General features: G+C 62.3%; 40 protein-coding genes (1 of these 40 running past the window's edge). 21 read left to right on the forward strand and 19 right to left on the reverse strand.

Annotated elements, in window-relative coordinates; all coding sequences use genetic code 11:
* Positions 1 to 161: 161 nt before the first annotated feature.
* From VGM51_01225 to VGM51_01240, 4 genes are all read right to left on the reverse strand, one after another.
* Positions 162 to 2,183, reverse strand: a complete 2,022-nt coding sequence (locus tag VGM51_01225; GenBank protein HEY3411657.1) for a CoB--CoM heterodisulfide reductase iron-sulfur subunit A family protein — start codon at positions 2,181 to 2,183, stop codon at positions 162 to 164.
* Entirely contained in the window at positions 2,183 to 3,061 is an 879-nt protein-coding gene (locus tag VGM51_01230; protein ID HEY3411658.1) for a CoB--CoM heterodisulfide reductase iron-sulfur subunit B family protein, read from the reverse strand. The genes VGM51_01225 and VGM51_01230 overlap by 1 nt, the downstream gene beginning before the upstream one ends.
* Positions 3,058 to 3,639, reverse strand: a complete 582-nt coding sequence (locus VGM51_01235; GenBank protein HEY3411659.1) for a 4Fe-4S dicluster domain-containing protein — start codon at positions 3,637 to 3,639, stop codon at positions 3,058 to 3,060. Before VGM51_01235 ends, VGM51_01230 begins: the two co-directional genes overlap by 4 nt.
* 182 nt (positions 3,640 to 3,821) lie before the next feature.
* Positions 3,822 to 4,703, reverse strand: a complete 882-nt coding sequence (locus VGM51_01240; GenBank protein ID HEY3411660.1) for a LysR substrate-binding domain-containing protein — start codon at positions 4,701 to 4,703, stop codon at positions 3,822 to 3,824.
* A 129-nt stretch (positions 4,704 to 4,832) separates the two neighbouring features.
* On the opposite strand from VGM51_01240, the gene VGM51_01245 reads away from it, so the two are divergent.
* Positions 4,833 to 6,077, forward strand: coding sequence for an MFS transporter (locus VGM51_01245; GenBank protein HEY3411661.1), 1,245 nt, complete (start codon positions 4,833 to 4,835; stop codon positions 6,075 to 6,077).
* Between the two features lie 30 nt (positions 6,078 to 6,107).
* On the opposite strand, the gene VGM51_01250 is transcribed toward VGM51_01245, so the two are convergent.
* Both VGM51_01250 and VGM51_01255 read right to left on the reverse strand, forming a co-directional pair.
* Positions 6,108 to 6,965 (reverse strand): hypothetical protein, encoded by an 858-nt coding sequence (locus VGM51_01250; GenBank protein HEY3411662.1) that lies wholly within the window; start codon positions 6,963 to 6,965, stop codon positions 6,108 to 6,110.
* A gap of 201 nt (positions 6,966 to 7,166) precedes the next feature.
* A complete protein-coding gene (locus VGM51_01255; protein HEY3411663.1) occupies positions 7,167 to 8,762 on the reverse strand; it encodes an RICIN domain-containing protein in 1,596 nt (531 codons plus the stop codon).
* Between the two features lie 144 nt (positions 8,763 to 8,906).
* On the opposite strand from VGM51_01255, the gene VGM51_01260 reads away from it, so the two are divergent.
* The 3 genes from VGM51_01260 (at position 8,907) to VGM51_01270 (ending at position 16,145) form a co-directional block, all read left to right on the forward strand.
* On the forward strand, positions 8,907 to 9,908 hold the full coding sequence (locus tag VGM51_01260; GenBank protein ID HEY3411664.1) for a glycosyl hydrolase family 32: 1,002 nt from the start codon (positions 8,907 to 8,909) through the stop codon (positions 9,906 to 9,908).
* Between the two features lie 415 nt (positions 9,909 to 10,323).
* Positions 10,324 to 11,169 carry a prepilin-type N-terminal cleavage/methylation domain-containing protein gene (locus VGM51_01265; protein ID HEY3411665.1) on the forward strand — a complete coding sequence of 282 codons (846 nt, stop codon included), beginning with the start codon at positions 10,324 to 10,326 and terminating at the stop codon, positions 11,167 to 11,169.
* A gap of 557 nt (positions 11,170 to 11,726) precedes the next feature.
* Complete coding sequence (locus VGM51_01270; GenBank protein HEY3411666.1) at positions 11,727 to 16,145, forward strand: carboxypeptidase regulatory-like domain-containing protein; 4,419 nt, start codon at positions 11,727 to 11,729, stop codon at positions 16,143 to 16,145.
* A gap of 69 nt (positions 16,146 to 16,214) precedes the next feature.
* Here the strand turns inward: VGM51_01270 and VGM51_01275 are convergent, their stop codons facing one another.
* On the reverse strand, positions 16,215 to 16,679 hold the full coding sequence (locus VGM51_01275; GenBank protein HEY3411667.1) for a VOC family protein: 465 nt from the start codon (positions 16,677 to 16,679) through the stop codon (positions 16,215 to 16,217).
* 196 nt (positions 16,680 to 16,875) lie between these two features.
* On the opposite strand from VGM51_01275, the gene VGM51_01280 reads away from it, so the two are divergent.
* Positions 16,876 to 19,440, forward strand: coding sequence for an SMP-30/gluconolactonase/LRE family protein (locus VGM51_01280; GenBank protein HEY3411668.1), 2,565 nt, complete (start codon positions 16,876 to 16,878; stop codon positions 19,438 to 19,440).
* Between the two features lie 158 nt (positions 19,441 to 19,598).
* Here VGM51_01280 and VGM51_01285 read toward each other — a convergent pair whose 3' ends face one another.
* Complete coding sequence (locus tag VGM51_01285) at positions 19,599 to 21,020, reverse strand: plastocyanin/azurin family copper-binding protein (GenBank protein ID HEY3411669.1); 1,422 nt, start codon at positions 21,018 to 21,020, stop codon at positions 19,599 to 19,601.
* A gap of 163 nt (positions 21,021 to 21,183) precedes the next feature.
* Here VGM51_01285 and VGM51_01290 point away from each other — a divergent pair, with 163 nt between their 5' ends.
* The 4 genes from VGM51_01290 (at position 21,184) to VGM51_01305 (ending at position 26,521) form a co-directional block, all read left to right on the forward strand.
* Positions 21,184 to 22,953 carry an ATP-binding protein gene (locus tag VGM51_01290; protein ID HEY3411670.1) on the forward strand — a complete coding sequence of 590 codons (1,770 nt, stop codon included), beginning with the start codon at positions 21,184 to 21,186 and terminating at the stop codon, positions 22,951 to 22,953.
* Positions 22,954 to 23,175: 222 nt separating this feature from the next.
* Complete coding sequence (locus VGM51_01295) at positions 23,176 to 23,757, forward strand: DNA starvation/stationary phase protection protein (GenBank protein ID HEY3411671.1); 582 nt, start codon at positions 23,176 to 23,178, stop codon at positions 23,755 to 23,757.
* Between the two features lie 16 nt (positions 23,758 to 23,773).
* Positions 23,774 to 24,067, forward strand: coding sequence for a plasmid stabilization protein (locus VGM51_01300; protein HEY3411672.1), 294 nt, complete (start codon positions 23,774 to 23,776; stop codon positions 24,065 to 24,067).
* 390 nt (positions 24,068 to 24,457) lie between these two features.
* On the forward strand, positions 24,458 to 26,521 hold the full coding sequence (locus VGM51_01305; GenBank protein ID HEY3411673.1) for a kelch repeat-containing protein: 2,064 nt from the start codon (positions 24,458 to 24,460) through the stop codon (positions 26,519 to 26,521).
* A gap of 194 nt (positions 26,522 to 26,715) precedes the next feature.
* On the opposite strand, the gene VGM51_01310 is transcribed toward VGM51_01305, so the two are convergent.
* The 7 genes from VGM51_01310 to VGM51_01340 all read right to left on the reverse strand — a co-directional run bounded on the left by VGM51_01310 (position 26,716) and on the right by VGM51_01340 (position 34,322).
* Positions 26,716 to 27,240: a sigma-70 family RNA polymerase sigma factor gene (locus VGM51_01310; protein HEY3411674.1), complete on the reverse strand. Its 525-nt coding sequence runs from the start codon at positions 27,238 to 27,240 to the stop codon at positions 26,716 to 26,718.
* Between the two features lie 336 nt (positions 27,241 to 27,576).
* Positions 27,577 to 28,194 carry a response regulator gene (locus tag VGM51_01315; GenBank protein ID HEY3411675.1) on the reverse strand — a complete coding sequence of 206 codons (618 nt, stop codon included), beginning with the start codon at positions 28,192 to 28,194 and terminating at the stop codon, positions 27,577 to 27,579.
* Positions 28,191 to 29,936, reverse strand: a complete 1,746-nt coding sequence (locus VGM51_01320) for a GAF domain-containing protein (GenBank protein HEY3411676.1) — start codon at positions 29,934 to 29,936, stop codon at positions 28,191 to 28,193. The genes VGM51_01315 and VGM51_01320 overlap by 4 nt, the downstream gene beginning before the upstream one ends.
* Positions 29,937 to 30,089: 153 nt before the next feature.
* Positions 30,090 to 30,986, reverse strand: a complete 897-nt coding sequence (locus VGM51_01325; protein HEY3411677.1) for a hypothetical protein — start codon at positions 30,984 to 30,986, stop codon at positions 30,090 to 30,092.
* Between the two features lie 107 nt (positions 30,987 to 31,093).
* Positions 31,094 to 32,557, reverse strand: coding sequence for a hypothetical protein (locus VGM51_01330; GenBank protein HEY3411678.1), 1,464 nt, complete (start codon positions 32,555 to 32,557; stop codon positions 31,094 to 31,096).
* Positions 32,545 to 33,783, reverse strand: coding sequence for a tetratricopeptide repeat protein (locus VGM51_01335; GenBank protein ID HEY3411679.1), 1,239 nt, complete (start codon positions 33,781 to 33,783; stop codon positions 32,545 to 32,547). The genes VGM51_01330 and VGM51_01335 overlap by 13 nt, the downstream gene beginning before the upstream one ends.
* A 212-nt stretch (positions 33,784 to 33,995) precedes the next feature.
* Positions 33,996 to 34,322, reverse strand: coding sequence for a thioredoxin family protein (locus tag VGM51_01340; protein HEY3411680.1), 327 nt, complete (start codon positions 34,320 to 34,322; stop codon positions 33,996 to 33,998).
* A gap of 234 nt (positions 34,323 to 34,556) precedes the next feature.
* Between VGM51_01340 and VGM51_01345 the strand changes: the two genes are divergently transcribed.
* From VGM51_01345 to VGM51_01355, 3 genes are all read left to right on the forward strand, one after another.
* Entirely contained in the window at positions 34,557 to 34,796 is a 240-nt protein-coding gene (locus VGM51_01345; protein HEY3411681.1) for a hypothetical protein, read from the forward strand.
* 6 nt (positions 34,797 to 34,802) lie between these two features.
* Positions 34,803 to 36,305, forward strand: a complete 1,503-nt coding sequence (locus tag VGM51_01350; protein ID HEY3411682.1) for a sugar ABC transporter ATP-binding protein — start codon at positions 34,803 to 34,805, stop codon at positions 36,303 to 36,305.
* A gap of 90 nt (positions 36,306 to 36,395) precedes the next feature.
* Entirely contained in the window at positions 36,396 to 37,451 is a 1,056-nt protein-coding gene (locus VGM51_01355; protein HEY3411683.1) for a uroporphyrinogen decarboxylase family protein, read from the forward strand.
* A gap of 136 nt (positions 37,452 to 37,587) precedes the next feature.
* Here VGM51_01355 and VGM51_01360 read toward each other — a convergent pair whose 3' ends face one another.
* Positions 37,588 to 40,557 carry a right-handed parallel beta-helix repeat-containing protein gene (locus VGM51_01360; GenBank protein HEY3411684.1) on the reverse strand — a complete coding sequence of 990 codons (2,970 nt, stop codon included), beginning with the start codon at positions 40,555 to 40,557 and terminating at the stop codon, positions 37,588 to 37,590.
* 229 nt (positions 40,558 to 40,786) lie between these two features.
* Here VGM51_01360 and VGM51_01365 point away from each other — a divergent pair, with 229 nt between their 5' ends.
* The 4 genes from VGM51_01365 (at position 40,787) to VGM51_01380 (ending at position 48,737) form a co-directional block, all read left to right on the forward strand.
* Positions 40,787 to 42,526 carry a hypothetical protein gene (locus tag VGM51_01365; GenBank protein HEY3411685.1) on the forward strand — a complete coding sequence of 580 codons (1,740 nt, stop codon included), beginning with the start codon at positions 40,787 to 40,789 and terminating at the stop codon, positions 42,524 to 42,526.
* Between the two features lie 105 nt (positions 42,527 to 42,631).
* Positions 42,632 to 43,633 (forward strand): restriction endonuclease, encoded by a 1,002-nt coding sequence (locus VGM51_01370; GenBank protein ID HEY3411686.1) that lies wholly within the window; start codon positions 42,632 to 42,634, stop codon positions 43,631 to 43,633.
* A gap of 108 nt (positions 43,634 to 43,741) precedes the next feature.
* Entirely contained in the window at positions 43,742 to 44,749 is a 1,008-nt protein-coding gene (locus tag VGM51_01375) for a Gfo/Idh/MocA family oxidoreductase (GenBank protein ID HEY3411687.1), read from the forward strand.
* A 379-nt stretch (positions 44,750 to 45,128) separates the two neighbouring features.
* Complete coding sequence (locus tag VGM51_01380) at positions 45,129 to 48,737, forward strand: RHS repeat-associated core domain-containing protein (protein HEY3411688.1); 3,609 nt, start codon at positions 45,129 to 45,131, stop codon at positions 48,735 to 48,737.
* 148 nt (positions 48,738 to 48,885) lie between these two features.
* Here VGM51_01380 and VGM51_01385 read toward each other — a convergent pair whose 3' ends face one another.
* Positions 48,886 to 49,209: a hypothetical protein gene (locus tag VGM51_01385; GenBank protein ID HEY3411689.1), complete on the reverse strand. Its 324-nt coding sequence runs from the start codon at positions 49,207 to 49,209 to the stop codon at positions 48,886 to 48,888.
* Positions 49,210 to 49,273: 64 nt separating this feature from the next.
* Here VGM51_01385 and VGM51_01390 point away from each other — a divergent pair, with 64 nt between their 5' ends.
* Positions 49,274 to 50,083 (forward strand): MBL fold metallo-hydrolase, encoded by an 810-nt coding sequence (locus VGM51_01390; protein ID HEY3411690.1) that lies wholly within the window; start codon positions 49,274 to 49,276, stop codon positions 50,081 to 50,083.
* Positions 50,084 to 50,148: 65 nt separating this feature from the next.
* Entirely contained in the window at positions 50,149 to 50,652 is a 504-nt protein-coding gene (locus VGM51_01395; GenBank protein HEY3411691.1) for a zinc ribbon domain-containing protein, read from the forward strand.
* Between the two features lie 37 nt (positions 50,653 to 50,689).
* Here VGM51_01395 and VGM51_01400 read toward each other — a convergent pair whose 3' ends face one another.
* Together VGM51_01400 and VGM51_01405 are read right to left on the reverse strand one after the other, a co-directional pair.
* Positions 50,690 to 51,685, reverse strand: coding sequence for a BMP family protein (locus tag VGM51_01400; protein ID HEY3411692.1), 996 nt, complete (start codon positions 51,683 to 51,685; stop codon positions 50,690 to 50,692).
* A gap of 7 nt (positions 51,686 to 51,692) precedes the next feature.
* On the reverse strand, positions 51,693 to 52,700 hold the full coding sequence (locus VGM51_01405; GenBank protein ID HEY3411693.1) for an NAD(P)/FAD-dependent oxidoreductase: 1,008 nt from the start codon (positions 52,698 to 52,700) through the stop codon (positions 51,693 to 51,695).
* Positions 52,701 to 52,911: 211 nt separating this feature from the next.
* Here VGM51_01405 and VGM51_01410 point away from each other — a divergent pair, with 211 nt between their 5' ends.
* From VGM51_01410 to VGM51_01420, 3 genes are all read left to right on the forward strand, one after another.
* Positions 52,912 to 53,538, forward strand: a complete 627-nt coding sequence (locus tag VGM51_01410) for a ThuA domain-containing protein (protein HEY3411694.1) — start codon at positions 52,912 to 52,914, stop codon at positions 53,536 to 53,538.
* A gap of 68 nt (positions 53,539 to 53,606) precedes the next feature.
* A complete protein-coding gene (locus VGM51_01415) occupies positions 53,607 to 55,739 on the forward strand; it encodes a prolyl oligopeptidase family serine peptidase (GenBank protein ID HEY3411695.1) in 2,133 nt (710 codons plus the stop codon).
* A gap of 133 nt (positions 55,740 to 55,872) precedes the next feature.
* On the forward strand, positions 55,873 to 57,671 hold the 5' portion of the coding sequence (locus VGM51_01420; protein ID HEY3411696.1) for a choice-of-anchor Q domain-containing protein. It continues 1,018 nt past the right edge of the window; only the first 1,799 of its 2,817 coding nucleotides appear in the window; its start codon is at positions 55,873 to 55,875; its stop codon lies beyond the right edge, outside the window.

Below are 57,671 nucleotides of genomic sequence, written 5' to 3' on the forward strand. Positions count from 1 at the left end.
TGCCACCCTCCAGCACCAGGCTCGCCAATCGTTTCCGTGACTGCATAAGCGATTGCTCCTGAAATGGCATCCCACACCTCCCGAGCGAAGTGTAAAGGATGTCTTGTCAGAAACTGTCCACCATCTATTGTCATCAGACAGAATTGGGGGTTAGGGGGCCCTTAGGCCAGTATCGCGTTCACCTCCGCCCATACCTGCTCGTCCGTGAAGCCCATCAGTTCCACGCTCTTGCTCGGGCACGTCGCCTGGCACGTTCCGCAGCCCTGGCAGACGCCGGGGTTCACGTCCGCGACCACCTTCACCAGGTTGCCCTTGCGGTCTCGAATCTCCATGCGCGTGATGGCGCCGTACGGGCAGACGCGCTCGCACGTGAAGCATCCGGCGCAGACGTTGGTGTTCACGCGCGCCACGGTCGGCTCGCGCTCCAGGCTCTCGTTGCTGAACAGTCCCAGCACCTTCGATGCCGCCGAACTGGCGGTCGCGACCGTGTCCGGGATGTCGCGCGGCGCCTGGCACGCGCCGGCCAGGAAAATGCCCGCGGTGTTGGTCTCCACCGGCCGCAATTTCGGGTGCGCCTCGTTCAGGAAGCCGTGCTTGTCGTACGAGATGCTCAGCTTCTGCGCGAGGTCCTTGATGCCGGGCTGCGGGCGCATGGCTGTCGCCAGGACGACCATATCGGCGTCCAGCGTGACAGGTTCACCGCCCAGGGTGTCGAAGCCGACGACCTTGATCACGTCGCCATCGCGATACATCCGCGAGACGCGGCCGCGCATGTACACCGCTCCGTCTTCCTCGATGGCGCGGCGCGTGAACTCCTCGTAGCCCTTGCCGGCGGCGCGGATGTCCATGTAAAAGACCGTCGCCTTGCCGCCGTGCACCTTGTGTTTGTACAGCATCGTGTGCTTGGCGACATACATGCAGCAGATCTTGGAGCAGTACTCGATGCCCTTCGCGCGGTCGCGGCTTCCGACGCATTGAAGGAATACGATGCGCTTCGGCTCCTTGCCGTCGGACGGCCGCTGGATCTTGCCGCCGGTCGGCCCCGAGGCTGACGCGAGGCGCTCGAACTGGAGGCCGTCGATCACATCCGGAATCTCGCCGTAGCCGTATTCGCCGTATCCGCTGATGTCCGGGGAGTCCTGCTGCTTGCCGACCGAGTATAGCGAGTAGCCGGTGGCTACCACGATGGCGCCGACCTTCTCCTCGATCAACTCGTCCTTCTGATCGAAATCGATGGCGCCGATGGCGCAGGCATCAACGCACTTCCCGCACGCGTTCGCCTTCCCCTTGGCCAGCGACATGAAGCCGGCGCACCGCTTGCGGTCGATCACCGGGATGTTCGGGACGGCCTGGGGGAACGGCGTGTAGATGGCGGTCCGTTTGGACAGGCCGGCGTCGAACTCGTTGGCCACTCTCTTCTGCGGACAGACGGTCTGGCAAGCGCCGCAACCGGTGCAGAGGTCCGCGTTCACGGAACGCGCCTTCTGGCGGATCGTGACCGTGAAGTTGCCGATGTAGCCGCCCACCGATTCGACCTCGCTGTACGTCATCAGCTTTATGCGCGGGTGCTGGGCGACCTCCACCATGCGCGGCGTAAGGATGCATTGCGAGCAGTCCAGGGTGGGGAACGTTTCGGACAACTGGCTCATGTGCCCACCGATCGATGGGTCCTTCTCGACCAGGATCACGTCACGCCCGCCGTCCGCGATGTCCAGCGCCGCCTGGATGCCGGCGATGCCGCCGCCGATCACCAGCGCGCGGCGCTCAACCGGGATGGAAATCGATTGCAGGGGAGCGTTGCGCTTTACCTTCTCGACCATCAGCCGCACCAGGTCGATAGCCTTGGCCGTCGCCGCGCCGCGGTCCTCGTGGATCCACGAGCAGTGTTCGCGGATGTTGGCGATCTCGCAGAGGAACGGGTTGAGACCGGCGGTGGCGCAGACCTTGCGGAACGTGCGCTCGTGCATATGCGGTGAGCACGAGGCTACGACCACGCCGGTCAGCATGTGCTCGACAATTGCCTGGCGGATCATCGCCTGGCCAGGTTCGGAGCAGGTGTACTTGTTGTCCGAGGCGAACGCCACGCCCGGGTGGTTCCGGGCGGCCTCGGCGACGGCAGCGCAGTCCACGGTGCGCCCGATGTTCTCGCCGCAATGGCAGACGAAGACTCCGATACGCGCCATCACGCCACCTCCTTCGCCGCCGCGGCGGGACGATTATCCAGCAGGCTCCGCACGCTCACGAAATGCCGGTCAAGCCCCAATTCCTTCGCCGGCAGGCCCAGAGCCAACCCGACCAGTTGCGAGATGTAGAAAACCGGCATCGGGGCTTCGCCGCGGTTCGCCATCGCGCTCTGGCGGAAGTCCAGGTTGGAGTGGCACATCGGGCATGCGACCACGAGCGCTTCCGCGCCGGCCGCGCGGGCATCGGCCAGGATGGCGCGCCCCAGACGGACGACTGAGCCCGTCCTCGGCACCGACATCGAGCCGCCGCAGCACTCCAGTCGCAGGTTCCACGATACGGGCTGCGCTCCCGCGGCCTTCGCCACGTCTTCCATACACGTGGGGTTCTCCGGATCGTCGCTTCCGCTGACCTCCGGCGGGCGCATGAGGAGGCAGCCGTAATAACAGGCGACCTTCATACCGTCCAGCGGCTTGGTGGCCTTCGCCTTGATGCTTGGGATCGCCTCGCGAAGGACGTCCACCACGGTCCGGACCTTTACCGAGTTTGCGAAGGGCCGGCCGATGATCTTGGGCATCTTTGCCGCCAGTTCAGAATCGGTAGCGACCTCGTGACTGGCGCGCGCCAGGCGGTTGTAGCACGCAGCGCATGGCGCCAACACGGCATCGTGTCCTGCGGACTCGGCCAGCGCCAGATTGCGGGCGGGCAGGGCCAGCGAGAGGAGGTGGTTCACGGAGTGTGCCGAGGTTGCGCCGCAGCACGACCAGTCGTCCACTTCCTTCAACTCGATGTCCAGCGCGCCGGCGGTCAGGCGGACGCTCTCGTCGTACTCGCGCGCCGTGCCCTCCAGCGAGCAGCCGGGATAGTATCCGATTGTCATTGCCCATCCTCCTCGCACGCCTTGAAGATCGCGCGGACCTCGTCCACTCCCTCGATTTTCGGCGGCTTCAGGTGGAGCTTGCCACGTTGGAACATGCCCGGACCGGAGGTGGCGTCCGCGAACAGCGCCCCGCTGCGCAACTTGTAGCTGACCATCATGCCGAGTTCGGAGATGCGGCCGTGCGCTTTGATCTGGTCCAGGAACGCGTGGTGGAACGCCGAGAACGGTTTGGGCAGGGCATCGGGCAGTTGCTCGACCGCCATCGCCTTCAGAGCGTCGATGACGCTGGCCGGATCGCAGTCGTTGGGGCAGCGCGCGGTGCAGGTCTCGCAGCCCAGGCAGAGCCAGAGCGATTCCGAGGCCAGCAGTTGCTCGCGGCGGTCCAGGCCGGCCAGGCGGAGGACATCGTGCGGCCGGTGGTCGGTCTCCGCGGCCATCGGGCAGCCGGCGGAGCATTTTCCGCACTGGTAGCATTTGGCGGGGTTGCGGCCGGTTCGCCGCAGCAACTCGTCCGCGAGGGTTGGCAGGTGTGCTGTCGCGTTCTCGCTTTGAACGGTTTGGGCTTCCGTGGACATCATACGGGGCTCCTCGTTGTCAGAACCCGGATGGCGGGCACCCGGGCACAACTAATCCTGCCATATTATGTATCCGAGCAAGTTCATAACGTCCAGAATCACATCATTCCGCCGCGTCGCCGGCAGGCGGATCTCGGTTTTGAACGCCCCAAAGAGGGTGATTTCCTGCCGTGGCAGGCAGCACGTCACCCCACGATCTCCCGCACGATCCGCAGGAAACGCGGGAGTACGGGCGAAGTTTCGTCCGCGCGGTAGGTGACGCTGAGATCGACCGTCGGGACGGGCGGCGCGAGCGGGCGGTATACCACACCCTCGCGGTGGAGGTTCCGGGCCGCCGCGGGCACAAGGGCGATCCCGATGCCGGCCGCAACGAGGCTGACGGCTGTCTGGAGTTCCCCCGTCTCCTGCACTACGCGTGGCGGGACGCCGGACTGCGTGCAGAGTTCCAGAATGAACTCGGCATAGCGGGAGTCGCGCCGGTGCGGGAACAGGATGATCGGTTGCGATGCGATCTCCGCCAGCGAGACGGAATCCTGGCGGGCAAGGGGATGCAGCGAGGGAAGCGCGCCCATCAACGGCTCGTTCATCACGCTCTCCAGCACGATCCCACCCTCCGCCACCCCCAGGCGGGAGAAGCCGACGTGAATTCGCCGCTCGCGCAGGGCCTGGTTCTGGTCGCGGCCCAGAATTTCCATCAATTCCAGCTCCACGTCCGGGTACCGCTCCCGGAACTCGCGCAGGATCTCCGGCAGGTGGCTGTAGATCGCCGATGACACAAACCCGATGCCCAGCCAGCCGGCTTCACCACGCCCCACGCGTCGCGCCCGCTCGCCGGCCCGGTCTACACGATCGAGGATGTCCTGCGTATCGGTCAGGAATGCCTTGCCCGCGTCCGTGAGCTGAACGCGGCGGCTGGTCCGCGCGAACAGCGGCGTTCCAATTTCGCTCTCCAGTTGGCGGATCTGCTGGCTCAACGGTGGCTGCGCCATGAACAGGCGCTTCGCCGCGCGACCGAAGTGCAACTCCTCCGCCACGGCCAGGAAATAGCGCAAGTGCCTCAGCTCCATGGGATAAAGACCTCCTGAGTCTCAATATAGCCTGAAACAGATATTGGACGTATCAGTGAGCGCGACGGATCATGAGTATAGGCATGCGCGGGTTTCGATACGCCGCGCCGGACGGAACGGAGTCACAGATTGAGAGAAGAAGCAGGCGTTGCCGTGCTCTCGCGCCCCGCGGCGCGGAGCGCGAGGATCGAAACAAGAGAGGCGGTGGAACGGGATCGGCTCACGACCCCGCTGCTCGTCACGATGGCTGCGGCGTGCGCGCTTGGCATCGCCAACCTCAATTACAGCCAGCCTCTGCTCGGTCAGATGCAGCGCAGTCTGCACACGTCCATCCGGGCCGTCGGCTCGCTTCCGATGCTGACGCAAGTGGGATTCGCGGTCGGCGTTCTCTTCCTGGCGCCCCTGGGCGATATCCTCGAACGCCGCCGGCTCATCCTTGCGATGCTGGCCCTCGTGACGATCTCACTGGCGGCCGCCGCCCTGGCACCAAGCCTGCCGTTTCTCTGCGGAGCCAGCCTCGCCATCGGCGTCACCAGCGTCATCTCGACGCTCGTCCTGCCTTTCGCCGTTTACCTGTCGCAACCGGATCAGCGCGGGCGGACGGTGGGAACCATCGCGGCTTCCATGCTCATCGGCCTCCTGTTGTCCCGCACTATCAGCGGGATAGTCGGGCAGGCGTTCGGCTGGCGTGTGATGTACGGCGTGGCCGCGGGCACGATGATCGTGCTCGCTCTTGTGTTGAAGGCGCTGCTGCCACGGAGCCGGCCCGCCTCGGCGATGTCCTACGGCTCGCTCATCCGGTCAACGCTTGGGCATATCCGCACGGAACCCGTCTTGCGCGCGGCGACCCTCAACGGGATGCTCCTCTACGCTGCGTTATGTGCGTTCTGGGCAACGCTGGTCTTCCTGGTCGAAAGCCCTTCGTACCGCATGGGATCGGCTCAGGCCGGGTTGTTCGGTCTGCTGGGCGCCATCAGCGCGCTGGCGGCTCCGTTTGTCGGCCGCCTGGCCGACCGGCATAGCCCCCGCATGCTCGTGGGCGTCGCGTCGCTCGTGATGCTGGCAGGCTTCGTGTTCCTGGCGGTCGCCGGCGCCCACCTTGCCGGGCTTCTGGCGGGAATCGTCCTCCTCGACGTCGGCGCCCAGTCCGCCACGATCTCCAACCAGGCGAGTGTGTACAGCCTTGCCGAGGAAGCGCACAGTCGTCTCTACACGGTCTATCGCGCAGGCTACTCGCTGGGCGGGTCCGTTGGCGCGTTTCTGGGAGTGTACGCCTGGAGCATCCGGCAATGGGCCGGCGTGTGCGCTGTCGGGATCTCCCTGGTGACGGTCGCGTTGCTCGTTCATCTCCGTACCAGCCGGGCACAGCGGTAAGGGTGGGGGCGCCTCCCGCCTCCGCCCGGCTCACATGTTTGGTGGTCTGCCGGTACCGATCGGCGTCCGCCGCGGGGGGATTCCCCTGGCCCTGTCTGCGGCGTATCGAAGGGTGTACACGATCAGTCCCTTCACGTCCGGGTCCGTTTCGCCCGGCAGGGCGTTGCGCAGAACTGCCAGCGCCTCTGCGGTCCCGATGTCGGCCAGAGCGATCACGGCATTGGTGCGGTCAACAGGACGCGACGCCTTGCTCTGGAGCACCTCCCCAACGGCCGATGCCCAATTGACTTTCTGCCCACCGTATGCGGCCCCGGGCAGTTTCGCGTACAACCGCACCGCTGTCAGGGCCCTGCTGACAAGACTCGGCGCCTTCAGGCTCTCCACGACGATCGCATATTGCGATGCGTCGCCCAACTGCCCGAGCACCTCCGCCCCTTCCAGGCGGGCCAGGGGCGTTTTCGCCTCGGCCAGGATGTCTCGAGCGGAAAACAGAAGGCGGCTGCGCGTGTTCAGGCTGAGCCCACCGGACCTCTGCGCGATGCGCGCGGCCGCCAGGATCGCGTTCCGCCGCACCTCTTTGCCGGTGGCATCGCTGGACCTTGTCTCGGCCAGAGCCATCACGGGGCTCAATTGCTCGAATTTACCGATCCGGCCCAGCGCGACTAACGCCGCGATCCTCGCCGACCACGAAGGGCTGCGGAGTCCCAGAACCAATCCGGTGGGCGTCGCCGCGATACCGTGGCTCTGTAGTGTGCGGAGGAGGTCACGCGGAATGGCCGCATCCAGCGGTTCCGCGGGCTGAAACTGCGCCCGCCCAGCCGCCCCCGCCGTCAGTGCGAAGTAACCGGCGCCAAGCAAAGCAGCGATCGTGCACAGAGTCCTTCTCATTCGTTTTGCCCCCGGTTGGATTCCGCGACCGCGATTTCCGGGCGGAGCACGCGCGACAAGGCGTTCCGCTCTCACGCGATTTTACCCCTCCGCCGGCCCGTTTGTCGAGGCTTCGCAAGGAGGGGTACCCGTTCGGCAGAGACTTGAGTTCAAGGGCTTCGATCCTGCATCAACCTGCGAAGTATGGCCGCCCCGAAACCCTTACAGCCCCACAGACTGACGAAGCAGGCGTACGGCATCCAACAGGTCAACGCGGCCCGAAGCAACCGCATCCAGCGTGGCCGCATTGTTGCGGTTCACGATGGACATGCCGGCGGCTATCGCCAGGGCAGCGGCGGGTGCGTCGGGGGCCACGAACGACCATTGCTGATTGTCCCCTCCGCTCCACGCCCACTCATTGAGGAGGGTGCCTGGCAGAGTGCTGCTGTCCGGCACGTTGATCGCCCCGCCGCCTCCCCTGGAAACAAGCCTCCAATAGCCATCCGTTGTCTGCTCGATGAGCCAACGCTGGCAGTTGTTGTTAAACCATGGATACTGGTCGATGGCGGTTCCATTCCCGGTGTTGCAATTGTACAGGTCAACGACCTTTCCGCTTCCGGCGGACGTGATCCTGCAGTATCCGTCGAGCCCGGTCTGGGGGGTGCCGCCCACGGTGTTCATCACGTACCATTTTTGAAACGCGCTGCCGGTGTAGGCGCTCTGGTCCAGGGCCGCGCCGTCCGCGGTGCCGCTGTCGTGAACCGTGAGCGCGAGTCCGCTCGATTTGGAGATGATCTTGTACGTCCCGCCGGGCAGTTCGTATCCGGCGACCGGCCAGCCGTCCGAGCCCCACAGCAAGGTCTGGAGGTTCAGCGTGCTTGCGCCATAGTTGGTGCCGTCCGACTCCAGATGGTAAGTGAACCGCTCAATCGTGCCGTCGTTGTACACGCCCATATGGCCCGGCCCGATTTTGTTGCCGGCCGAGGCGAGAAAAAGAGTCCCGCCGCCGCTCAGCAGGTTCTTGCCGGCCTTGTCCAGGTACGGCCCGGTGATGCTGGCGGAACGCCCCATCATGATGTGGTAGGTACTGTTCGCGCCCGCACAGCACGTTCCCGCGTTATAGAAGAGGTAGTAGTAACTGCCGTGCGGCAGAATGTACGACGCCTCGATGTTGCTGGAAGCGAGGTGGTAGATCGCCGAGGCCGGGGAGAGCCGCAGTCCGGTCGTGTTGTCCAGCCTTGTGAGACCGATGCCATAGCCGTTGTAAGAACCGTAAACCAGCCACAGGTTCCCGCCGCTGTCGTAGACCGGCGCGGGGTCGATGCAGTTCGGGCCGGCGGTCGAGGTAGACGACTGCACGATCATTCCCTGATCGGTCCAGTGGTAGCTCGCGTCGCCGGGATCCAGCGTCGGATTCGTCATCAGCCCGATCACGGAATTGGGGCTGCCAAACGTGGAAAAGGACCAGTAGAGGTGGTACAGCCCGCCGAAATACACGATGTCCGGCGCCCAGCACACGTTTCCCGTATTTCCGGGCGAGGCGTTGCGCGCCCATTGAGGCACGCCGTTCGCGGAATCGTTGGCCGCGAGCACAGACTGGCCGTTGCTCCAGTGCACCAGGTCGACGGAATAGCGCATCTGGATGTTGGCCCCGGTGGCGTACACGTAGTACCGCCCGTTGCACTTGATGATCCGTGACGGGTCGTGTGTGCCGAACTGCCCCTGCAGGACGATGGCCGAAGCAGACGACATGGCGATCCAGGCCGCCAGACCAGCGGCCACCAATCCGATCATCGAGGCGCGAAGGCGTTGCAGCATTCTGAGCGCTCCTTTCCTTCGATCAAGTGTAGCAATCGGCGGCGGAATGCTGCCGCATATCAGCACTTCGCGATTCTCCGCTGGCATCTCCCGGCGCCGAAGCGCACATATTGTGGGCAGTAGTCGTTCTTGAAAGGATATCCTATGCCGTCCCTTTTCACTTTCGCGCTCGCCTGCGTAGCCGTCGCGCTGCCGTTCGCCGCCGTGGCCGCCGAGAGTACCGCGCCGGCAGGGCCGGACGCCGTGACCGCCGGAAAATTCACCAAGGTCTACGACCCCGGCATCGGTGAAGAGAGCAACTGGTACATCAACGACCACTGCATCATCCGGGGCAGCGAAGGACTATGGCACATGTTCGGCATCACGCACGCCGAGCCGCTGAATCCCGGTGATGAGCGCCATTTCGCGCACGCCACGGCGAAGACCTTGCTCCAACTGCCCTGGCAGAAGCAGCCCTATGCCCTGTCTTTCGACCCGTCAAAAGGGGAAACGCACCTGTGGGCGCCGCATGTGGTCGAGAACAATGGGACGTATTACATGTTCTACTGCGCCGGTGGGCCGGACGGCGCGCACTCCCGCATCCACCTCGCCACGTCGAATGACCTGTTCAAATGGACACGGCACCCCGCCAATCCGATGCTGATCGACGGTTTCGACGCGCGCGACCCCATGGCGCTGAAGGTCGGCGGCAAATGGGTGCTGTACTACACGGCCAACGCGAAGCCCGAGGGCGGCAACCACGTCGTGGCTTATGTGACCAGCGATGACCTCGTCCACTGGAGTCACAAGGGCGTCGCGTATACGGATCCGGAAACGGGCACGTTCGGCGGCCCCACCGAGTCGCCTTTCGTGGTGCGCCGCGGCAAATTCTGGTACCTGTTCATAGGGCCGCGTGGCGGTTATAGCGGCACGGACGTCTTCCGCAGCACCGATGCGTTCCACTGGGACATCGCGGAGAAGGTGGGGCACATCCCGTCCCATGCCGCAGAGGTGATTCGCGATACCGATGGCAAGTGGTATGTCACCCGCGCCGGTTGGGGCGAGGGAGGCCTCTACATCGCGCCGCTGAACTGGAACGACGGCCAGAGCGACGCCGACACATCCATGCCGCCGCCCCGCAAGAGTCGCACGCCCGCCGCGCGCTGAACAGGTCTCGGACCCGGGTGTGTGATCCGCCGTGCCGGACCCCGGCGCGCTTGGCTGCCGCAGCCCATCACGATTCACACATTTGGTCATCTCGTCATACACAAAAAGTATGGCGGAAAAACCACCGCATAGTGTATAATCGTTCTTTATGGAGGCTCACGAGCTGCCGGGAACCGGGAGCCACTTGTTTTCGTTACGTATTCACAAGGTTTTTTGGGGATGGCTGCGAATACCTGAAGCTGAAGAGGGCGCCCCGGCGGCGTTCTTCAGCGGTGAATAATGCAGATATAAGGGGTGTATGAGCGACGGGCGTTTCCACGCGTGCCCGCCGGTCTGCGGTTGAAGGAGAGGTCTGGTTATCCGGAACAGGCGTCTGGTTGCCAGAGTGTCGGATGAATCGCAAGGAGGACCAATAATGAAGTCCAAGACCAGGTCGCAATCGCCAGGGTTCACGTTGATCGAACTTCTGGTAGTTATCGCAATCATCGCTATCCTCGCCGCCATTTTGTTTCCCGTATTCGCGCGCGCCCGTGAGTCCGGCAAGCAGGCGACCTGTCTGAGCAACCTCAAGCAGATCGGCGTCGGCATCAATCTGTATCAATCGGACCACGAAGACCGGTTCCCCCTGGGAATCGATTTCACGGACGCCGCCATCGGCGGGCTGGGCGGCTGGAAGGGCGCTTTCCCAAACTCGGGTTACTACGTGAATAAGCTGGCCATCGCGAAAGACCCCGTGGACGGCGACATACACGGTGGCTATCTCGAGCACGTCATGCGATCGTATGTCCGCAGCGAAGAAGTCTGGCGCTGCCCCGGCGACACGGGAATCGGAGGCATCGGCTACGCAACGGCGACAACCTACAAGCTCCCCTTCGCGCCGAAAGACCTGTCGAAGCCTGTGTGGCGCGTGTCTCGCGGCGCCGCGAAGTGGGGCGGCACGAGTTACGTTTACCGCACAGAACTCGGCCTCTGGGGCGCAACGGCCGGAAAACGCCTGGATCAGATCATCTACCCAGCCGGCTGTAACGTCGTTATGGACGCGGCGCACTATTGGCACCCGCGTCTCAAGCGCTCGCCGATCAGTGACAGCCAGACCGGCAACGCTGCGGACCTCGCGGACTACAGCAAGGGCAGCTTCAGCGTTTTGTTCGTCGACGGCCACGCGGCAAACGTGACAACGAAGGCTTACGATGAGGCGTGGAGCAAGACCACGCACTATATCCAGACAAGCTCCGGACAGGCTACCACGCCGTTCAAGTAACAAGTTACAGAGCGTGTGAAGAGGGCTCGTGGGAAGCGCTTCGCGGGGAGCTGGGCGTCCCCTCCGCGGCAGCCGCTGATGCGGGCCCTCCGAAGTCCGTGAGGTTTGGCGGAGATGGCCGTACCTGCGGCCACGCCGTAGGAGCGCAAATGACACCGATTGAGTGTTCTCCGCGCGATAAGTCAGCCGGCAAGGACGCCTTGTCCCACCGGTTGAACTTCGAAAGACTGCATCCGGACCCCTCGAGTCCCGGGTGCAGCAAAAGTGTCGGGCCAGCGTTGGCCCGGCGACCCGATCCCGCCGTTTCGCCTGAATGCCCTGGTGCAATGGACGTCAAGCGTGCATTCGTACATTTGTCTGGAACGGAACATGGGTCGATTGGCATAAATTGGCCGGTTCGATTTCCCGGGCGCTGCCACTCCATCGGGTGGCAAACGCTTGCTAGCGGGGAAAACGGTCCGGTCTGAGCCCGCGCCACCGCGAACGGGTGGCGGCTATGACCCTGACGACGTTGGCCTGTACACAGGCCGCCATGATTGAATTGAGGAGACACGGACATGACCGTTTCGAAAGGATCGAGGTGGATCGCAACTGCGTTTCTCCTCGGCATCGCCGGATATTATGCGGCGTATGCGCAGACTCCGCCATGGGCGGATAGCAACTACCGCTACCGGAGGCCGTTGACCATCAGCAATACCGCTGGCGCGGCCATCAACACCGGTGACGTGCTCGCCTACTCCTACATTCCCGGCTACGGGCCGTTCGACGGCAAGATGAGCACCAAAGATATCAAGATCTTCTGGCAGCCGGACAACGACATTACAGCGACCCATACGGATGTCAAGCAGGCGATGGTTGACCTTGGCGCTACCTCCGCCAAGATCCTCTTCTCCGCCAAGGCGCCCATCGCGGCCGGCACACCTCGCCCCTTCGCCAAGGGAACGGACAGCTCCACATTCCAGGAGACGGGCACGCCGCAGGGGTTGAACGCGGACGAAGAGGTCCGGGTTCTCACGATCCCGTTCTCGTTCCCCTTCCTCGGTGCGAATTACACCAAATTGACGGTGTCCACCAACGGATGGATCGCCTTCGAGTCCGGGCTCACAGACACCCATTATGGCGACCTTTCGCTGAAGAACGTTCTTGAAACTCGCAAGTTCATAACGCCGCTCGGGTACGACCTCGACACCAGTTCCTATGTCACCGGCGCAGATGTGTTCTATGACACGTCCGTCGCAGGCCAGGTAACGGTTCGATGGAAAGCGGACACATTCACGGATACCACGGTTCGGGCCCCGAGGATAAACACTTCGGTGACCCTCTTCTCGGACGGCCGGGTGCGGCTCAACTACGGGTCGGTGGTTACGCCGATCGCCAACCAGGAGCCGCCGTTTGGCTGCGACCTCGGGATCGCTACAGGCAACGTTAAAGACGACCTGCTGATCCACCTGCCGGTGCCGTACGACCTCAGTAACCACGCGCCGATCCTCTTCACGCCGAACCCGCGCAACGTTGTCACCGATTCGACCTACTACGTCTATTACGGCAACTCCACAGACACGGGCATACGAACCCCGCCCGATGCAGCCAACCTGACATACTACTCCTTCAAAACCCTCCCGTCGTCGTCGGCGCAGGGCGGATGGGTCGCAGCGTCCGGCAACCCGGACACGGGAACCATCTCCCGCGCAACCATCACGGGCGGGGGTTCGGTCATGAAGGTCGCCCCGCTTACCTCAACGGGGATGCCGCTCGCAATCGCCGCCGCGGGCCCGGATTTCACGGACCAGACCATCTACACCCGGCTTGAGCCTACGGGCTCGGGCGGCGTGGGCATAATGGCCCGTGCCAACGCCAACAACCAGGGCTACGGATTCGTGCTGAATGATTTCGCGAATCTGGACGGAGTCGGCACCACGACGCTGGAGCAGGGTATCATCGTTCGCTCGTCGCCCGCCAATACGCCGCCCGACTACACCGTAATCAGCGCCCACGCAGACGGCGCGGTGCCCACCACCAACTTCGCCAACGTGATTCTCCGCGTTGTCGGGTCCGCCGCCACCTCCAACATCGACGTCCAGGCGAAATCCTACTTGAGCGGCGGCATTGAGCCGGCCGGCTTCCAGTACGAAACAATCCCGGCTGCCGCGCTACCGCAGTTAAGCAGCGGCAAAGTGGGTGTTACCGGATCCGGTGGCGGGGGAACGGTCATCAGCGTTCCCCAGGTCAACTACGTCTACGTCGTGCCGAATGGCTTCGCGGAATACATTTCGGTTGCCACCGGCGCGGACAACACGGAGATCCAGCAGCCACCGCCGCCCGGCAAGGGTACGCTTGCCGGAACCGTTACGGACGCCGCGACCACGGCCCCCATCCCGGGAATCACCGTCACGATCACGCCGTCCGGCGGCGGTACGGCGATTACGCCGGCCCCGACGAATAACGCCGGTTTCTACACGCTGTACCTGGACCCGGGGACGTATAACGTGTCCTTCGCTTCACCGGGATACACCGAGCTGATTCAGACCGTATCGGTCGTGGCCGCGCAAACCGCAACCCTGAACGGCGCACTCGTCGCGCCCGAATTGGTCACCAACGGCGGCTTTGAGACGCCTGATCCGGCTGCGCCGGCCTATAAGCCGCTGGGCTGGTACCGCCGCGACTACGTAACTCCTGTTCCGGCCGGCGAGACCATTCCGGAGCCGAACCCCGCGGGCGAGGTTTACAACCCGGGCTGGAGATACGTCACCAACCAGGGCCACACGGGCACCCACTGCGTCGAACTTCGCGGCCCGTTCTACATTTCCTACCCCCAGACGAATGGCACCCCGATTATCTCGTGGGAACCGGAAGGCACGGTCCTTTCCATTAATGCGGACCCGACCTCCTTCGGTGACTGCCGGAGCAAGGGGCCGATGATTCCCGAGGCTTCCGGCGCTACATTCCACGTCACCGCGTGGGTGAAGAAGGTTGTCGATTCCGGTGCGACGGCGGGAGGCCAGGCGATCCTGCGCCTCCGCCCCGACATTGGCGGAGACGACCCCAGCGTCCTGCTCGGCGGCAACAGTGGCGTCCAGATTTCGAAAGACGGCAGCTTTGACTGGACCCAGCTGAGCTACAACTTCACCGTGCCATCTTCGGTGAATGGCAATTTCCTGCAGACGCGCCTCTACGGCTCCAGCCTGCTGGACGGCAACAGCGTGTTCTGGGACGATGTCTCCGTGCACCGCATTCAACTCCCGGTCTTCCGAGGCTCGCTGCATTCGTCGCCGGCGCCAGACGGGACCGTGACTCTCCTCAGCGGCGTAACCGTTGGGGTCCGCGAAGCGGGAGCGAACGGCATGTCTTCGCCGCTCGCGTCCGTGGATACGGATGCCCTCGGCCGATGGAGCCTCTCCTTCCTGCCCGATCCCGGCGTGAGCTACGTCGTGCAGGCCTACCCGGACGTCGCGTATGTGAACCAGCACGTGTCAGCCAGCGCCAACTTCCCGCTGCAACCCGCAACCAGCGTCACGGATATGACCTACGATCCGGCTCCGACGACCGATATCGCGCTGTTCCGGCCCGTGCTTGCGTATTCCTCCAGGGCCAATACGTCAAGTCTCCCCGGCAACGCCTTCGACGACGGCAACACCAGGTGGACCACGGATTCCACAACGCCTGCCGGCACCAACCCGCGCGGATACAATTTCCCGCAGTTCCTGGTTGTTGACCTAGGCCAGACGTACGACTTCTCCAAGATCAGCCAGATCGCGCTCCAGAGCTACAACAACGGGCCGGACCATTATCAGTGGCGGGTCAGCAACACACCGCCGCCTGCCAACCCCGACCTGTTCACGTACGTTGAAGCGGCCACCTACGGCACATTGCTCTACGACTCCCCGCAGAGCATCGGAGCCCGCTGGGCCCAGACACCCGGATATCAGGCCTATATGGACCTGGTGACCGCGCCGCAGCTCAAGCCCGTCTTCGGCCGGTACCTTGAGCTCTACATCGACAAGTACTACGGCTTCAACACGAACTTTGATTTCTATGAGATCAAGGTCGAATCCCTACCAGTGACGATTACCGGCAAGGTCGTCGACAGTGCCGGCAACCCGGTTGCAGGCGCCAAGGTCGGCCAGTTCCCGGATCCACCGGGCGTATGGACGACAAACGCTCTTGGTAACTTCACCGCCACGCTGCCGGGTACGGGAACGTACACCTTAACGGCGCACATCCCGTCGTCTACCGCCGCCACCGTTCAGCCGTTGTCCACCCCCGGCACCCTCACGCCGTATCCGGGCATGGCCGGCCCCGTTCTGATGCTGCCCGCTGAGGTTCCAAACCTGGTTGTCTCAGTCCTCGCGGATCCGGCGCGCACCGACCTCCAGACTGCAGGAACCAACCTGCCCGCCGCGGCAGGCGACAAGGACTTCACCACAAAGTGGGAAACCGATATCATCGCCGAAGCGCCCCCGGCGCCAACCGTCTCCCTGGATAATCCGGTCCACATCACCGCCGACCTCGGATCCGCCCAGCCGTTCAACCAGGTGATTCTCAACTGGGAGTACGACACAACGGCGTTCCACGTCGTCAACGCCACCCAGGACTACTCCATCGATGTCTCCAACGACAACACAACCTTCACCCCGGTGTACACCACGTTTGGCGGCAATGGCGGGTACAGGGCCGACCTGACCACGACGAACTGGCGCCTCGTGGCGCCCATCAAGTTCCCGACGCAGACCGCGCGATACGTCCGATTGACCATGTCCGGCCACATCGGCGACATCCTCGGCATGTGGGAAATGCAGGTGGGCAACGCGCCGGCAACCGTCGCGCCGTTCACCGTGGCGGACGTTCAGCGAGCCCTGCAGATTGCCTCCGGTTTCATCGTGGCAACACCTGCGGACATCTCGCGCCTCTCCAAGGACGGAGTCAAGATAACCATCCCGGACGCCGTACGCATCGACAAGACGGCCAACGGCCATTGATGACGTAGCGGATTCTGTCAGAGAAGAGCGGCGGCCCATCCGGACCGCCGCTCTTCTACGCCAAAGAAGCTATACCGCCTTCAACAATCCCTCGATGTCAATCTTGACCATTCCCATCATCGCCTTCATGACGCGCTGCGACTTTTCGGGATCGGGATCGTTCAGCAGTTCGCCCAGCACCCTGGGGATGATCTGCCAGGTTACCCCGAATTTGTCTGTAAGCCATCCGCATTCGATTACCTGCCCTCCGGCGGAGAGTTTATCCCACAACTCGTCCACTTCCTCCTGCGTCTCGCAGCTCACGAAGAACGAGATGGCCGGCGAGAAGTTGAACTCCGGCCCACCATTGAGCGCATAGAACTCCTGTCCCTCCAACTCGAATGTCACGTACAAGACCGATCCTTTCGGTCCTGGCCCTGCGTCTCCAACACGCGTAATGGTCCCTATCTTCGAATTCGCGAAGATGGAGACGTAGTAATTCATCGCCTCTTCGGCCTGGCCGTTGAACCACAGGAACGGGGTGATCTTCTGCATTACGCTCTCCTCCTTTTCTGACGAGCAGCGCTCATTGGCGCCATCTGGTGAATGTGACATGGAACCATACCCGTTCCGCGCAGTGCTTAACGGTCCTACCGCCCGATCGCTGTCCTCATCACGGACAACCGTACTTCGGCATACAATACCTCAGCGCGGCCCTTTGCCGCGCGTGCATTCAGTTTGGAGGAACCGTGTGAAGTCACTTCTCATCGTTATCAGCACGCTGATCACACTCACCGGCGGCGTCCGGGCGCAAAAACCGGTTGTTGTCACGGAACCGGATGTTTTCACCGATGCTCCGGACGTGGACGTCACCTACATCGAACGCACACCCCGATACGCGGCCTATACGCTCAGTTACGACGCGCCCGGTAAGAGCGGTCTCGGTGTGCCTACCAGCCCGAAGACAGGCAAGGTCATGAGCGCCACGGAAAACGCGGCCATGCAGCGCTGGCCCAAGGTCGGCGAGGAAGTGACCTACACCGCTCACTTCATCAACAAGGGGCAGCGCGACTATCCGGCCTTCCCGTACAAATGGCTGCTCGATGGCAAAGTGATTCAGGCGGGAAATCACAAGGATGTCCTGCCTTCGAGCGTGGAATCCACTGAGACCATTCGCATGACGTGGCAGAAGGGCCAGCACACCCTGGAGTTTCAGGCCGATCCCCTCACCACACTGGCGGATCGCTTCCCCGCGAACAACCGCCTCGCCATCACGACGGACGCGATGACCTTCATCTGGGCCGTGGACAAGGTAACTTACGAAGGGTTCAACAAGGTTCGGAACTTCACCGGTTCCTACTCGTTCGAAGACTGGTGCAACTGGCACGTTCAGCGCATGAACGAGCTGATCCGCATCAGCCCGTCCGCCATCCAGCCGAATGGCGGCGGCCACACCCGCGTGCGGGCGGACCGGATCGTCGTGCTGGACGATCTGGAGAAGGAATGGGAGCCGCTGGGTGGCCCGTTCGGCAAACTGGCGGCCGGTTTCGACGGCTCGTGGCCGTTCGGGCGCAACCCGGACGTGCGGATGTGGGCGGCGCGGCCGGACTGGGGCCTCATCCACGAGTGGGGGCATCAGTTGGGGCTTACCGACGAGTACGCTCTGGATCGCGCGGCGTCTGTCAACCTTGTGCCGGACGCAAACGGCAACCCCTTGCTGCTGGGACGCCTAAGCAACCTGACAGGCTACATGATGCACGGCCACGGGCCGGTCATGTTCTCCCCGGAGTGCTCCGCCGCCCTCGAGATCCAGTACAGAGACGGCGTGCGCCGACGCGGGTACTACGGCGATTACTATTACGACACTCCGAAACAGACAACCATAAAGGTCCTGGACAACTCCGGAAAACCGGTGCCGGATACGGCGCTCACGTTCTACCAGGCGAGCGATGAGACCGGCGGAGTGTTCCGCAACCCGGTGTTCTCCGTAAAGACAGCTGTCAACGGTGAAGCCGTGCTGCCCAACCGGCCGGCGCCGCAACACACTACGGACCATGGTTTCACGCTGCACCCAAACCCGTTCGGCAAGATCAACGTGGTCGGCGGCAACGCTGTGATGTTCATCAAGGTCGAAGCGCGCGGTCAGACCGACTACGCGTGGATGGACATCACCGAACTGAACATGGCCTTCTGGGAGGGTCGGCACGACAAGGCGACCTTCACCAAACAGACGCACATCCCTCCGGCCGGCGCCCCAACGGCGCCCAGGAATCTGCGGGCCCAAGTGGACGAGAGCGGCGTTCGCCTCACGTGGGAAGGCAAGGGTCCGTTCAACGTCTATCGCGCGGCGCCGGACCGCGCCGAGTACACGCCGGTCGTGAAGGCCACGAACGCGATCGCTTTTGCTGAGCCGCTGCCCGGTGGCGGGCTCTACCACTACGCCGTCACCACGGCCGGCCAGAAGGAAAGCGCGTTCAGCAACGTGGCCGGCGCGATGAAACTGGTGGACCCCTGGGGCATCGCGATTTCCGCCAACGGTTCGCGCTTCGTTCGCGATCGAGGCTTCGAGCAAACCGTCCTCCAGAAGCCGGACGGCTCGTTCGTTGGGCGGATCGGCTCGGTTCACTATCACTTCGAGGGAAGTGACGACCTTGCCCTGGATGCCAAAGGCCGTATCTATTGTGCGAAGGACGGCGACGGTTACAGCCCGCAGCCCGGCTTTCGAATCCTGAACCCGGAAGCGAATATGATCGTTGACCACCGTGCGGACGCCGGTGATGGGCCGCAGGACTTCCGCAAGCCGGCCGGCATCGACGTGACGAAAGACGGAGTCTTCTTTATCACGGATCGGGAACTCGGCCGAGTAAGCGTGTGGAAGTTCGTCGAACGCAACGCCACGGAGGCCGACGCTCGTTTCCTGTACACTATCGGGGAAAAGGGCGAGGGCGACGGCCAGTTCCAGTCACCGATCAAGCCGCTCTTCGACGCCGCGGCGAAACGCCTGTACGTTTCCGACAGCGGCGCCAATCGCATTGTCGTGTTCGCTTGGGAAGGTGACATCGAGTCCGCCGCACCGAAGTACGTGACCTCTTGGGCGCCCGGCCTGAACAAGCCGTTGGGTATGGCGCTGGACAGGCAGGGTCGCGTGGTCGTTGCGGACAGCGGCAACTCGCGCGTGTTGACAATCGACGCGAACGGCGCCATCGTGGACACGTGGAGCGAAGGCCTGAAAGAGCCGCGCGGCGTCTCTGTGACGCCAGACGGCACGATCGTCGTCGTGGATGGCGCCCGCAAGCAGGTGCTCACCCGAAAGTGAGCCGCAGCCATGCCTCTATGAATCGGTTGTGGTCTCAGGCTGAGGCATCCTGAGCGGAGTGGTGCGAGGATCGAGCGGAACGGAGTCGATGGACGGATCCCCGCCGTCCATCGACTCCGTTCGTGCCTCATGTCGTTCAGGATTTCCCCCTGGGTGCGTTACGGCACCGGCAGGCCGAACAGCTTCCCATCGACGGTGTTGGCGATGACTCTGTCTACCCCCGATGTCGTGCCGGTCGCGGCGACGGCGCCGCCCGCCGCGGATCCCATCTGTAGCGCGAAACTGCCGCCAGCCATGCCGAAGTCGCCCACGGCATCTGCCGCAAAGGTATTGGCGCCAAGCAGCAGAGGCGAAACCAGAGCGCCCGATCCGAACGATACGGTTGAGGCGAGTGAGGCTGGTGTCCCAATGCCGTGCGCCGAAATGTAGTACACGGACCCGTTCTTGCCTCCAAATGCCGCCGTGTCAGTCGCGGCAGTGTAAAATGGCTCGGACAATGGTGATGCCGCGGCCGGCAGACTAACGGCGGCGCCATCGGTGGCGCCGGTCGCAAGGTTGATCTTGTACACCTTGCCGCTTGACCCGCCGACGAGTGCCTCACCGCTCCGGGATACCACGGGTGAGGTGTTGAGAGCGTCTCCCGAAGCCGGGATGGACTGCGGCGTCAGCGCCCCCGAAGAAGGATCGACCCGGAAAGTGCGCACATCGGCGCTCGTACCGACAACCAGGGTTCCGTCGAAGATGGCAGGCGACGAGCGAATGGTTACGGTGGAAACCCCGAGGGTGAGGGGCGCGGAAAACGCGCCCGCTCTCGACCGTACGAGCGCGGGGCCCGTAGCGGTTTGGATGCCCCAGTACACGTCATCGCCGCCTGTGTGGTGCACAAAGGCGGGCGCGGTCGGAATGGAGGCGCCGGCCATCGTGGAATCCGTCAGGATCCCCCCTGACGCAACGTCGAAGACGAGGGCGCGGCCGGAGTTGGTTCCGACGGCCAGCGCAAGCGCTCCGCCCACGCTTCCGAAGGATGGCCGCCCGGATACCGTTCCACCGAGATCCTTGCCGCCGGCCCAGTTGGCGGCATCCCCGAGAAGTGAGTCCAGCGCGTTCATCAGGTACAGTTTGGTTCCGGATGCGGCGGCGAGCAGCGTCTTTGCTCCGCTGCGTGCGGTAGCCACCGAGTTCTGTGAGGCGCCTCCAAGCGTGCGATAGGGCGTGGCGGCGCCGCTCCTCACCACGATGCTCGAGTGCATGTTGCAGCAAGCCCCGTGGAACTGGCAGTAATACGGATACGTGCCTGCCTGATTGAAGGGATATCCGGCTGTCCCGGGAGAAAGGGTGAACGTCGCGTCGTAGCTGTCCATCGCTCCGTCGAACTTGCCATCAGGACTGCCGACGGTACCGCTGGTCACGGTGTGATATCCAGCGTGCCACTGCCATGTCACCGTGTCGCCGGCGCTGATTGTCACGGACGCGTTGCTCGCGCCGAAAGAGTCGTTGGTTACGCCGATCGTTACGGTCGCCGCCATTGCGCCGGCCGCGAATACAGTGGCCATCAGAACCAATACGCATATTGACCGCATGTGTTTGCCTCCTCTGCAATCAGTGCTTTCATCGCGGCCTAACGAAAGCGGGCAACTCAGAGTTCCGGGCAGACGGTTCGACACGTCCGGCGCCGTCTGTCTGCGTTGATGGCGCACTCCAACGTGCTGCCGCGCTACAATGCTCCTGAAAGGGGACCGAACTATGAACCTTCCGGAGTGGGCGCTCACCCTCAAGGAGCGGTATGAAGCCGGCGTGGCCGGCGTCTTCCTCCTGCACGGCAACGTGCGTGACTATTACCGCCTCGAGGACCAGTACGAACTGCTGGTCCCGTACCTCTACAGCACGTTATTGGGAGCGGGTTCGGCCCCCGGCCACGGTAAGCTCGTCGTCATCTACAGCTTCAGCGGCGGGCTGCGCTGCCCCACGCCTGGGATGGAGGCGGAACTCCAGCGCGAGATCTACCGGTTCCGCGGCACGCGTACCGGCGCCGATATGATGGTCCCGGCCAACAGCGATGTGGCCACCACGCTCAACTACTACACGGACCCCGCTGAGGCCTTCCCGCTGCTCGAATTCCTCATCACCACGCACGAGCACATCGCCATTGTCATTGAAGAGGCCGAGGCCATCGCTCCGGCCAGCGACCTGGGCCTGATGAACGCCACCATCGCCCGCAGCCTGATGACGCTTCGGCGCTGGGCTGGCGATCCGCACCTCAGCCGGAAGGATGCGGTGGTCATCCTGGTCGCCGAAAACCTCTCGGACATTCATCCGAAGCTCCTGTCCGCGTCCGCCCGGCTCGAAACGATCCTCGTGCCGCTTCCCGACAGGGACAACCGCGCAGCCTACATCAATACGTTTCTGGCCCACGCCGGGTGGCCGAACGCGCTCAAGGATCTCACCGAGGAGCGCGTCGCGTCTTTGACCGGGGGGCTGACGCTGGAACAGGTGGACGACCTGCTTCGCACCGCGCGGTACAAGCAGGAGACCCTTTCGTTTGATTCCGTCATCCACCGTAAGAAGAGCCTGGTGGAGACGAGTGTCGGCGACCTGGTGGAAGTCATCCAGGGCGGCGCCGGCCTCGAGGCCGTCGGCGGCATGGAGCGCCAGAAGGCCATCCTCGGCCGCATCGTGGACGATATCAAGGCGGGGCATACGCGTCGCATTCCCAAGGGCATCTACATGCAGGGCGCGCCGGGCACCGGCAAGACGTTCCTCATGACGGCATTCGGAAACGCCAGCGGGCTCGTTACCGTCGTGCTCAAGTCTTTCTACAACAAATACGTCGGCGGCACCGAAGCCAACGTGGAACGCCTGCTTGGCATCCTCGAGGCGATGGGCCCGCTTCTCCTGATTCTGGACGAGTACGATCAGAGCTTCGGGCATCGCGGCTCGGGCGATGAAGGCGATTCCGGTGTCCGCCAGCGTGTGTGGGGCATGTTCAGCGCGTTCCTGTCTCGGCCCGACCTCCAGGGCATGGTTATCCCGGTCGCTTTGCTCAACCGTTCGGACCTCGTGGATGTCGCCAGCAAGCGGGCCGGCCGGTTCGACCTCCGCATGCCACTCTTCCTTCCGGACAAGGACGAGCAGCTGCTGATCCTGCAGCGCGCATTCAAAAACAACGCCGTCACGCCGGATATCCCGGATTGGGCGCCCGTAGCGGCCAAACTCGCCGGCAAGGGCTACTCACCCGCGGACCTCAACAAAATCGCGCAGCTCGCCGATGAACGATCCGCCGGGCAGGACCGCGAATCAGTCGCCCCCGAAGACCTGCTCTGGGTGATGGATGACTACGTTCCGAGCGAGGAGGAGGATCCCGAAACCATCGAATATATGGAGCTCCTCGCCGCCCGCTCCAGCAGCAGCAAATCCTTCCTGCCGGACCACTACCGCCGGATGCTGGACGAAGGCACGCTGGACAACCGCCTTCGCGAACTGCGCGGCAGCCTCCAGTCCCGCGGAGCGCTGTGACGTTCCGAGTTCCGAGGTCCGCGGCCCGAAACTTGGAACTCGGAACTCGGAACTGAAGCCACGAGCGATGAACTGTGAGTGTGCGGTCCGGAATTCATCGTTCATCGCTCCGCGTTCATCGCTTCCTCGCCTTCAGTCGTCCGTTTTCGCTCACCCATTCACGGGTACCCCAGTATTCAGGACCACAAGGTTCTGATTACACGATTCCAGGAGGTACCGAATATGGCGTCCCGAGCAACGGCCCACAAGGTCAAGGAAACAACCGTCCGTCACCCGGACGGTACGATGAAGATGCAGATGCGGGCTCTCTCCACCCCGCCCCAATTGGATACACCCACTGACCTCACGGCGGATGAGCGTGAAGCCATCGCCGCCGCGGTTAACCCGATCATCGCCGACGCCTTCGCTCTCTACGTGAAGACCAAGAACTTCCACTGGCATCTGGCCTCGTCGCGTTTTCGCGACCTGCACCTGATGTTCGACGAGCAGGCCGAGTCGGTGTTCGAGCCCATCGACGTACTCGCGGAGCGCCTGCGCAAGATCGGCTGCACCACGATGCGCAGCATCGGCGACATCGCGCGTACGCAGACGATCCCGGATGACGACGACGCGTTCGTTCCGGCCGAGGAAATGGTCTCCCGCCTTCTGGCGGACAACCGCCGGATGGCCAGGGCGATTCGTGGGGCCATCGAACTCACCGAGGAGAAGCGGGATACGCCTACCAGCAATCTCCTGCAGGAAGTCCTGGACCAGACGGAACGCCGCATCTGGTTCCTGTTCGAGGTCGGCGCCGACGCGTCTTGATTGAGGGAGGTGTTTGATGCCAAGGGGTGACAAGTCCGCCTACACTGGCAAACAGAAGCGGATGGCGGAACACATCGAGGATAGCTACAAGGAACGTGGCGTATCGGATGATGAGGCGGAGCGCCGGGCCTGGGCCACGGTAAACAAGGAAACGGGCGGCGGCAAGCTCTCCGGTTCGGGTCGCGCGCGTTCGGGGGCCGGTGTTACCGCGCGCACAGGGGGCTCAATGACTTCGTCAACGCGCCCAACCGCGGATCGGAGCGCCGCCGCCAAAAAGGGATGGCAGACCCGGCGGAGCAAGGTGGGGTAGTGCCCTGATGACCGGCCTGCCCCGGGCGGGCACCTCGTCGCAGGCCCGGGATCTGACAGGTGGTTAGCGCGGAATGCCCGGAGCACCTTTGCTTCGGGCATTCCGACATCCTGTGGCTCGCGTCCGCGAACATCAACCCTCAACGCTCGCCTCGTGTTCCACCGGCACGCTCTCGCATAGCCGCTCGACTGATGGACAGATATGTAACTCGCCGTCTAAAATGGGCAGTCGAACAGTGGAACACCACGCTGGATTTTCTCTCCTCCCTCGTGTTCGCTGTACGCTGCGCCAAATCTGGGCCAATGGCGTCGCGGACCGCGCTCCCCGCGCTCCGCCGTATCATACTTGCCGGTCGCGTTCTCAGCGTCGGCTGGCGAAGGGGTGGGTGTGATGATGAGTTCAGTCCACCGTGGGAGCCTCTCGAGGCGCTCGGCCCCCACCTGCTCTTTCCGCGAGGCGATCGCCGCGGGATGGAGCAATTCGCAGGCGTGGCTGCAAGTACTCCTCGCTCTTCTCGGTATCTCTTCCGCCTTTCGAGCCGTCGCGGAGGAACAGCCCCAGTGGCGCCAGGTGCAGCCGCCTCCGCGTCTCCTCGCTTCCATGGCGTTTGATAGCCTCCGTGGAAAGGCAATCCTCTTCGGAGGCCTGAATGGAAGTGTCGCGCTATCCGATACGTGGGCCTGGGATGGGCGCACCTGGACGCAGGTGGCCACCACCGGTCCTCCCGCCCGCAACGATGCGTCAATGGCCTACGACATCGCTCGCGATCGGGTGGTGCTCTTTGGCGGCTCAGGCGGCGCCGGTGGTCTCGCTGACACGTGGGAGTGGGACGGAAGCGCCTGGAAGCAGGTTGCCAGCACCGGACCGGTGGCATTGCACGCTGCTTCGATGGCGTATGATAGTGCGCGCGGCCGGACGGTGCTCTTCGGAGGCTATGCGGGCGGCTATCTTGCGGACACCTGGGAATGGGACGGGATTTCCTGGGCGAAGATTGCCGCCAATCGGCCTCCTGCCCGCTCAAGCGCCCCGATGGCATATGACAGTGCCCGAGGTAGAACCGTCCTTCACGGCGGCTATAGCGGTGGTCGCCTCACCGATACCTGGGAATGGGATGGAAGCGCATGGACGCAGGTCGCCACCACCGGGCCGACCTCCCGCGAATCCTCGTCTATGGCCTATGACAAGGCGCATGGCAGCATGATTCTCTTCGGAGGGTCCAATGGCAGTTATCTTGGCGACACCTGGGCGTGGAACGGGAGCGCATGGACGCGGGTTGCCACTACCGGTCCCCCCGCCCGCCTCTGCGCCTCGATGGCCGGAGACACAGTCCGGGGGAAGATCCTTCTCTTCGGAGGGTCAAATGGTGGGTGTCTCGCTGACACATGGGAGTGGGACGGGAGTGCGTGGAGCCTGGTGGCCGATGCCGGCCCTTCCGCCCGGTCATATTCCGCGATGGCATTTGATAGCGCTCGGGGAAAAACCGTGCTCTTTGGCGGATTGGATCCGGACAGTGTGAATCTGTACGATACGTGGGAGTGGAACGGCAATACATGGAAACCAGTCGCCATAACCGGCCCTCCTGGCCGGTACGCCGCAGCGATGGCGTACGACAACATCCGGGGGAAGACCGTCCTTTTTGGCGGGTATGGTAACAGCGGCCGTCTGGGCGATACGTGGGAATGGGACGGAAGCGCGTGGAAACAGAGGGAAGTGTCCGGGCCTCCGGCACGCGACGTGGCGTGCATGGCCTATGACAGTGCGCGAGGCAGAATGGTCCTGTTCGGAGGCTTTGGGAGCAGCAGTCGCCTGAACGATACCTGGGAATGGGATGGCACGATCTGGCGTCAGGTTGCTGTCGACGCGCTCGCACCGTGGCCCCGCGATTCGGCATCCCTGGCATACGACAGTTCACGGGGCAAGACCGTCCTCTTCGGAGGCTGGGATGACAGATATTATGGCGACACGTGGGAATGGGACGGGAGTTCATGGAGGCTGGCCGCTACATCCGGTGCGCCTGCACGCTCGATGGCATCATTGGCGTACGACAGCATCCGGGGGAAAACCATCGTCTTCGGTGGTTGGGGGGCTGCCGGTCGTCTCTCTGACACGTTGGAGTGGGACGGAAGCACGTGGAAACCGACAACCACCGCCGGGCCTCCGGCGCGTTACTCCGCTGCGATGGCGTATGACAGCGCCCGAGGCAAGACCGTTCTCTACGGAGGGCAGGGTGTCGCCGGCCGCCTTTCGGATACGTGGGAGTATGGCGTATACAGGGTGTTCACCACGCAGGATGCGCTCGCATCTCTCCGAATCGCTGCGGGTATCACCGGGGTCAGCCAGGATGCGATGAAGACCCTGGACGTGGTGCAAAGTGGTTCATCGGCCGGCCGTGTTGACATGAACGATGCCGTGGCGATCGCCCGCAAGGCCGCCGGCCTCGATCCGAACCTGTAAGGGGAATTTGGAACGAGCGAATGCCCGGGGCAACCTTGCTCCGGGCATTCATTCTGCCTATTCAGTTACGTGTTGGGGGCTATCCCGTTTTCGGTAATCGTGTTCAGTTCCGGGTTATGGTCTTCCATTCCGGGTTGTGGTCTTCCGTTCCGGGTTGTGGGTATTCAGTTCCTTCGATGTTCTGTCATCCGCCTCTACTGTACGACGGCCAACTGGTTGCGAAGGTTCTCTCGGGCGCGGAAAAGGCGGCTGCGGACGGTGCCGATCGGGATTTTCAGCTCGGCCGCGATGTCCTCGTACGGCCGGTCCTCGATCGCTGCGCGCTGGAGGACGGCGCGGTGCTCCGGCGAGAGGCGTTCGATTGCTTTCTGGATGCGCTCGTCGCGATGGCGCTTCCAGAACATCGCTTCGGGCTGGCGGTCTTCGTGATGGTCCGGCACCATCGCCACGCCGCTTTCGGTCTCGCAGAGGCCGTCCAAACTGAGGGTTTCATTGCTGCGGTGGAATCGCCGGAAACGGTTGATCGCCACATTGCGGGCGATAACGGCGGTCCAGGCGTTCATGTTGGTTTCGGGCTGAAATTGCTCACGCTTGCGAAAAGCGCGCACGATGGTCTCCTGGGCGATGTCTTCCGCCTCATCGGTGTCTCGCGTCCAACCCATGGCCAGCCGGCGGAGCCGGGGCCGTTGCAGTTCCAATGCCTGTACGAAAGCGTCCATGTCAACGTATCCTTTCCCTGTTCCGCGGGTGCGGAAACATTCAGCAGGAAAAACGAAAAAACGCCCTGCAAGCGGATGCACTTCCGCGACAGGACGCTCATGGTCATGGCCGTGTCCCGCGATCATGGCGGGGGTGGCCGAAACTCTCTTGAATTGGAATTATTGTAACTCGTATCTCAGAATGCCGTCAATAATTCCTGTCATATTTTTTTCTAATATATACGGGCCGTTCCACATGGTCGAGCCAGGCATTACGGTCGGCTTCGAATGGCGCCTCGTCACTGCTGAAGGCCCGAAAGCAATCACTCTATACCCACCGTGGAAGAGAATCAACCTCTATTTCGGTTTCCCTATCCCCAGCGCCGCGCGAAAACTCTCGTCAGCAGCAATCACGTCGTGCGCCGTGATTTTGAGCGTTTTACGCGTACTGCGAGCGAGCCCCTGAAGGTGTTCGAACGCATCCTGCTCGGGCAGGCTCAGCCGTTGCATCACAACGCCTTTCGCGCGCTCTATCAGCTTCCGGGTCTCCATCATATCGCGCAGGGAGTCGGCCTCCCCTCGCGCTTCCATCAGCATCGCGAATCTCGCCTGTGCGATACGGATGGCCGGGAGTAGCTGCTCGCGCGTTACCGGCTTGACCAGGTACGCGGCGGCGCCGGCCTCCAGGGACGCATTCACGGTTTCCTCGCTGCTGTATGCGGTGACCATGATAATCGGGACCGGCCGCGCCGCCGTGATCGCCTCCGCCGCCTTGATCCCGGACAGCACCGGCATGTTCACATCCATCAGTATCAGGTCCGGGAGCGTTTCGTTCGCCAGGCGGATCGCTTCCTTGCCGTCGGCCGCCTCGCCGACCACGCGGTACCCGGCGGACTCGAGCGCCTTCCGCAAATGCATCGCGGTGATGTCTTCGTCTTCGCAGATGAGCGCTGAAAGGGGCTTTGAATCGGTCATGCCAGTTTGCCTCCGGGAAGTGTGACGCGGACGACGGTGCCGTTGTCTCGAAGGTAGGCAACGCTGCCTTTCAAGTGGCGCCGCGCAAGTCGTAAGACGAGTTCCGTGCCGAGGTGCCCATCCCGTTCCGGGTCGAAGTTCTGGGGCAGGCCTTTGCCGTCATCGTGAACCTCCAGCACAATCCCATCGGCTCCGCTGTGCAGGCGCACCCGCACGATGCCGTTGGGATGCTCCGCCAGACCGTGCTCCACCGCGTTTGCGACCAGCTCCGTCACGATGAGCGCCAGCGACGTGGCTTCCTTGCTGGGCATCACCACGTCGTCCGCCTCGATGACGATGCGAACCTCCTGCTCGGTGCGCCTGTGCGACGAAATGGCCGCCGGCACGAGCGATTCCAGCACCGGTCTCACGCTGACACCCCGCACGTCGGCGTCCTGGCTCAGGAAATCGTGTACCAGCGCGATGGCGCGTACCTGGTCCGTAACGCGGTGCATGCCGGCGCGCAGATCGCCCGGCTGCATCAGGTGCATCTCCAGCAGCGACGATATTGCCTGGAGGTTGTTCTTCACGCGGTGGTGCGTCTCTTGGATCGCCGTTGCCAGCAACTCGGAACGCTCTTCGGCGGCGTGCAGCAGACGGGCATTGTCCAGCGCCAGGCCCACCTGCTGGCAGATGGACCGCAGCAATTGGAGGTCGCGAACGGTGAACTCGTGGTTGTGGACGCTGGCGACGCTCAACACTCCGAGGGTTCGGCCGCGCGCGGTGATCGGCACGCTCGCGGCGTTGTCCACCGGGCGGCCGAAAATGCGATCGTAGCAGATGCGCGCGCCGGGATCCTCCATCTCGGAAAGGACAGTCGCCTCGCCGCGCTGAAGGACGCACAGATCGGGGTTGGGATCGTGGCAGCAGTGCGCCTTGTCGGCCAGCGCCGGGAGGCCGGCCACGGCGGCCACACGCAGGCGTCCGTCCTCTTCCAGGTGGATGATGCCGGCGTCCAGGCCGGTAACCGCCAGAACCGTCTGCAGAACGTCCGTGGCGATCTCGTCCGACCGCATCGAGCGCGCCATCATTTGCGCCACACCGTTCAGCGCGGCCAGTTCCGCGGCGCGATTTTCCGCTTCGGCCGCCTTTCGCGCAAGATCCGCCGTCCGCTCCGCCACCTGGCACTCAAGATCCGCCCTGGCGCGCGCGGCCTCCTCAAACAGGAGCGCGTTCTGGATGGCCACTGTCGCCTGCGCGGCGAAAACACCCAACGCCTCGAACTCATCCTGGGTAAGGATTCGCGTCGACAGCATCGCCAGGATGCCGAGGACCTCGCCGCGGAACATCAGCGGATAGGCGGCGAGGGACTGAATGCCTTCCCAGCGGATCCACTCGAAATCGGTGTCCCGCCGATGCTCGGCCACATCAGTCCGGAGCACGGGCCGGCGGTCGAACGCCACCGCCGAGATACTGGTGTGGCACAGTGGCATGCGATGGTAGAGCTCATTCACGTCGGTGGAGAGGCCGGCGCTGGCGTACAGGTGGAGCGCCACATTGGCCAGCGGCGTCAAGTCATCCTCCAGGCAGAACGCGCAGGCCGAATTGGGCTGAAGGAGCCAGATGCGCGCGAGGGCGGCCCCCATCTCTTCGGTGAGGCCGTGCGTCACCGCGTCCAGCACGTCCTTGAGGGAATGGCTGGATATGGTCTGGTAGGCGATGCGGTCCATCGCCCGCCGGGGATTGAGTTCGGTCTTCGGCATACCTTCAGTATGCCGGGTGTGCGAAGAACTTGCCCAACGGGAGCGGTGGAAGGCGGATGGGGGGTTGGCAGTCTAGGGCAAGGCATCCAGCATCCAAACCGGGCGGCCCCTCTTGCGCCTGGCCGCCCGGTTTTACGTGTGAGGTATTTTACCTTACCTCTTCTTCGGCGATGCCTCTGTAGCCGCGGGCTTCGAAGCCGAGGCGGAAGGGATCCTCGCCTTCACCGCATCAAGTACCTGCTTCCGCTCGTCGCCGGTCAACGCAGACCCTTTTAGGCTGGCCTGAAGCTCTTTGAGGTCGTAAGGCGGCGAGGAGTACGCCACTATGAGGAACTGAACGATCTGCCGCCCAAATTGCTTGTCCAGGTCGTGAAGTTCCCGCTGGGTGGAGAACTCTTCAATATGGCGGTTATTCTTCTCGACAGCTGCTGAATACTGCGAACGCACCTGTGGATCCTCGATGTCATTTGGGTCCATCCCTGACACAAAATTCACCCGCGCTCCTGGCGGCAGACCCACGTTAAGCATCGGCACATCGTTGAAATCGTATTCCTTGATCACTGTGGCTCGCACTTCGTGGAGGAGGGACAGACAGTGTAGCGCATCCTCCTTGCGATTGGATTGCCAATCCTGTTTCGAGATCCAAGCCGAATCGTTCAGGAGAATGCCTGTCAGTTGGTGCACCAGGCTAATGGGAATCGCGTTACTACGGTCGAGAGCCGAAACCGCATAACCCCGAACCACCGCATACGTGTTGGGATCGGGTAGTCCCTTACTCAGTTGCTGGCACGCCGTCACCATCAGCGCAGCGTACAAATCCGCGTCGTGGTGAGCCCATTTCCGCTCGATCTCGGAAGCGGCAAGTTTCAAATCGTCCTTGTTGGCGGGGTCAATGGCATCCAAGCGAGCACGATCTTGCTTGAACTCTAGCTTCTGCGCCTTTTCAGCAGACAGCCACATGCGCGGAGGCGCAGCGGCCGCCCGTTGGGTCTGCTCGATCGACGCAATTACGCACAGCACACCGATCGTGATGCGCAGCATACGTAGCATAATACCCTCCTTATTGGTCTGAGGTCCGGGTTTCCGATACACTAGGCAACGGACGGACCACGAAGTGTTCCCGCGGTCGACCACGCATTGGGTCACCTTTCCAGTGGTCAAGGCTCGAAACCATGGGTCTGGTCAGTAGCCAACCTGATAAACGGTCCGGCACCCGCCTTGGTAAGCGTCGCTATTCCGTTGGCGTCGGTCTCCACATGGTGGTTGACAGTACATATATCGTGGGCCGTTGTTCCGTCAAGTGTGTACTCCCACGGGATGGCCCAGTTAAAATAGCCACCTTGTGAGTTGAATGGGGGCACTTTCTGCGTGATCACTTGATCGAGCCATAGCACGCGACAGCCTGTCGATGCGTTGCCCCTGCTGATCTGCGACCATGCACTTGCCGGGTGAAGCTTGTCCACCCAGTCAAGGAAGAAATACGTTCCCGTCGCTTTGCATTCATTCTCCCGAAACCCTGCTTTCCAAAATGATACGTCGTACGGTGCCAGGTATATCCATCCCTCGAAGCCCACACTGCACAACCCCAAAGTGTGCCAGATTCCCGTGCCAGGAATCTGGGCCTCATAGGAAGCGGCCGAGGGCGCCACCACGGTTGCCGGCCAATCGAAATGCCATCCGCAAGACGGCCCGTCCGTGCAAGTCAGGTGGATTGTAACCGCGCCCGGAAGGCCCACCGTGTAGGTCGTACCAGAGGTCGTGCCGGTACCTTCATTCCACCACACCCACTGTGCGGGGTCGACGCATCCAGGCTGATCTGAGCTGTACGACAGGTTTACGGTTTCGCCCACTCCATACCTAACTCCGCTTCTTCCTGTGAAGACATCCTCTGGCAGCACGTAAGTGGCCATGTTATACACGCAGAGATTGACGGTCTTGGTGTCGCAGCACGTAGCCTCCACAGACTGCTGCCCTGAACCCGATACCGTGAAGGTCTTTGTTGTCCCGGATCCAGTGACACCGGCCGTACCACCCCAAGTAGGCTTGCTAGCCGGATAGGCCTCGGCAGGAATGACGCGGAGGTTCAAGGTGGTGCCAGACAATACAGAAACGCCGTTAGCGCTGGCCCATTCCTGCGTACACGGATTCTGGTATTGTATGTCCGTAATTGGCGGGCACACATTCACGGTGCAGAACGCGGTTTGGGTGCCCTCCCCGCCTGGCCCGGTGTCTTTCGCGGGTGTCCCAACATCCGCGCACGTGATGCCAACGGTTTTCGTACCGCCGGTGGCATACGTATGGGAAGCGGGGATGGTGGTTGCGCCGCAGCTGGAATACGTATCAGTTGCGCCGTCCCCCCACGTCACGGTCGTGGTAACGGTATCCAGGACCCTGCCAACCCCATCACCGCAGTAGTCATAATCTACGGATGGGCTGATGGTGAACGCTGACACGCCAACGCAGACATAGTCTTCCTCTGGCCCTGTTATACTGCAACCCGTTAAGGCATCACCTACCTGGCAGTTCTGCCCTCCGGGCGGCTTCGCCTCGGTAGTTCCAACCAACCCGAACACCGCGCACAGGATGATTGAGGTGCGGGCTAATGTCTTTAGCGTGGCCATGTCGATATCTCCTTCAACGCGAGCTGCAGCCACTCGTTGCCGGGATGCATCTGACCCAACTCATCCCACGACTTCTTCGCGGACACCCTATCCTTCGCCAATACGTATTGGCGGCCAATGGCATACCTGATCCACGCGTCCCATTCAGGGACGGGGCACGGGTATTTGACCAAGGCCTCCTTGTAACGTGCAGCCGCCTGGAGGTAATCCCCTTGCACACTGTAAGTCGATGCAATGTCGCTGGCGATTTCGATCGCTAGATTGTCCTTTGGATAGAGCGGCAATATCTCCGCGAGGATATCCCTCGCCTTCAATGGCTGCCGAAGCTGGTTCTGCAGTGTGAAAGCGATTCTGTATTTTGCCAGATAGACCTGATACGGGTCCCTATTTTCATCGATGACCTGTTGAGCTATCTTCATCGATGCCTGAGGATCTTTGATGCCCTCAGCAATGGCCTCGGCTTTATAGACCCGGATTCGGGCGGTCAAGTTGGGGTATGACACGGCCATCCCATCAAGGTAATCTATGGCCTCTTTGTAACGATCGGCGTAGCCCAAGTCCTCTACCACGCGGAAGGCGGCTTCCTCGAATTGTGGAGTAGCCGGATACTTATTCACGTATGACTGTCCGGCCGTGATGGCTTCTGTGTATTTGCCGGCCGAATGCGCCGTGTAGGCTATCTGGAAAAGGATATCCTGAGCGTGCTCGGGATAGGACGACTGGATGCTCTGGAACTGCTGATATGCCGCAGTCCAGTTGCCAGTCTGTTTGAAGTAGTCGCCGATCAGAAGGTCGGCGCGGGCCCTATCGGCCCGAGCCGATGATGCGCCGCGGCGCAACTTCAATTGGTCAAGGAAATACTTCTCCTTGGCCGCGTCACCCTTGGCGTGGTACCGCATCGTCAGTTTGTGAAGCACCTCCGGCCAGCGGTAATCGGGACTGGTGGACGAAAGCAGTTCGAATGTTGCGATGGCATCGTCATCCAGACCGGAAGACTCCTGAACGATTCCCGACCAAAACAGGGCCTGCTGTTGGAGCTCGGCTTTGGGGTTGGCGGCCAGAATGGCCTTGTACTTGGCAAGGGCTTCGGTGGCCTTTCCAGCCTTGAAGAGTTGGTAGGCGGCGCCGAGGTCGGCTGCTGTGGGTGCCGTCGTTTGCGCGCGGACGGGGCAGGCGAACAGAAGCAGAAGGGAGAGGGCCGTGAAAAGGCGCACGCGAACTCGCATAACGTTCCTCCTCGCGATCAAAAAGTGCGCATAGTGGCGTGTCTTAGTGGTCACATCGCGCGAGAAGAGTAATGGCTCACAGGGATTCTACCCCCCCGGTGCCTATTTGTCAACGATTTGATATATAAGAGTCTCGTATGCCATGCATCAGGGCAATAGACCGGCAACTCCCTCCAATGGGGGTCGGCTATCCCGATGCGATTGAGAGGCCCTTACGCTGCCTGAATGGCGCTGGCGGCCCGCCAGGCAACCTTGAGGTCTTCGGTATCGGGGAGCCCCTCGGCGGTCCAGACCTCGGCGCCGTCGGTGAGGATCTTGACCGTGGGGACGCGCTGCACGTGATGGGCGTGCGCGGTAACGGGGTTCGTGTCCGTGTTGAGCGAGATGACGGCGCTTTCGCCGGCAATCTCGGCGGCGGCGTGGCAGAACCGGCTCATATCCTGGCACTCGCGCGCCCACGGCGCCCAGAACACCAGCACAGCGTGCCGTCCCGCGCTACGCAAGTCCTCACCAAAAGTCTTGTCACTGGATTCAAGCATTCCCGGCACCGGTCCCCCGCTTGGAATGGGCCTTGGGCTACCCCAGGCAACGGACCTGTACTACCGCCATCAAGCGTAAACGCGCGGCCCTGGATGCGCCTCCGTGGCTGGTGACCGGCGCGCCAGGTCCCGACGCTTTTGTATGCTTCGGCTACACTCAATCACGCCTCCGAGTTCCCCGTTACACGAGGCGCTCGTGCGTGTATCATAATGGACCGGGGGGCAATCGGCTCGATGGCGTACCACATCTGCAAATGGGGCGGTGACTGGCACTCGGCCCCATGGGCGAGCGCAAAGGGGGTATGGGTAAAGCTCAGTCCCCAGGCGGAGGAGGAGGAGGCCCGGACGTGGGAAGACGCCGCGTGCGAAGACGGGCGCCTCCTGCGCGTCCTCTGGTGCGAACTCTGCCAACTGGCCGGCGACGTGGGTTCGGTCGCGCGGCCTTGCAAACCCGAACCGCCGCGTAGTATCTAGTAAGCTATGGAAGAGACCAATGGCCCAGTTCTCGTCATGCACGGGATCACAAAGAGTTACCCGGGTGTCAAGGCGCTCAAGGGCGTCGACTTCGACCTCCGTCCGCGCGAAGTTCACGCGTTGGTGGGCGAGAACGGGGCGGGGAAATCCACCCTTATGAAGGTTCTCGCGGGCGCTGAGCACCGCGATGCCGGAGAGTTGACAGTCAACGGGCAAAGCGTGGAAGCGCTCACACCCGCCGCCGCCCAGGAACTCGGGATCGCCATTATCTACCAGGAGTTCAACCTGGTCCCGCACCTCACCATCGCGGAGAACATCTTTCTAGGCCGCGAGCCAAAGGCTGCTATCCCCGGCTTCGTGAACTACGGCGCGATGAACGGCGAGGCGGAAGCGCTGCTCAAACGCCTCAAGGTGAATCTCGACCCTCGGCGCGAAGTCGCCACGCTTGCCCTCGCCGACCAGCAGATGGTGGAGATCGCGAAGGCCCTTTCCCAGGAGGCGCGCATCATCGTGATGGACGAGCCGTCCGCCGCCCTCACCGAGCACGAACTGGAGGCCCTTTTCGATCTCATCCGCGGCCTGCGCGCGGAAGGCCGGTCGATCGTGTACATCTCCCATCGCCTGGAGGAGGTGTTTGCGATCGCGGACCGCATCACCGTGATGCGCGACGGTGCAGAGGTGTCCACGCTGCCGACGTCCGAGGTGACGCGGGACAGCCTGATTCGCGATATGGTCGGTCGCGAAATGACGGAGACCTTCCCCACGCGTGCGCCGGAGATCGGCGAACCGATGCTGGAAGTGAAGGGCCTCCGCCGCGAGGGCGTGCTAAAGGACATCAACCTGACGGTGCGAAAAGGCGAGATCGTGGGGCTGGCCGGGCTCGTCGGCGCCGGCCGCACGGAATTGGCCCGGTGCATCTTCGGGGCCGACCGGAGAGATGCGGGCGAGATCGTTCTGGACGGCAAGACTATCCGCCTGCGCTCCCCGAAGGACGCCATCGCGAACGGGATCGGATTGGTGACAGAGGACCGCAAGCAGCAGGGCCTGGTGCTCGGGATGGCCGTGCGCGAGAACACTACCCTGGCCAACCTGCAAAGCCTCACAAGCCTCGGTTTCGTGCAGGGCGGACGTGAACGGGCAATCTCGGCCAAGTATATCAAGGACCTGGACATCAGGACGCCTTCCGGCGAGCAGGCCGTCCGCAACCTCAGCGGCGGCAACCAGCAGAAGGTCGTGCTCGCGAAATGGCTCTTTACCGAGAGCAAGCTCCTGATCTTCGATGAACCGACGCGCGGCATCGACGTCGGCGCCAAGTACGAAATCTATCTGCTGATGCACGAACTGGCGTCGCGCGGCAACGGCATCCTGATGATCTCCTCCGAACTTCCGGAAATCCTCGGCATGAGCGACCGCGTGGTCGTGATGCACGAGGGCCGGATCGCCGGCGAACTGCCGCGAGACAAGGCCACCTCCGAGGCCGTCATGCACCTCGCAACCGGAGGACTCTAGTCAGCATTCAGCATCCGGCATTCAGGATCCGAATCGGCGCTGAATCCTGACCCCTGAATCCAGAATCCTTCGTCCACGAAAGGCACCCGTTTGAACAGAGAATACTACCTCCGCCTGGCCAACGAGGGTCTGCGGATGCCCATAGGAAGCGACCTGGTGTTGCACGAGCAGCCCGATCCCGCCGCTGTGGTCGTGGACGGCGAACGCCTCGGCAAAGTCATCGAAGAGACGGCGCGCCGTTATAACACGCCGATTGCGGTGTCCCGCATGGACCTTGAGCTCGAGAAGGCCGTGCTGCTCAAAATCCTGGGCATCCCGGAAGCCGATATCCCGAAGTACCAGTTCACTTCGTGCCCAACCGATGCGCAGGTCGCATCAGTCGGGAGCGGTTTCAGGCCCGGCATCCACCCGAAGATGGACGCACACATCGATTCCATCCGGTACATCGCCGCAAACACGGACCTCGTGCCGGTTGGCATGACGATCGGTCCGTTCTCGCTCATGACGAAACTGGTCCGCGACCCCATCTCGCCGATCTACATGGCGGGGATGGGGCTCACGGCGGAGGAAGAGCCCGAACTGGAGATGGTGGAGCGAGTGCTGGAGATGGGCACACGCCTGATCCTTAAGTCAGTCTCTGCGCAGATCGACGCCGGCGCCAAACTCGTCTTCATCGCCGAACCCGCCGCCAACAAGGTCTACCTCTCGCCCAACCAGATAGAGAAGGGCTCGGACATCTTCGACCGCTACCCGATGAAGTACCTGAAGCGTATCAAGGCCTTCCTGGACGAGCGGAACGTGGACCTGTTATTCCACTGCTGCGGCGAACTCATCGACGTGATGGTGGCGAAGTTCACCGAACTGCGGCCGGTCATCCTGAGCCTCGGCAGCAGCCGCATCCTGTGGGAGGATGCCGCGCTGGTGCCGAAAGACATTGTGCTGTACGGAAACCTGCCGTCCAAGCGCTTCTACGACGACGCCCTTATCTCGCTGGAGGACGTGGTGCGCACTTCGGAGGACTTGCTGGCGAAGATGCGGGAGGCCGGCCATCCGTTTATCCTCGGCAGCGAGTGCGACGTGCTGAGCGTTCCCGGCTGTCAGGACACGTTGATGCGCAAGGCCGACGCCATCGCCGGCCTCAACTGATCGCACACGTATACCTCTGGGCGTCACGGATTGGGGTCGAGGCCCATGGCTTTCCGGGCGATGCGCGCGGCATCTACCACGCCGATCGGCGCGGAAGCCAGCCCGAGATGCGCGATGTCCACCGGCGTCGATGCCGTCAACCCGCCCGCGATGGCAAGCGCACGGGATGCATCCGGATCCCAAATGCGCCCGCCTCCACGTACTCGTACGCGCCGATATCAACGTGCGCGCCGATCTTGCGCGCGTTGCCGGCCAGATCGAGCGCGGCCAGGGTAACCACGCTGTCGTCTCCGGCATCGATACACGGCGAGCCGGCCTGAAGCTGGTAACCCTGCCCCGAACGGTTCACGAAGAGCGGATCGACGGACAAGGTGCCCGGTGGAGCGCTGAGGCCGTTCCAGTCCGCGTCCGTGTTCCCGTACATGTCATTGTCGCTGTATGTCGTGTTGAGATTCAGCATCGTGATTCCGGATGAGTTGAACGCAACGATGTTGTTGGCGACGACGTCGGGTACCACAAGCCCTCCCCCGTATTCGATGCTTAAGGCGCCGCCTGGACCGGTGCCGATATCGGTCGCTTCGGCCGCCGAGGAGTTGCCGATGAACGTGTTGTTCAGCACCCTTGCGCCGGACTGTACGTCGGCTCCGCCTCCGAACGTTCCGGAGGTATTCTGGGTGATGAGGTTATCTTCTATCGTCGACGCAAGCATGATGCCTCCGCCGGCGAACGCCGATTTGTTGCCCTGGATGACATTCCGGGAAACGAGGTCGCATGAGTAAGCGCCTCCTCCGGACTGCGTTGCGGTGTTTGCGGATATCGTGTTCCCGATGACGCTGCCCGCACCGTAGACGCCGCCACCGATGTCGCTGGTGTTGCCCGTGATGACGTTCGCCTGGACATCTACCGAAGCGCCGGCAAACACCCCGCCACCGTGGCTGGGCGTCGATGAACCGGAGGGAGGCTGATTGTTCCGGATTGTGTTCCGAGCGATCTCGCCGGTGGACGCAGCAGCGTAGATGCCGCCGCCTTGTGCGCCGGCGTTGTTCTCGATAACGTTGTTGACTACGCTGAGAGTCACCGGCCCGCAGGTCATCCCGCCTCCGACCGCTTGATCGAGACCATTGACCACGTGGAAACCATCCAGGACAAAGGCGTCGAACCGGCCCGCCTCCGAGTCATCTACATAGATGCTGCTGCCAAGCAGATGGCCGTCAACGGCCGTCGCATTCGTCGCCCAGTTTCTCGCATCGCGGGTGACCTCCGTGCCGGCGAATCCGCCATACACCTGGACCGGCGCTCTCGCCGTGAGCGGCCCGTCGTATGTCCCGGACGACACCCAGATTTCGGCTCCACCCAGCGACCACGCGGTGTCCAACGCGTTCTGAAGCGTGCCCTTGGCGGTTGCCCAGGTGAGGCCGTCGTTCGTATCCGTGCCGGTTGATGATACGTGGAGCGGTCCACGCGTTGCCACCAGCGTGGCGCCAAGGCGCTCGAAAGCTCCGAGATCCACTGCCTTTCCCATCAGGCGTGGGAAGCCCTCCCGGTCGGTCGAGCTGCCCGGCACAAGACCCGAATCCCCAACATCGACGCAGGGTGAGGCCGGTCCCAGCCGGAAGTCGCCGATCGACGGATCTACGAAGCCTGGGTCGATCGATATGTTGCCATCGCGGCCGGTTTCGCCCGGGATTCCGAGGTAGTCCCCGCCTCCATTCGCGTAGACGTCGTTGAATCGAACGGCAACCCTGGCTCCGTGAATGTCGATACCGGATTGGTTGTCAGCGACGATATTGTTCTCCAGCAGGATCCTCTGCGAGAAGCCGCCGCCGCCGCTCAGCGTAACGCAGCCGAGCGGTGACGTGTTCAGCGCGATCGTGTTGTTCTCAATCACGGAACTGCCGCCGATCGACAAGGCGGCGCCGTTCTGACCGGCCACGTTGTCCGTCAGAACGCAATCGCGCAGGAATCCAAGCGAGTTGGCGGACGCAACCGCACCACCGGACAGCGCCGAATCCAATCGGAATGTGCATCTCACCACAGTGCAGGCTGCCGTAGCGGAAATTCCGCCACCTCCTGCATTCGCGCTGTTTCCGGTAAAGACGCAGTCGGTAACCGATCCACCGCCGGCGAAACCGCCTCCATTCCCTCCTGCCACGTTCGCATCGAACACGCCGGACCTGATCTCCGCCGTCCCGCAAACACCGCCACCGTCCGTGCCGGCTGAGTTGCCGCGGAAGATATTCCCGGAGAGCAGCATGGGCCCTGCTGCAGCGTCCGAGCTTGCAGGCGGAGCGATGTCCACGCCGCCTCCCGTGAACACGGCAGTGTTCCCGCTAACGATATTGTCGGTAAGCACAGGCGACGACCCAACACAATACACGCCGCCGCCATGCTGCCCAGCGTTGTTGGAAATGATGTTACCGGCTATGTATGGCGACGCGCCGGCCGCCACGTAGATCCCACCGCCGTCGCCGGCCTGGTAATAGTAAGCCACACTGTGGCAGCTCACGCTGCCGGTCATCGCGGAGTGTGCCGTGGAGTTTCCCGTGATGACGTTGTTTGTGATGGTCGGAGATCCGCCCGGTACCATCACGGCCCCACCGCGGAATTCCAGATAGACCTTTCGCCACCCGCCCCCGTCGCGGCCGCTGCATGCCCCCGACTGCGATGCAATCTGAACAGCCTTGCCCCCACCGTTCGTGATGGTGAAGCCGTCCACCATCGTCTCGGGAGTCGCCGCCATCGGCAGCATAACGACTGTGGCCGACGCAGACGGAGCACTGGAGATACCGGGGCCCATCAGGATGGTTTTGTTACCGACAGGATCCCTCGCGCTGCCGGTTGCTTCGGTGTCCGCGAAGCCTCCCAGGAGCGAGACGCCGACGGGAATGGCAACGGACTCCGTGTAGGTGCCGGCGGCCACCCAGACTTCGTCGCCGGCAATAGACTTATTCAGTGCGGCCTGGACGGTGGGGAAAGCAGACGTCCAGGTTAGCCCGTCCGGAGAAGCCGCCGTCGACCGCGAGTCGACGCGGAGAACGGACGCCTGCCCCGCTGCGGCGAGAGCGGCCCATAAGGTCAGCGCCGCAATGCGGCGGATTGTAACCATTGGTTCTGTCTCCTGGCCAAACTGGGCCGGCCCAACGAACCAGCCCCTAAGAATAACTGTGATAAGTAGACCCACATAATTGGCCGTATTCTCATCCCCATGTTGAGTCGTCACCAAACCCCGACCGGGCGGTATGGTGTAGTCGGGCGCCAGGTTTCCTGCTGGAATGAAGGTGGGGGTCACGTCCGGGGTCTGATACTCCGACAGCAACTACTCAGAGGAGGCAAAAATGCGTTACGTGTGTCTATTCGCCGCCGCGATTATCGGTGCGCCGGCCTGGTCCGTTCCCGCGGCGCCGATGAGCGCGCTGGCCCGTATGCCGGTGAAGGAGATCACCGTCTTCAAGGACGGCCACGATTTTGTGCTGCACGAGGGAAAAATGCCCACGGATGCTTACGGCAACGTGGTGATGGACTACCTGCCGACGCCCATCCTCGGCGCCTTCTGGCCGTACTCGTCCGATCCCGCCGCCAAACTCACCGCCGTCACCGCGCGCCAGCGCCGCGTGCTGGTGGAACACACCGCCCTCACTCCGCGCGACCTCATTGAGGCCAATCCGGGCGCGAAAGTGGGCATCTACGAAGACAAAGACCTCGGCTACGGCGGCGAGATAACCGGCGTGCCCACGCGTTCTTCCGATGAACTCGCCGCCACGGACCCGCCCGGCGCGGCCGAACGCCTGCCTGAAACGGCGGCCGTCGTCCTCATCAAAACGGTGGAAGGCACCACCGTTCTGCCGTTCGATCGAATCAAAGAGGTTACCTTCAAAGGCGAATTCAAGAAGTCGCTTGCCCAGGAGGAGTTCCGGAACCTTCTGACTCTGAAGCTGGACTGGGGTGGCAAGACCCCGGCGAAAACGGCCGACGTTGGCATGATCTACGTTCAGAAAGGCGTGCGCTGGATTCCATCCTACAAGATCAGCGTGGACGGCAAGGGTACCGCAACCATCAAGTTCCAGGCCACGCTGGTGAACGAACTGACGGACCTGGATGACGCCACAGTCAACCTCGTCATCGGCGTTCCGACCTTCGCTTTCAGCGGCACCCCGGACCCCATCTCGCTTCAGCAGACGTTCGCGCAGTTGGGTCAGTACTTCGACCAGCACGGTAGAAGTAACTACGGCCTATCGAACGCGATTATGACGCAGGCCGCGGGCTTTACCGCGGGGCAGGCGTCCTATTCTGTCGACGGCCCGGCGGAAGCACAGCAGCCCGAGGTGGCCGGTTCCGTCGCCAGTGAGGACCTGTATGTGTTCACGGTGAAGCACGTCACCCTGCGCAGGGGCGAGCGGATGGTCCTGCCGGTGGAGCAGTATACCGTGAAGTACAAGGACGTGTATGCGCTGGACATCCCGTTCGCGCCGCCGCCGGAAATCCGGGGCAACAACGTAGGCCAGGACGATCAGGTCGCCAAACTCCTCGCCGCTCCGAAGTTCATGCACAAAATCCGGTTCGAAGCGCCGAAGGACCGTCCGTTCACCACGTCACCGGCCCTCATTCTGTCGGGCGACAGCGTGCTGGGGCAGGGGACCATGACCTACACGGCGCCGGGCGCCGAGACGGACCTCGCCATCACCACAGCCGTGGATATCGGCGTTAAAAAGAAGGACAAGGAGACGGCCCGCACGCCCAACGCCGCCAATTGGAACGGCGATATTTACAGCCGCATTGACCTTGCCGGGACCATCACCATCACTAACCGCCACGGCAAACCGGTGGACCTGGAGATTGTCCGAAATGTCCTCGGGAACGTCGGCACGGCGGACAACCATGGCGTAGCGGAAATGCTCAACGTCTTTGAGAACGACAGCTACATGGCCGGCAACTACCGTCCGTCCTGGTGGGGCTATTACAACTGGCCCGGCTGGTGGTACCATTTTAACGGCGTAGGTTCCGTAACGTGGAAACTCACTCTGGACACCGGCAAGAGCGTGGACCTGGGCTACACCTGGAACTACTACTGGCGGTAACGGTCAGAGGGAAACGGGGAAAGGAGGAAACGGGGAAATGACCACGGCCATTTCCCCGTTTCCCCATTTCCATCTGAGCGTTCCACAATGCCCTTGGGAGGATACATGAATCGCTACTGGGTGATCCGTACCGATAAGGCTTCGACCGACTGGATATGGAGCGAACTGCAGGAAGGACGCTTGCGACAGGGCTGGGGATATCGCGACGATCAGGACCTCCATCAGATTTCCGCGCTGGCGGCGGCCGGCACGCCGCTGAACGACGATCAGCGGTACACATGGCGCGGCAATCGCCGCCTCTTGGAGACGGAGCCGGACGGCGTCACACCCGGCGACTTCGTCCTCCTACCTCACTTGCCCTCCCAAGGCTCGTGGTCGATAGCACGTGTCTCCGGCCCGTACCGATGGGAGAGCCCCAGCTTCCCGAACGCCGGTGCAGATCCGGATTTCGGGCATATCCTCCCGGTTGAGCTCGTTTCGAAGCGGCCAATCAACCCGTTCGAGGACGCTGCATCAGCGCGCCTGCGCCAGACTATGCACGTGCTTTCGCGCATGTGGAACATCGACAGTCTCGCGGCGGACGTTGAGGAACTCGTTGAGGCGGCCGGAACGGTGTTGGCCGAACCACCCCTCACGTCGCTTGATCGGTTGCCTAAGGTGCTCTCCGCCATTGAGGCCGCCGCATGGGAGGCGCTTCAGAAGCAGTTCCACGGCGCGGAGTTTGAGCGACCGTGTGTTCTTCTACTGGAGAGCCTCTACGGCGACGAGAACGTCGAGCATACCGGGGGCTCCGGAGAGCGCGGCGCCGACGCGATCTGCAACTACACGGACCCCCTGGGATTGAGCCACCGCCTCGTGGTCCAGATCAAGATGTGGAACTCGGAAGCCGACTGGACGCGCCCGCTTGAACAGCTTAGCCAAGCGTACGAGGCCTACGATGGCATCACCGGCGGTGTCATTCTCTCGACCTCAGAGAGCGTTAGCGATCGTTTCGAGGCACTTCGGCGCGAACTGGAAACCGAACTCCACATTCCGATCAAGGTCATTCTCCGTCGCGACCTGATCCGGCTCTTTGTGGCGCACCTGTCGGAGCTTGTAGAATCCTAGCGATTGCTCCATCTTAGGAGCGCCGCTTGCGTAACTCCATTTTCCCGGTTTGCCGTACATTTGTGTCTTTGTGTCTTTGTGGTTAGCATTCACCGTAGGAGGTTCCCTTTGAACAATTGGAGAGCACTGCTGGTGGGCGCGGGCGGGATGGGCCGCGCGTGGGGAAAAAACCTGCACGATTGTGAGCGGGTGGAACTCGCCGGCTGGGTGGACATCCTGCCGGACGCCGCCGTTCAAGCAGCGGACGAACTCGGTGTGAAGATGCACACGGGCGAAGACCTCTCCAAGGCACTCGCGGAGGTCAAGCCCGATTTTGTAGTGGACGTGACCGTGCCGGAAGCTCATCGCGAGGTGACTTGCGCCGCCCTTGCCGCTGGTGTGCCGGTCATCGGCGAGAAACCGATGGCCGAAAGCATGGACAGCGCGCGGGCAATGGTCGCCGCGTCCGAAAAAGCCGGCAAACTCTACATGGTCAGCCAGAGCCGACGCTACGATGCGCGCATCGCCGCCTTCCGCAAACTTGTTGCCGAACGCGTCGGCCCGCCCGAGATCCTCAACTCCGACTTCTATATCGGCGCCCATTTTGGCGGTTTTCGCGACGAAATGCCGCACGTCCTGCTTCTGGATATGTCGATCCACACGTTTGACGCCGCGCGCTACGTATCCGGGGCGGATCCCGTAAGCGTTTACTGCGAGGAATTCAACCCATCGTGGTCGTGGTACAAAGGCGCGGCGTGCGCGACGGCGATGTTCGAGATGACCGGAGGCATTCGCTATACGTATCGCGGCAGTTGGTGCGCCGAGGGCCGGCACACATCGTGGGAGGCGGATTGGCGCGCGGCGGGTCCGGCCGGAAGCGCGACCTGGGACGGGCAGAACGCGCCGCTGGCCGATCTCGTAACCGGCACGGAGGGCTTCCATCGCGACACCGTAACGATCGAGGGGTACGTGGAGGACGGCGTGCCGGCAGGCATCGCCGGGTCGCTGCGGGATTTTCTGGCCGCGCTGGATACCGGCCGGCTCCCGATGGGCGAGTGTCACGACAACATCAAGAGCCTTGCGATGGTCTTCGCGGCGATCGAGAGCGCCGAAACCGGCCAACGGGTGCGAGTCTGAGGGGAATAGACCGATCTGGTGTTCCCTCGATACCCTCGGTTGGATTTCATGGAAATGGGTATAAATACCCTGCCACCCATTAGCGAGTGGCAATACCCGAACGTGCTGGGCAAACGTGGAGCGCCGTCTCATACGACGCGGTGAAAGGAATCGCCGTGAAGACAGTAGATTTCGCCGAACGCAAGTTCGCTCCCCCCCCCCCCTCCGCCTGCTTGCTGTACTTAGCATCGTGGGCCTTCTCTCCGTAGACGCCCCCGCCACACCCCCCACACCGTGGCAAGGCTCTGACCTTCCCACGCCATACACCACCGTGAACACTCTAACGGGTTCTGCCTGCACGGCTGTGCCCCTCGCTGGTTGGAAGGGCCGCGGTTTGTCAGTGGCCCTCGCATATTTCCACAACGACTCGCCCTACACTGGAACGCCGGAATGGCGCCACTCCTACGATTACCAACTGCTTCCGCTGGAAGACGACGGATGGCGCCTCGTTGAACCGAACGGCCTCACGAAGGATTTCACTTACGCAGACGGTTTCGTCGAGGTAGCAGGATACTTCGATAAGCTCTATATCTCGGCGAACTATTCAAATGCACTCTCGGAGCTGACTGTCGAGAGAAAGAACGGCACGCGCCTCATCTTTGCCTCCCTGGACCCTGCTGCGGAAGATCCCATTGGGCCGGATACACCGATTGGCGTCGAAAGTGAGGACCCGCCTCTCCTATTACGCCAGATAGTGGATCGGAACGGGAACGCCATCACCCTTCATTACGGGACTGGATCCTACGCGGCGAGGCTGAATCAGGTAACAGACCCTACCGGCCGGAACCTTAACTTCAGCTACAACGGCGCAACCACCACCATTACTGACCCATCTGGGCAGACCTGGACCGTTAGCCGCGGGAGCGCGGCGGAAATCACCAGCATCGTCAACACCCCGGCCACAACGTCGCCGGCCACAAGCCCGTCCAGCAGAACGTTTAGCTTCACTTATAACACCAACCACACCATCGCCGCGATGCGGGACTGGAAGACCAACGCCACCCGCACTGGTCAAAACGCAAGCGACACAACCTACTCCTATACCTATAATTCGGGAGTCATTTCCCGTGTTGACGGGCCGAGCTGGCTAACGGCCAACGAACGGCCTGCCACGGCATATTCCTTCAGCGGAAATCCGCAGACGACAACCATCGGCCAGAAAACGGGCTACACCGGCAGCGCTGATACTTTCAGCACCACAACGCAGCTTTACCTTACAACAGGGGAATTGGGCACGGTAACGAAGTGGATGGGCTCCAGCAGCAGCCAGAACGATCCACACACCGATTACACATATACCGACAACCACCTTCCGGCAGGAATGGCACGGTCAACAGGAGGCGAAGTTAACATTGACTACGTCGATACGTCAACAGGCGACATTTCCAAAGTCTATCCGATGGGCACTGTCAATGGAATTACGTATACATATTCCGACGCAAATAACCCTCACCTTCCGACGCTCGTAAACGACATGTGGGGGTGGGGCACAATCTACAAATACGATCCTTGCGGTAACTTGACCGATGTCTGGGATGCGAACCACACCGCACAGGCGCCGGATCCGGCAGATGATGCCGATCCCGATTTGACCCGCCTGCACACACACTACAAGGTGGATTCGCACGGGCAGATTTTCGCGGCATCCAACACTGCCGTGAGGGCATACACGTTGAACAGCCAGGACACTGACGCCGATCCCATGCCCAATCAGTGGCGATACCACTACGATAGCCATGGGAATCTGGATAAGGTGTGGCGGCCGAATGGCACGCCATCTGGGACTTGGTATTCCACGACTACGCCGGACCAGACGGCTCACTACATTTCAGCCCTATCGCGTCGTGACTGGTCCAAGAAATCCTCGACCGATGCGCAGGTCAACTTTCACTACGATGGATACGAACGTCTGAAGGGGATTGACATCGATAACACGGCGGGCGATGAGATCACATATTCGTATGATGAGAACCATTTGCTCGCCGGGATGGTCGATCCGACGGGAGCCACGTCTTGGACGCTGGACGCCCTGAACCGCGTCACGCAGGAAGGCAAAGACAGCGGTACTCTGGGCTGGACCTACCGTGCCGATGGCCAGCTCAACACGTTCACCAATCGCGACAACGTCACCACAGCGTTCACTTATACCGATGGTGGTCTGCTGGACACGGCAACGGGTCCGTGGGGCACAGGCAATCCCGTTGAATTCCTGCACCGCGAATGTGCGTGCAGCGGTAATGTTGACGGAGTAAACTACCCGGGTGATCCTGGTATTGCATGGCGCAACGCCGCCGATGCCTACGGTGGGTCGCACGGAGGCATCTATTACGAACGGGATAGCAATCCTCAGCACGAATACAATGCAGCGATCGACCCCCAACTGTTCTGGGAGAAGATACATACGCTGACTCTGAACGAATTTGGGCAGGATCCATCTGCCGTCAAGATGATTCAGAGCAGCGGACCGGACAACCTCTCACGTGTCGAGATGTTCAGTGACACCGTCGATCCGCTTCATCGAACTACGGACGACGAAGTCTCATACGTGACATACTTCGATCCTCAGAACCCGGAGACCCAGACGCTGGGCGACGCTATCAGTACCCGATCCTATACGTTCGACGACACCGGCAGTCCCGGCAACCGTTACCAAGTCCGGAACGCCGGCAATTCCTTGCTGGAGACATACTCCTTCGATTCCCTTGGGCGCAACCGGCTGGACACTGTGGCGTACCCAGATTATGTTACCGACTACTACTCATATGACGCCGCCGGCAACGTAAGCGACGTATACTCAACCCCTAGTGTCGGCGACCGAATCTACACGTCCGATGCTTTGAACCACCTGGCATCCATCCAAGCCCCTGATGCTCCCGGCTACGGGCGCGTACAGTTCGTATTCGACGGTTTGGGGCGGCTTGCTCAGGTCAAAGACGATTACGGTACCCTCATTGGTCGATTCTACTATGCGGGTAACCGCCTGGTGTATCAGGACGACGGCCAGAACTACACTTCAGTCTCGTACCAGTGGGCAGGCGGCAGGCTCCTGTCGCAGCAGCAAAACAGCGCCATCTTCTGGTACTTGCTGGACACTCGCGGCGACGTCGTTGCGTTAGTCGATGCTTCTAATAATCTCGCGGCGCATTACGTGTACGACGCATTCGGGCAGGAACTTCAGGACAGTTTCGAAGGCGACGAGATCCTGGTCCCCAACCCCCTCCGGTATCGCGGAAACATCGGCTACATGCAGGTCTTCCAGTCTTCAGAAGGTCCGGCTTTCTCCCTCTATAATGTCGGCGCCCGCACCTACCATACCGGCACCGGGCGGTGGATGCAGGAAGATCCCCTTCTTGGCTTCCAGTCTGATCCTCTCTCGTTCAACCGATACCTGTATTGCAACGCTGATCCAGTCTTGGCATCAGACCCAAGCGGACTTGCGCCATTCAATTATGGAATGGCGCCAAGTTGCTTTGGTTCATTCGTCCCCTGCAACCCAAATGACCCGGCTGATCAACCACCAGGATGGTGGGGGTACGTGGGGGCCGGCGCGGGTGTTTCCATCGGCGCTTACGGATTAGGAATGCTCGGCATTTCCGCGGCTGCGGCCGCGGCCGGCACAGGCGGCGCGGTTGAGACTGCAACAACGGCGGGAACCTCTGCAGGGGGTTATATGGGTTTGGGTAGCCTTATCACCGGAGTCGGCACCGAAATTGCGGCGGCGTTCGACAAAAAGTCCAATGAGCTCTTCTGCGCGATGGTGGACGCGGTCGCCAGGGCCATGATACTCGGTGACAAGTTGCCTAAGAACCTAGTGTTTCCTAATATCGTCGCGTTCGGTTTCTTGCGTTGTTGTGTTCGCGTGGCCCCAGAGTGCCTATCGAAGACCGCTTCGTGGCATATGGCGGAACGAGGAAGGGCAGAGAGCGCCGAACTCACTGCCCTTCCATAGCCTAACATATCCCAGATGGGTTTTCGTCAGGTGCTCGTTGGCCCGGTCGTTGTGTGGAGGGGCGCAGTGGAAGCGCTCAACCACGGCAGGCTGACAAGATTCCGACACGCCCGAGGGGAGCGTATTTCGCCTACAGAGCGGGCGTGCTTCAAGCCTTTTTTGCCTTCACGGTTTTCATGCCATTTGATCGGTTGGAGGTATTGGCAATGCCGTACATCATCGTTAGTGTTGTATACGCAATCCTTGCGTACGTTGGAGGGCTCGCCGCAGTCAAAATGAATCGGCCACGCGCTTCGGGAATCTTCATGGCGATCTGGCAAGGGAGCTGTGTCTTCTTGGTCGTGTGCGCCGTAGAGATGGTGACGGAGTCACCGCGTACCGGCTGGAATCTCCAGACCGCAATCCACGCTGTGGCTATCGTATGGGTCATTGCAACATTGCTCGGATTGCTTACCGCATGCGGAATGAGCATTCTTTGGCGCATCCGAACCACTCGATGACGGGTCCTCTTCCTTGCGTTGGGCTAGAATGAGGCCGTGAGTCTTCAGGTCTGGTCATTGGCGAGCGGCAGCAGCGGGAACGCCTTCCTCATCCGGGGAGGGCGGACCACCGTGCTGCTTGACGCAGGCTTTCCGATGCGCACGATCCGCGACAAGATCGCGTCTGTGGGCCAGAGCCCCCTCGATGTGCAGGCCGTGCTCCTGACCCACGAACACTCCGATCACTGTTCCGGCGCTGGGCCGACCTGCCGCGCCCTGAAGGTGCCCCTCGTCGCCAATTCCGCCACACTGGAAGCCGCTTCCCGCATCGTGGGTTCCACCCCGTCGACCGAATTGCCCACGGGCTCTGAGATGGAGATCGGCGACCTGCAAGTGCGGTCGTTTCCTGTGTCACATGATGCCGCCGATCCGGTGGGATATGTGTTCTCCTGCGGCGGCGCACGTGCATGCTACGTGACCGACACTGGAACGCTCACGCCGGTCATCACGTCGAACATGATGGGAGCTCAGCTTGTCATCGTTGAAAGCAATCACGACGTGCTACGCCTGAGCCAGTCCGGCTATCCCGCGGAATTGAAGCGGCGGATTTTGGGAAACCGCGGGCACTTGAGCAACGTAGTTACTGCGAGGGAGATCGCGCGGCTATCCCTGGAGAGCGCCCCGTGCGTGGTGTGGCTGGCACACCTCAGTGAAGAAAACAACTCGGAGCGCCTGGCGATGACCACGAGCCGCAATGCGCTGAACGCCGCGCAGCCGGCCAATGTCAGGCTGGCCCTCGCGAAGCGCAACGTGGTGAGCGTACACTGGAACAGCGCCGACAACTGGTGGCAAGGCAGCCTGTTCTAGGCTCCGGAACTCGGAACTCGGAACTCGGAACCCGTCACCCGTCACCCGTCACCCGTCACCTGATTATGAACTGGACATGCCCGCAATGCGGTGAAACCAACCCGGACACGACGAAGCTGTGCGGCCTCTGCGGCGAGATGCGCCCCGCCGTGAAGGCCGAGCAGGTGGTCGTTCGAGCGATGGGGCCGTCACCATCGGCCACGCTGCCAACGGTAACCCCCGGCTCCGACCGATGGGCTCCCCGTGACCCGGCGCGCCCATCCGAAGCGGAAAAACAGCGGCTCGCGGAGCAGGCCGCTCAGCAGATCATGGGCACGACCGCTCCTGCAGGGCCCTCAACCGTTGGCTGTGGCAACCTGGCGATGTTCATCATGTTCCTGCCCTGGTCGCTGTTGGTGCTGCCGATGCCGGGCGGCCTTCGCAACAGGAACGTTGGAAGGATCCTGCTGGTGATCGGCGCGATGGCGGTGTTGGTGGGGATACTCTCGCTCATGGCAGTGGCGCCCCACGTCATGAAGCTCGCGCACGACATCTCAGCCGGCTATAACGTGCCGGACACCGGTAACTAGAAGCTGGGCGTTCCTCGCCCATCGCTCATCGTTTCCTTCACGCGCTTTGCTTCACCGTCAGCGCGCCGGAGCGGATCTTCTTCTCCGCATCCTCCACCTTCTTCAGCACAGCCGGCGGTATCTTCGTTTTGAGGGCGGGGTTGAAGATCACATCCACGTAGCCCTCCTTCATCCCCAGCGTGCGCATGATGCCCTGGAACCGGTTCGCTTTCACCTCCTGGGCCACGGCTTCGAAGGTCTTGCCGAGTTCCAGCACGGCGCTTGCCAGGCACACATCCGGCGCAACGGCAGTCTGGTCGGCGTTGCTGCCGAGCGCATACACCGTCTTTCCGGCCTTGTTGGCATCGCTCACCGCCTGGAACATGCCGATTCCCGCGGCGTCCGCGTTGTGGAAGATAACGTCCGCTCCCTGCCCGATGAGTGTCGCCGTCTGGCGGTTTGCGGCGCCGGTATCGGCCCACGAGTCCACATATGCGAACGTGACGGGTGTGCCGGGCCTAGCGCTGTCAACTCCGGCCTTCAGGCCGTTGAACGTGCTTTCCACCACCGAAATCTGTTTGCCGCCCACGCAGGCGATTCGTCCGGTCTTGCTCATGCCCGCGGCGAGCACTCCCAGGCAGTACGTCGCATCCTCAAGGCGGTAGGCCAGCGAAGTCACGTTCGGAGCGTTGACCCGGCCGGCGGTAATGACGAAGTGCGATTTGGGGAAGTCCTTCGCCACGCGCATCGCGGGTTCGCCGTATTCATTGCCGTGGCCAAGGATGATGTCGTAACCGCGGCTGGCGAAACCGCGCAGGGCGGCTTCTATCTCGCCTTCGGATTTCACTTCCTGCTCGGAGACTTCGGCCCCGGTATCCTTCTTCAGTTGTTGTGCGGCATCGTGCGCCAGTCCGTTCCAACCGTGATCGCTCACAGGTCCCGAGGTCACCAGGGCCACCTTGAGGGCACCCGGCGCGGAAGTAGGCGGCGTCTGCTTCGTGCATCCTGCCAGGAGCGCGGCCGAACCTAATATCAGAAGGAATCGCTTCATCATCACATCCTCAAATCTCGACGCTTACCGACCGCGTCGGGCTGTTGATCTCGCTGCTGTGGCCCGGGAACACAAGCGCCTTCGGATCAAGCGTGTTCTTGGCGAAATTGACGGCTATCGCCGCCTCGCCCACACCCGTGGCTATCAGCTTGATCTTGCCCTCGTGCCACACAACATCCCCGGCCGCGAAGACGCGTGCGATGGTCGTCTGCATGTGTTCGTCCACCACAACACTGTTTCTGGAAATCTCCAGGCCCCAGGACTTGATAGGGCCCAGATCCGCGGAGAAGCCCAGGAAAAGCAACACGGCGTCGCATCCAATCGTTTCCTCCCCGAGGTTTCTGTTGTGCGCAAGCGTGACCGCTTCAACCCTGTCCACGCCGTGTACTTCCTTGACCTCGCGGAACAGCTTGAATGTGATCCTGGGGTTCCGGGTGCACGCGACGACGGACTCCTCATGCGCCCGGAACGCATCTCGCCGATGGACGAGGATCACCTCGGCGGCATTCCCGGCGAGGTTGAGCGCCCAGTCGATCGCCGAATCGCCACCTCCAACCACCACAACGCGCTTGCCGTCGTAGACCGATTTGTCATTTACGTAATGCTCAATGCCTTTGCCGGTCAGCTCGCGGACGCCCGGAACGTCCAGAGTTTTCGGCTCGAATGCGCCGACGCCGGCGGTGATCAGCGCCACGCGCGCGTGGTGAACCGCCTTGTTGGTTGTGAGCGTCACCTTCTCGCCATCGGAGCACAGCCCGGTCACTGTTTCCTCCAACCGGACCGTTGGCTCGTACTGCATCGCCTGTTCGATCATATTGGCCGCGAGGTCCCGGGCCAGCACCTTTGGGAAGCCCGGCATATCGTAGATGAACTTCTCGGGGTAGAGCGTTGCCAGTTGCCCGCCCAGTGTGGGCAGCGAATCAAGAATCAGCACGCGCATACCCCGCAGGCCCGCGTAATATGCCGCGAAGAGGCCCCCGGGGCCCCCGCCGATGATTGCGATGTCATAAAGGTCCAATGTAAATATCTCCCGGCGTTCATTATACCCGGTTGAGAGGCATGAGGCAGGGTGAAACGGCGGGACGCAGGCCGCACCGTGGTGGCCCCCCAAACTCCCAACTCCGAATGCACGGCTAGACAGCGAAGCGCGGCCCGCAGACACAATGCAGTGTGCGGACGGCAGCGGCCTTCCGCCGCGAGTTCATCGTTTGTCCTGCAAGGAGATAACCGTGTCGAAACTGCTTTTGCTCGGCGGATTGACCACCGCTTACCACTATTTCGGCGAGTTGGCGCCGGTCATTACACGTACCATTGCCCCCGCCGGTTTCGAGGTCATCTGCTCGGAAGACCTGTCCGTGCTCAGCGAGGCCAACCTTAAGAACTACGCCGGCGTGGTCAACTACACCACGAACCGTGACCTCTCCGATGAGCAATGGGCCGCCCTCAAGGGCTTCATCCTCGGCGGGGGTGGCTATATCGGCATCCACAATGCCACGGACACGTTCAAGAACCAGCCCGAAGCCATCAAAATGATCGGCGGCATCTTTGTAACCCACCCGGCACAGCTGGATGTTCCCGTGGAGATTGCGGCCCTGCACCCTGTGACCGAGGGCGTCGAACCGTTCACCGTTCACGACGAGCTCTATATCATGGAGCACCACCCGGACACGTATACCCTGCTGGCCAGGACACCGGCCGAAGGGAGCCAGCCGATCGCATGGGTGCGTGAAGAGGGCGGAGGCCGGGTCTTCTATCTGGCGCTGGGGCATAACACCCAGGTGTATGAAAACCCAAACTACGCAAAACTGCTGCAACGCGGCGTCCAGTGGGCCACCCGCTCCGCCGTGACGGCCTGAACCCGCGTATTCCGGATCCGTATGCTGTCACCGCGCGCGCAATGGGTGCCGCGCGGAAGGAGGCCCGAATGGTGCATCGTCTCTTGTGTGCCGCCGCGCTGAGTGCGGCATCTACGGTCGTGGCGGCCCCGCCCGCGCTGCCTCCCACCCCGAAGAAACCGGTTGCCGACGTCTACCACGGGGTCTCGGTGACGGACGACTACCGCTGGCTGGAGGACGGCAACGATCCGGCGGTGCGCAAGTGGAGCGATGCGCAGAACAAGCGCACGCACGCCATCCTGGACGCCCAGCCACAGCGAAGCCCAATCGCGAAGCGGCTGCGCGCGCTCTATGCCGGCAAATCGGTCAGTTACTACGATCTCCAGTTGCGGGGCGGCACGCTCTTCGCCATCAAGAGCCAGCCGCCGAAACAGCAGCCGTTCCTTGTGGCCCTGAAGTCCACGGAGGAGACCAGGTCGGAGCGCATCGTGCTCGATCCCAATTACCTGGACGCCTCCGGTGATACGACGATCGATTTTTACGCTCCGTCGATGGATGGGACCAGGGTCGCGGTCTGCCTCTCGAAAAATGGCAGCGAGGACGGCAGCGTCCATGTGTACGACACCAGGTCCGGCAAGGCGCTTGAGGACATCGTGCCGGGCGTCAACTACCCCACGGCCGGCGGCAGCGTGGCATGGCGCGGCGATGGCGCCGGCTTCTTCTACACGCGCTACCCCAAGGGCGAAGAACGCGCGCCGGAGGACTTGCATTTCTACCAGGAGGTCTTCTTCCACAAGCTGGGACGCCCGCTCTCCGAAGACGCCTATGTGCTGGGCGGTGATTTTCCGCGCATCGCGGAGACGGATTTGGAGACATCGGACGACGGCAGATTCGTCCTGGCCACGGTCTCCAATGGCGACGGCGGCGAATACGCCCACTACGTCCTGCAGCCCTCCGGCTGGTGGGCGCAGGTGACGACCTTCGCCGATAAGATCACAAGCGCCGCCTTCGGGCCGAACGACACGCTCTATCTCCTCTCCCATCAGGGTGCACCGAGGGGCAAGGTTCTGCGCGTTCCGCTGATCGAACCGAAACTCTCGGAGGCAGTGCTGGTGATCCCGCAGAGCGATGCGGTTGTCCGCCAGGTGATCCCCGCGGCGGACCATCTCTATGTTGTGGACGTCATCGGCGGGCCGTCGCGCATCCGGGTCTGCGATCCTGCCGGCAAGCAGACCGCGATTGTGCCGATCCCCCCCGTGAGCGCGGTTGGCGGGGCTCTCCGGGTGGGCGACGCTCTTGTGTATAACGTTTCCTCCTTTACGCTGCCCGGCGCGTGGTACCGCTACGATCCCGCATCCGGGAAGTCCACGCGAACGGCGTTGTTCCGCACGTCGCCCGCCGATTTTGCGGACGCGGAGGTTGTCCGCGCCACCGCTGTGAGCAAGGACGGCACGAAGGTCCCATTGAGCATTCTGATGCGGAAGGGAACGGTACTCGATGGGAAGAACCCGCTCTTACTCACCGGTTACGGGGGCTATGGCATCGTGGAGTCGCCCGGTTTCAACGCGGGCCTGCGGCTGTGGCTCGATGCGGGCGGCATTTATGCCTCGGGGAACATCCGCGGCGGCGGCGAGTTTGGCGAAGACTGGCACCTGCAGGGCAACCTTACGAAGAAGCAGAACGTCTTCGACGACTTCACGGGGTGCGCCCAATACCTGGTGAAGGCCGGATACACGAGCGCGGACAAACTGGCGATCCAGGGGGGCAGCAACGGCGGCCTCCTTATGGGCGCCGTGCTGACGCAGCATCCCGGCCTCTTCAAGGCTGTCGTGAGCCAGGTGGGCGACTACGACATGCTTCGCGAAGAATTGACCGACAACGGCCAGTTCAACGTCACGGAATTTGGCAGCGTGAAAGATCCGGAACAGTTCAAGGCGCTTTATGCCTACTCGCCGTACCACCACGTGAAGGACGGCACGCAGTACCCGGCAGTGTTGTTTACCGCCGGTGATAACGACGGCCGCGTTGCCCCGTGGAACAGCCGAAAGATGACAGCGCGTCTCCAGGCCAGCGGCACGAAGCGCCCGGTGCTGCTGCGGACCAGCGCCAAATCTGGCCACGGCATCGGCGATTCCCTGGATGAAAGCATCGCCGAAGACGCGGACATCTACGCGTTCCTCTTCTGGCAGTTGGGAATGACACTCCCGCCGGCCAAAAAGTGATTCCGGGTTTCGAGTTCCGGGGGCGGAAATTCGGAACCCGGAACGTTGTCCGTTGCCACTCGTCTTCACAAGGGAGCATCGTTGCCCATCGGGAGCCCCACGGGCAGCCAAAACGTCGAAGAGGAGAACCGCTGTGCGCAGAACCTCCAGAGCCCTCGCCGGACTCGCCGGTATTCTGATCGTCGGCCCCGCCGGCGCTGCCACCGTTTACGTCAACCGCGATGCGCCAGGCGTCATCCAGGACGGCGCAACCTGGCAGACCGCTTTCATCACCATCCAGCCCGCCCTGGACGCGGCCAAGCCGGGCGACGAAGTCTGGGTAACCGGCAACCGGTATGCCGGAGGCCTCACGCTCCGCACCCCGCATGTGGCTTTGTATGGCGGCTTCTCCGCCGGTGACACGAACAAAGACCGGCTGAACCCCTCATTCCAAACGCGAATCCTGCCACTCAACGCCGATCCGCTGGTAACCATCACACCGGAAGCGCTCGGCGCCGTCTGGGACAACTTCGATCTGGCACGCGGCGAAGACAGCATGTGGGCGCACTGGGCTACCATCCCTGGCCCCGGAATTATCATCCAGGCGGCCGATTGCACAATCAGACGTGACACGATCCATGGCTGCGGCGCCATCAATGCCGAATCCGGAGGCGTCTCTTGCATGGCAGGTTCCTCGGCGACGTTCGCGGAATGCATCATCTGCAACAACACGGCGAGGGACGGCGGCGGCATCGTCGCGAAGGGCGCCGTGCTGACCGTCGTCAACAGCACCGTGCGGGAAAACGACGCGATGGCTTCCAGCACGAACGCGCCCGAGTACATCTGGGATGGCCGAGGCGGGGGAATCGCGGTACTGGGCGGGTCGGCCAACATCGTCCACACAACGATTACCGGAAACGTCTCCCGGCACGGGGGCGGATTGTGGGCCGATGGCGCCGCCGTTTCCTTCGCGCGCAACTGGGTGGAGGACAACGCCGCCCTTCGCGAATCGCCCAGCAATATGGGGATGGTCGTTCAGGTCTCCGGTGGCGGTGTCGGGCTGAGTAACTGCACCGCGGACGTCCGGAACAACGTGTTCGCACTGAACATGGTCTATGGCGACGCCCTGCCCGGCATCTTCAGCGTTGCCGAGGTGCAGGGGGGCGGACTTGCTTTCATCGGCGGAAGCGGGAGCGTCGTCAACAATACGTTCGTCGGCAACCTGGCCAGCGCTATTGGGCTGCAGTTCAGCGGTAATGGATCCACGTGTATGGGTGGCGGAGCCTCGATATGGGCGACCGCGAACGTGGCCAACAACATCTTCTCTGACAACCGAGCCACGCTTGAGCCTGACTCCACGGCGTACGGTAACGCGCTGGCATCAAACGGAACCGTTCAGGCGTTCAACCTGTATGATACGAATGTCGTGTCGGACCCTTCGCCCAGCCCGTTCGAACACGGCTCCATAGAAGCGAACCCGATGTTCCAGGCGGGGTCGCCCCGGTATAAGCCCATCACCACATCTCCGGCAGTGGACGGTGGGGAGGCGAGCTTCGTGCACCCCGGTGAGGTAGATATTACCGGCGCGTCCCGTATTCAGGGCCTGCGTGTGGACATGGGGGCCTACGAGGCGGCCACGCCGCCTGGTCCCAGCCGTGTTTACGTTTCTCCGTCCGGCAGCGACGCTAACGATGGGACCACTTGGGCGACCGCCAAACAGTCCATCAGGGCTGCGTTGAGGGCCGTCGCGATGGACGGCGCCGTGTGGGTGCGTGAAGGTGTGTATCAGGCAGGCTTAGACATACCCAGCCACGTGTCGTTGTACGGCGGCTTTCAGGGCGCCGAAGACCGGTTGGAACAGCGGGACTACTTCCACCACGCCTCCGTCATCGCGGGAGATGGCGGAGGAACGCTTATCTCCATCTCCAGCACCGCGCAGACCGTCCGAGTGGA

It is taken from the genome of Armatimonadota bacterium, assembly GCA_036504095.1.
Classification (GTDB): domain Bacteria; phylum Armatimonadota; class DTGP01; order JAKQQT01; family JAKQQT01; genus DASXUL01.

Bases quoted from the DNA above. Each gene is read 5' to 3' on its own strand.
- VGM51_01330 (HEY3411678.1), bottom strand. From the start codon at position 32,557: ATGGCCACGCTAAAGACATTAGCCCGCACCTCAATCATCCTGTGCGCG.
- VGM51_01305 (HEY3411673.1), top strand. From the start codon at position 24,458: ATGATGAGTTCAGTCCACCGTGGGAGCCTCTCGAGGCGCTCGGCCCCC.
- VGM51_01300 (HEY3411672.1), top strand. From the start codon at position 23,774: ATGCCAAGGGGTGACAAGTCCGCCTACACTGGCAAACAGAAGCGGATG.
- VGM51_01385 (HEY3411689.1), bottom strand. From the start codon at position 49,209: ATGCTCATTCCGCATGCGGTAAGCAATCCGAGCAATGTTGCAATGACC.
- VGM51_01315 (HEY3411675.1), bottom strand. From the start codon at position 28,194: ATGACCGATTCAAAGCCCCTTTCAGCGCTCATCTGCGAAGACGAAGAC.
- VGM51_01240 (HEY3411660.1), bottom strand. From the start codon at position 4,703: ATGGAGCTGAGGCACTTGCGCTATTTCCTGGCCGTGGCGGAGGAGTTG.
- VGM51_01255 (HEY3411663.1), bottom strand. From the start codon at position 8,762: ATGCTGCAACGCCTTCGCGCCTCGATGATCGGATTGGTGGCCGCTGGT.
- VGM51_01350 (HEY3411682.1), top strand. From the start codon at position 34,803: ATGGAAGAGACCAATGGCCCAGTTCTCGTCATGCACGGGATCACAAAG.
- VGM51_01275 (HEY3411667.1), bottom strand. From the start codon at position 16,679: ATGCAGAAGATCACCCCGTTCCTGTGGTTCAACGGCCAGGCCGAAGAG.
- VGM51_01395 (HEY3411691.1), top strand. From the start codon at position 50,149: ATGAACTGGACATGCCCGCAATGCGGTGAAACCAACCCGGACACGACG.
- VGM51_01260 (HEY3411664.1), top strand. From the start codon at position 8,907: ATGCCGTCCCTTTTCACTTTCGCGCTCGCCTGCGTAGCCGTCGCGCTG.
- VGM51_01265 (HEY3411665.1), top strand. From the start codon at position 10,324: ATGAAGTCCAAGACCAGGTCGCAATCGCCAGGGTTCACGTTGATCGAA.
- VGM51_01400 (HEY3411692.1), bottom strand. From the start codon at position 51,685: ATGATGAAGCGATTCCTTCTGATATTAGGTTCGGCCGCGCTCCTGGCA.
- VGM51_01335 (HEY3411679.1), bottom strand. From the start codon at position 33,783: ATGCGAGTTCGCGTGCGCCTTTTCACGGCCCTCTCCCTTCTGCTTCTG.
- VGM51_01285 (HEY3411669.1), bottom strand. From the start codon at position 21,020: ATGCGGTCAATATGCGTATTGGTTCTGATGGCCACTGTATTCGCGGCC.
- VGM51_01360 (HEY3411684.1), bottom strand. From the start codon at position 40,557: ATGGTTACAATCCGCCGCATTGCGGCGCTGACCTTATGGGCCGCTCTC.
- VGM51_01310 (HEY3411674.1), bottom strand. From the start codon at position 27,240: ATGGACGCTTTCGTACAGGCATTGGAACTGCAACGGCCCCGGCTCCGC.
- VGM51_01370 (HEY3411686.1), top strand. From the start codon at position 42,632: ATGAATCGCTACTGGGTGATCCGTACCGATAAGGCTTCGACCGACTGG.
- VGM51_01230 (HEY3411658.1), bottom strand. From the start codon at position 3,061: ATGACAATCGGATACTATCCCGGCTGCTCGCTGGAGGGCACGGCGCGC.
- VGM51_01415 (HEY3411695.1), top strand. From the start codon at position 53,607: ATGGTGCATCGTCTCTTGTGTGCCGCCGCGCTGAGTGCGGCATCTACG.
- VGM51_01365 (HEY3411685.1), top strand. From the start codon at position 40,787: ATGCGTTACGTGTGTCTATTCGCCGCCGCGATTATCGGTGCGCCGGCC.
- VGM51_01235 (HEY3411659.1), bottom strand. From the start codon at position 3,639: ATGATGTCCACGGAAGCCCAAACCGTTCAAAGCGAGAACGCGACAGCA.
- VGM51_01295 (HEY3411671.1), top strand. From the start codon at position 23,176: ATGGCGTCCCGAGCAACGGCCCACAAGGTCAAGGAAACAACCGTCCGT.
- VGM51_01325 (HEY3411677.1), bottom strand. From the start codon at position 30,986: ATGCTACGTATGCTGCGCATCACGATCGGTGTGCTGTGCGTAATTGCG.
- VGM51_01225 (HEY3411657.1), bottom strand. From the start codon at position 2,183: ATGGCGCGTATCGGAGTCTTCGTCTGCCATTGCGGCGAGAACATCGGG.
- VGM51_01270 (HEY3411666.1), top strand. From the start codon at position 11,727: ATGACCGTTTCGAAAGGATCGAGGTGGATCGCAACTGCGTTTCTCCTC.
- VGM51_01345 (HEY3411681.1), top strand. From the start codon at position 34,557: ATGGCGTACCACATCTGCAAATGGGGCGGTGACTGGCACTCGGCCCCA.
- VGM51_01290 (HEY3411670.1), top strand. From the start codon at position 21,184: ATGAACCTTCCGGAGTGGGCGCTCACCCTCAAGGAGCGGTATGAAGCC.
- VGM51_01250 (HEY3411662.1), bottom strand. From the start codon at position 6,965: ATGAGAAGGACTCTGTGCACGATCGCTGCTTTGCTTGGCGCCGGTTAC.
- VGM51_01320 (HEY3411676.1), bottom strand. From the start codon at position 29,936: ATGCCGAAGACCGAACTCAATCCCCGGCGGGCGATGGACCGCATCGCC.
- VGM51_01340 (HEY3411680.1), bottom strand. From the start codon at position 34,322: ATGCTTGAATCCAGTGACAAGACTTTTGGTGAGGACTTGCGTAGCGCG.